The following is a 57671-nucleotide window of genomic DNA, read 5'->3' as shown; positions in this document are numbered from 1 at the left end:
TTGATTTTCATCAGATCTTTTTTTGGATGATAACTCTAGTTAATCTATTAAATTGTCTTTTAAGATTTCAAAAGTAATAAAAAACCCTTAGCAAAAGCCAAGGGTTATCTTCAAAACATTCTTAAAGCATATTTTTAGTAATATGTAAAGCGTCTAACATCAGCAATGTACTTTGCCAATCTTAAAACTTGGTGACTGTAACCATACTCATTATCGTACCAAATATAGACAATGGCATTATTGCTTTTGCCTTCTACAATTGTAGCATGGCTGTCATAAATAGCAGGAGCAGATGAGCCAACAATATCGCTAGAGACAAGTTCATTGTCAATTGAGTATTTAATTTGTTCTACAAGATTTCCTTCTAATGCATACTTTCTGATTTTTGCATTAAGTTCATCTTTTGTCGTTTCTTTTTCTAAAGTTAAATTTAAGATGGCAAGTGATCCATTTGGGACAGGGACACGAATTGCACTAGAAGTCAATTTCCCTTCTAGGTTAGGTAAAGCTTTAGAAACTGCTTTTCCAGCACCTGTCTCTGTAATAACCATATTCAAAGCAGCTGCACGACCACGACGATATTTTTTGTGCATGTTATCGACTAAATTCTGGTCGTTTGTATAAGCATGTATTGTTTCTAAGTGACCGTGATTAACACCATAAGATTCGTCGATTGCATCTAAAATTGGTGTAATTGCATTTGTTGTACATGAAGCTGCTGAATAAATGTCTACTTTACTTGTGTCATAATCATTTTGATTAACGCCATGCACAATATTAGGAACACCTTTTCCTGGAGCAGTTAATAAAACTTTTGAAGCGCCTTTAGCTTTTAGATGTCTGCTTAAAGCTTCCTTGTCTCTAAAAGCGCCAGTGTTATCAATGATGAGTGCATCATCAATACCATAAAATGTATAATCGATATCTTCTGGTTGATTAGCGCTGATCATATGAATAGTCATATTATTAATGATCAAAGCTTTCTTTTCTAAGTCAATGCTTACTGTGCCATTAAAATCAGCATGAACAGAATCATTTTTAAGTAAAGAAGCTCTTTTTTCAAGAACTGTTTGCGTGATTTCACCACGCGTAACAATAGCGCGTAAACGTAACTGATCGCCTTTACCAGTTTTTGCTGCAAGTTCTCTCGCAAGCAATCTTCCTATTCTTCCAAAGCCGTATAAAACAACATCTTTTGGTTGAATACCAGACGTTTTTTTAGCGCCTTTTAATTTGTCTGTGACAAACTTGATTGGATTGCTAGATTTCTCGACGTGATACTCATAAGTTAATTTACCAATATCTAATTTAGAAGGTGGTAAATCTAAACTCTGTATCGCTTCAGCTATTTCTAAAACATCAAAAACAGAAATAGGTTTCTGAACAAATTCGCCAGCATACTCATGTAAACTGAGTATTTCACTTACGTTTTTGTTAATCAATGAATTTCTAAACAAAACCAATTCGATGGATTTGTCATAGAATAAATCGTTGACGATGTTGATAAATTTAACTGAAGATTTTCTGCGGTTGGCTTGAAAAGTGAGTTCCTTTTCAAATGTGTTGGTTGTATTCATTTTTTTATATAAAAAAGAGAGTCAATTTCGCGCCAAAAATAACTATAATTTCAACTATCGAAAACGATTTCGGTATATTTTTAAATTTTATAATTACTTACTTTTCAATATGTTGATTTTTTCACTATTATCATTTGAACTACTTTCTTTTTTATATCCACACAAAGCAATCTAAAAAAGACTTTGCATCAACACAGATTTATTGTGTTTTGGCATACCAATTGCCTTATTAAGTCGATGAAATAGAAAACCTATTTTTTAAAGTAAAAAGATATAAATATGACAGAATGATCGGTTAGACAACTGACATTATGTCTAAATAAGAGCTATGGCTAAATCAGGAATATTTAATATTGACAGTTTGTCATCACAACATATTGATGAAGATGCAGAACTTATCCCCCTAATGACAACAGAGGATGAAGAGCTCATCAATAAAGAAGAATTACCAGGTAACTTACCCATTTTACCACTTAAAAACACAGTTTTATTTCCAGGCGTTGTGATTCCGATTACTGCGGGACGTGATAAATCAATTAAACTGATAAATGACGCTAATCAAGGCGATAAAGTCATTGGCGTTGTTGCTCAAAAAAATGATGAAGAGGAAGATCCAGGCATAAAAGACATTCATAAAGTAGGTGTCGTTGCTCGCATTTTAAGAGTTCTTAAAATGCCTGATGGTAACACAACAGTAATCATTCAAGGTAAAAAGCGCTTTGAAGTTGACGAGATGATCAGTGAAGATCCTTATTTGAGATGTTCTATCAATGAAGTTGAAGAGACAAGACCACCTCATATTGATGAGGAGTTTGAAGCGATTATCGATTCGATCAAAGATTTGTCATTGCGCATTATCAAAGAAAGTCCGAATATTCCTTCGGAAGCTTCTTTTGCAATTAAGAATATTGAAAGTTCATCTTTCCTTGTCAACTTCGTGTCTTCTAACATGAATTTGGAAGTCAAAGATAAACAGCAGTTGCTGGAAACAGGCGATTTAAAAGATCGAGCGCTTGCGACTTTAAAATTTATGAACTTAGAGTTTCAAAAACTTGAACTGAAAAACGATATTCAGTTAAAGGTTCAGAACGATATGAGCCAGCAGCAACGTGAATATTTCCTTCATCAACAAATGAAAACGATTCAAGAAGAGCTTGGTGGTGTTTCAAATGAAAGTGAGATAGAAGAAATGCGTGAGCGTGCAAAATCTAAAAAATGGAATGAAGAGATTGATAAGCATTTCAAAAAAGAACTTGCTAAACTTCAACGCATGAATCCGCAAGTTGCTGAGTTTTCAATTCAGCGTAATTATTTAGATTTATTTTTAGATTTACCTTGGGATGAATTTAGTCAAGATAAATTTGATTTAAAACGCGCACAGAAAGTTCTTGATAAAGATCATTACGGGCTTGAGGATGTGAAAAGAAGAATTATTGAATACCTCGCTGTTCTCAAATTAAGAAATGACATGAAGTCACCGATTTTATGTTTATACGGACCTCCAGGTGTCGGAAAAACTTCTCTAGGTCGTTCTGTAGCTGAATCATTAGGCAGAGAATACGTGAGAGTTTCTCTTGGTGGCTTACGCGATGAGGCAGAAATTAGAGGTCACCGTAAAACTTATATCGGCGCGATGCCAGGCCGAATTATTCAAAGTTTGAAAAAGGCTGGTACATCAAATCCTGTCTTTGTTTTAGATGAAATTGATAAGTTGGCAAGTAGTCATCAAGGCGATCCGTCTTCAGCATTGCTTGAGGTTTTAGATCCTGAACAAAACAGTGAGTTTCATGATAACTTTTTAGAGCTTGGTTACGATTTATCTAAAGTCATGTTTATTGCGACAGCAAACAGTTTGCAAACAATTCAACCAGCCTTACGTGATCGTATGGAGATTATCAATGTTAGCGGTTATACGATTGAGGAAAAGGTTGAGATTGCAAAAAGACATTTACTTCCAAAACAGATTAAAGAACACGGTTTGACGAAGAAAGATATCAAACTTGGTAAAACGCAATTAGAAGACATTATTGAAGGATACACACGTGAATCTGGTGTTCGAAGTCTAGAAAAACAATTGGCAAAAGTTGTTCGCTTCATCGCAAAATCAATAGCTCTTGAGGAGGAGTATGACGTCAAGGTTTCTTCTGATAAAATTGTAGAAATTCTCGGACCACCTAAAGTAGAACGCAGTATTTCAGAAAATAACGATGTAGCAGGTGTTGTCACAGGTCTTGCATGGACAAGAGTAGGAGGTGATATTCTCTTCATTGAGTCAATTCTGTCTAAAGGAAAAGGGAATTTATCAATTACAGGAAATCTTGGTAAAGTGATGAAGGAGTCCGCAACAATTGCAATGGAATACATCAAATCAAATGCAGAAAAATTTGAAGTGAATCCTGATATATTTTCTAATTATAACGTTCATATTCACGTTCCGGAAGGTGCGACTCCTAAAGATGGACCAAGCGCAGGGATTACAATGTTAACTTCCTTGGTTTCTTTATTTACGCAACGTAAAGTCAAGAAAAATATAGCGATGACGGGCGAAATTACTTTAAGAGGTAAAGTCTTGCCAGTTGGTGGAATTAAAGAAAAAATTCTAGCGGCTAAACGTTCTAAAATCAAAGAAATTATTCTGTGTGAAGATAATAAAAAGGATATTGAGGAAATCAAAGAAGACTACTTGAGGGGCTTGAAGTTTCATTATGTGAGAGAAATGTCAGAAGTTTTAGACATTGCCATAACGAAGCAAAAAGTTAAGGATGCAAAAGTTTTATAAACTAAACTATTGAAGTTCTCATATTTTAAAAACCGAGTCAAGTTTACAGACTCGGTTTTTTTTATACTTTTGTGCGGGTTTGTTTAAAAATAAAAAAGCAAATCAATCGTTTAAACAATAGCCTTTTCAAAATTGTCTCAATGAAATTCATTTTAGTTTTTTTTAGTTTTTTATACCTAAGTGCTGCTTTTGCACAAATAGGAGGAAAGACGACTTATGAGTTTCTCAATTTACCAGTATCGCCAAAAATTTCGGCCTTAGGAAGCAAAAATATAACACTTCTTAATGATGATCCTTCAAACGCGATTGTCAATCCATCTTTAATTAATTACAGAATGGATAATCATTTGAGTGTAAATTACATGAATTATCTCGCAGACATCAACTACGGGACGGCTTCTTTTGCGCATTTAATTGACAGACGTACACAAGTGGTTCATGCAAGTATGACTTACATTAACTATGGAAGTTTTGATGGTTATGATGAAAATGGAAATTCAACATCAAGTTTTTCAGGTAATGAAGCTTCATTACAGTTTGGTTATGCAACTCAAATTGGTCGAAGTGATTTCTACGCGGGCGCAAATTTCCGTTTAATCACTTCAAAGTTAGAACAATACACATCCTTTGCCGCTTCTGTAGATTTGGGAGTATCTTATATTTATGAAGATTGGGACTTAGTTGTTTCTGGTGTTTTAAGAAATATAGGCTATCAATTTAAAGCTTATGATGACATCCGAGAGGATTTACCTTTTGAAGTTATTTTAGGAATTTCTCAAAATCTTAAAAATGTTCCTATCCGTTGGCATGTGACTTACGATCAGGCTCAGGTTTGGAATATTGCTTTTGGAAATACAAATAGAGATGAAGTTGATTTAGAAGGAAACATCACTAGGGATGATCCTAGTTTTTTTAATAACATTCTAAGACACACTATTTTAGGTGTTGAAGTTTTCCCTGAAGGAGGTTTTAATATTCAACTCGGTTATAGTTTTAGAAGAGGTGAGGAATTGAGAATTGATGATCAACGTGCTTTTGCAGGTTTATCCGGAGGTGTTTCAATACGTTTCAATAAATGGAGATTTAGTTATGCTTACTCCCAGTTTAACCGTGCTGGCGCATCGAGCTTCTTTGGTTTAAATTTAAAGTTGTAAATATTGGTTCATTAATAAGCTCTGATAAAATCACTTACAAAATAGCTAATCGCTTTCCCAACTTGTATTGTTTCATGAGGTGCAGCTTCACAAATATGTAAATATTGACATTTACTTTTTCTAGCAATTTTAATAAAAGTTCTTACTTCTGGCATACTAAAACCTGAAGGTGATTGTGCACTCGAAGGGAAATCCTGTATCGCGTCACAATCTAGCTCAAGACCAAAGTTCTGTTGAACAAAATTTAAGGCTGATTTAAAACGAACTGTTTTGTCAAGCGTTGTTAAGTGTTCTAGATCTTCATAGAGTTCATATTTTAAAGATTTTGACTCATCGAACTCTTTGAATACTGCATCAGATGTATAGTTTTTATGTAATCCAAAAACAAAATATTTATCGAGATAGGCTTTTGATTTTGCATAAGAAAAACCATTTCCGCTATGTCTATTTTCGAGACGTCGAAAATCTGTATGCGCATCAATATTAATGACATTGATAGGTTTTTCAAGAGCCAGATGAGTTCCTTTAATCATCCCAAATGCGTTATTATGACCGCCACCAATAAGGATAGGGATTTTGTCAGCATCAATGATTAATTTGATAATTTTAGAAAGATCATCATCAATTTGCTCCACTAGTTTCCCCATTTGATCAGCATCTTCAGGCATCTTCATATTTTCGGCCTGCTGCATATAATCTTGCGTGATAATTTCACCGAGTAACAAAACATCATGTGCATTGTTATGCGCATTAACTTGGATATTTAAGAAAGAAGCTAAGAAAGACTCCCAAGCTTTATGAGCTGATGAATTTCCATGGTTAGCTCTAATTCCTATATTTTCAGGAACACCTAAAACGACAAACTTAGCGTGGTGTGAGGCTAAATCTTCAATTTGCTGAATAGGAGACAGTTCTTCACCAAATTTGGTTTCACCAACCCTTATTTTCGTGTATTTATCGTAATCTGCAGTTGTGTATAGTTTTAAGCTCATGATTCAAAATTTTTGCCGTTAATCCAGACTTCATCTATGCTATTTGTACCAAATGCATAAGGTAAAAATCCGAATGAAGGAATTCTATCAGTGATTATAAAGTTAGCTTTTTTTCCAGCAGTAATGCTACCAACTTCATCCTGGAGTTCCATAGCAAATGCAGCATTTAAAGTTGCAGCATTTATTGCTTCTTCAGGTGTTATTTTCATTTTTATACAAGCAAGTGAAATAACAAAATTCATATTACCACTTGGTGTGCTTCCCGGATTAAAATCACTTGCTAAAGCAAAAGGAATATCATTTTTGATGATTTCACGAGCTGGAGAATAAGGTATTCCTAAATAAAACGAACAAGAAGGAAGTGCAACAGCAATTGTTTCTGACTTTTTTAATGACTTGTAATCTTCAAACTCCATTTCTTCTAAATGATCAACGCTTAAAACATTCTTTTCGGCAGCCAATTGAATTCCACCAAAACTATTAAATTGATTGACGTGGATTTTTGATTTTAAACCATATTTCTTACCAGCTTCAATCATATTTTCAGTGTCTTCTAAATCGAAATAGCCTTTTTCACAAAAAACATCAATATAGTCTGCTAATTTTTCTTCGGCAACTGCAGGAAGTATGTCTTCAATAACCATTTTGACATAGGCTTTTTCTTTCCCTTTATAATCTGTAGGAATGGCGTGAGCACCCAAAAATGTTGATTTAATCGGGATGTCATAGTTTTCTTTTAATTTTTGAATTACACGTAACATCTTGAGTTCGGCTTCTTTTGTGAGACCGTAACCCGACTTGATTTCAACAGCGCCTGTCCCAAGTTTGATAACTTCCTTTAAACGTTCTTCTGATTGTGCATATAAATCTTCGAAACTTGTATCACCAAGTGTTTTAGCAGAGTTAACGATTCCGCCGCCACGATTTGCAATTTCTTCATAGGTCAACCCTTTAATGCGATCAACAAATTCTTGTTCGCGATTACCTGCATAAACAATATGTGTATGACTATCAACCCAAGTCGGAAGAATATAGCGTCCTTCAAGGTTCATGATTTTATCTGCTGAAGGAAGATTGTCATCATCCATGGCGCCATAATCTTTAATTCTATCATCTTCAATTAATAACCACGCATTATCAATTTGAGGTAAATCACGAAGTTCTTCACCAATAATAGGCTTCTCAGTTTCTTCACGTGTTTGTAATAAAGATTTAATATGTGTAAAAAGAGTTGTCATTTAAAACAAATAATTTGATGAACTACAATCTTAATAAAAATAGCGACGTCATCTCATTTAAATAGCTGATTTTTTAGAAGTTAAATTTTAAAATTAGTAAGACTAATCATTTAATAATCCATTATAAGCAAACCTTATAGTTGTATAATTAAAAGATAAGTTAAAGTGATTGTTGAGGTAGTATTTAAGCTTAAATTTGTATCAGAATATTAACACAAAAAAATAAATAATTATGTCAATTGTAGGTCAAAAATTTCCAGATTTAAAAGTAAACGCTATGAATGAAATGGGCGATACTTTTGAAATTAACATTTTAGAAAAAGCAAAAAAAGAAAATAAAAAAATCATCTTATTCTGGTACCCAAAAGACTTTACTTATGTATGTCCAACAGAATTACACGCTTTTCAAGAAGCGATGTCAGAATTTGATAAAAGAAACACGATTGTTATCGGTGCATCATGTGATACGCCAGAAGTTCACTTTGCGTGGTTAAACACTTCAAAAGATGACGGTGGTATTGAAGGTGTAACTTACCCAATTTTAGCTGACTCTAACAGAAACTTAAGTAGCAGATTAGGTATTTTGGACACAACTAATGAAAGATATGATGAAGAAACTGGACACATCACTGTTGATGGTGACAATGTAACTTATAGAGCAACTTACCTTATCGATGAGGAAGGAACTGTATTTCATGAAGGTGTAAACCACATGCCACTTGGTCGTAACGTTAGCGAATTTATCAGAATGATTGATGCTTATGCTCACGTACAAAAGCATGGTGAAGTTTGTCCTGCAAACTGGGAAGAAGGTAAAGAAGCAATGAAAGCAGACAGAGATGGCGTTGCATCTTATTTATCATCTAAATAAATCAAATAAATCTAGCCGAAAGGAAACTTTCGGCTAGATTCAAAAAAAAAAGAAGTTATGTTTAAAGAAATTAAAGAAGATAATTTAGCAGAAGAAGTTAAAAATAACGATACAGTTGTTGTTCAATATGCTGCTTCATGGTGTGGAAACTGCCGATTGATGAAGCCGAAATTTAAAAAGTTAGCTTCAGAAAATGAAGAAGTTCCTTTTATTATTGTTGACGCAGAAAAATTTCCAGAATCTAGAAAATTAGCAAATGTGAATAACTTACCAACATTTGCCACTTTCAAGAATGGTGAGTTTGTCAATCAAGTCCAAACAAATAAATTTGAATCATTAAAAGAATTAGTCGATGAAGTTACCAATCATTAAGCATTTGCAAAAAAATAACGAAGCTGAAAAACTAGAGAATACACTAGAAGTTTTAGAATCCTTTTGTGAACACCGCTCAGTTAAAGACAACGAAATGGATGTTGTTGGCGAATTGATTACAAACATTGCTGGCGCTGTTGAGATGGATAAAATGGTAAAAGATGGCATGTCTGAAAAGGATGCTGCAAATACTTTTGCTAAACGTGTTTTAGGGTCGATTGACCAATAGATTATTGAAAAAGAAAGATGAGTTAGGAGTAAAGGGCAAGCTTAAAGTTTGCCCTTTTTTTTTGTAAAAAATTGAAAATAATTTCTATCTAATCTTAAAGTGATACTTTTGTAAATAGAAATAAAATATATCGATGAAGAATTTTTTATTTGGGCGTTGGCGAGCGATCACTCCTGCATGGAAAGGTTTTTTACGTCTATTAAAAGAAGATAGTGTTAAGGTTCAGATATTTATCGGATTTATTGTGAGCATTATTGGTTTTATTGTAGGAATTACTAAAACTGAATTCTTAATTCAAACCTTGGCAATCGCTATGGTTTTGGGAGCAGAATCATTTAATACTGCAATTGAGGAAGTCGCTGATTTTATTCATCCTGAACTCCATCCCAAAATTGGTTTAATCAAAGATATAGCCGCTGGCGCTGTCTTTATGGTTTGTGTTTTTGCAATTTTAATCGGTTTGTACATCTACTTTCCTTATCTTTTTTTAATGTTATTTTAGTGAGTCACATTCTCTTTTAATAAAGGAATGATGTTATATTTGTATCTTTGCAAACTCAAAAAAATACATGGCAAAAAAGAAAAATAAAAAAACAAAAAAAAGTTTTAAAGCACCGCGTTTTTCGATTAATAGAAAACAAAAAATACTCTTAGGAGTTTTTTTATTTCTGTTTGCTGTTGGGCTTTTACTGGCTTTTGTTTCTTTTTTGTTTACGTGGGAGAGTGACCAAAGTTTAATTGGTTCAGCTGTCAGTTCTCAAGAAAAACCAGCTAATTGGTTAAGTAAATTCGGTGCAACTGTTTCTTATTTTTTGATTTATGACGGTTTTGGTGTTGCTGTTTTTAGTCTGCCATTCATGATCGCTTTAACTGGTTTAAAACTCTTTCTAGAAATCAAAAAAATAAGTTTAAAAAATATTTGGTTTTGGGGAATTTATGTGATGATAACCTTATCTCTATTTTTTGCTTTCTTCGGTAAAACTTATCCGATTTTGGGAGGTGTTGTTGGTTTTGAAATTAAAGAATACTTAAGTGTTTACATCGGCGATATTGGTCTCGGTTTGTTGATTGCTTTTATGATGATTGTTTATTTAGTTGCAAGATTACAGATCACTCCAGAAAAAATTTCAAACTTTTTCAAATCAAAAAAACAAGCTGTTGAAAATGATTTCAAAAAAGCAAAAGAAGCCAATCAAAAAAATAAAGATCAAGAAGTTCAACCTTCTTCAGACAAAATTGAAAAGAAAGAAAAGCTTAACGAAAAGCCAGATGTTGCTGCGGAAGTTAAGTTTGAAAATGACTTAACATCAAGTGAAGATCAAAAAAAGTCAGAAGAAGATTCTTCTAAAAAAGAACAAGCAAAACAACCACAAAAAATCGTTATTGATAGTCAAAATGAAGATGATGATTTAAGCTTAGAAGTTGAAACAGGACAAGAGGAAGATGATGATGAAATAGATTCAAAAAGTAAAAAGATCGTTGAAAATTTTGGAGAGTTTGATCCTAAGCTTGACTTATCTAAATACCAATTTCCTACGATAGATTTACTTAAAGATTATAGCAAAGGCGCTGGAATAACAATCGATCAAAAGGAATTAGAGGAAAATAAAAATAAAATTGTTGAGACGCTCAAAAATTATAAAATCGGAATTGCTCAAATTAAAGCGACAGTTGGACCAACAGTCACACTTTATGAAATAATCCCTGAAGCAGGAATCCGTATTTCTAAAATTAGAAATCTTGAAGATGATATTGCTTTATCCTTATCAGCTTTAGGAATTCGTATTATCGCACCAATTCCAGGTCGAGGCACAATTGGTATTGAAGTTCCAAACCAGAATCCTTCTATTGTTTCGATGCGATCTGTTGCTGCTTCTCAGAAGTTTCAAAAAGCTGAAATGCAATTGCCAATTGCTTTTGGTAAAAACATTTCAAATGAAACCTTTGTTGCTGATTTAGCTAAAATGCCTCACTTATTGATGGCTGGCGCAACAGGACAAGGTAAATCCGTTGGACTTAATGTGATCTTGACCTCTCTTTTATATCATAAACACCCAGCGGAAGTCAAATTTGTATTGGTCGATCCGAAAAAAGTTGAACTCACTCTTTTTAATAAAATCGAAAGACACTACTTGGCTAAATTGCCTGACACTGATGATGCGATTATCACAGATAATTCAAAAGTCATCGATACGTTAAATTCACTTTGTATTGAAATGGATGCAAGGTATGATTTGTTGAAAGATGCGATGGTGAGAAATATTGTCGAGTACAATGCGAAATTTAAAGCACGTAAACTCAACCCAGAGAACGGTCATCGTTTTTTACCTTATATTGTTCTTGTAGTTGATGAATTTGCTGATTTAATTATGACAGCAGGCAAGGATGTTGAAACACCTATTGCAAGACTAGCACAATTGGCAAGAGCTATTGGAATACACTTGATTATTGCAACTCAGCGCCCATCTGTCAACGTGATTACAGGGATGATAAAAGCTAACTTCCCAGCGAGAATTGCATTTAGGGTAACTTCTAAAATTGATTCGAGAACGATTTTAGATGCAGGTGGAGCAGATCAACTCATCGGTCGTGGTGATATGCTTTATACGCAAGGAAATGACTTGATTCGTTTGCAATGTGCATTTGTTGACACACCTGAAATTGATAAAATTACTGAGTTTATAGGTTCTCAAAAAGCTTATCCAGACGCTTATTTATTACCTGAATACTCAAGTGAAGACTCTGGTCCAGGCACTTTAGAAAACGAAATTGATGAGCGAGACAAGCTTTTTGATAAAGCAGCAGAAGTTATCGTGACTGCTCAGCAAGGTTCGGCATCTTTATTGCAAAGAAAATTAAAGCTTGGTTATAACCGAGCAGGTCGATTGATAGACCAACTCGAAGCAGCAGGTATTGTTGGACAATTTGAAGGTAGTAAAGCCAGACAAGTTCATATTCCTGATTTAATTGCTTTAAAAGAATTATTAGAAAACGAAAAAAAATAGCAACATGAAAAATACTAGATTATTTAGCCTTATCTTTTTTTTAATGACATTTTTAACTGTATCAGCACAGACTGAGCCTCAAGCAGAAAAAATGATTCAAGATGTTTTAAAGAAAGTGAAATCTTATGATAATATCCAAATTAAATTTCTCTATATATTAGAAAATGAAGCTGAAGATATCAAGCAAGAAACACGAGGCGGTTTAAAATTAAAAGGCGAAAAGTATTTATTAAACCTGATGGGAACAACCCAATTATTTGATGGTCAGAAAATTTATACTATTATTCCCGAAGATGAAGAAATCACAATTTCAAAATATGTTCCTGAAGATGATAATCAACTTACACCTTCGAAAATGTTAAGCTTCTTTGAAGAAGGTTATATGTATAAAATGGATAAAGTTGAAAATCTTGATGGTCGAAAAATCCAATACATCAAGTTGATCGCAAATGATGAAAATGCACAAATGCAAGAAGCTCTAATAGGAATTGACCAGATGACTAAGCATTTATTTAATCTTATTCAAGAGCAAGATAACGATACACGAATTGAAATCAGAATCGCTGAGTTTAAACCTAATCAACCATTGTCTGACAACATGTTTAGCTTTGACGCTTCAAGATATCCTGATTATTATATTAATGAATTAGACTAATTTTCGACCTTGAAAATTTTAGATCGTTATATACTCAAAACTTTTCTAAAAACCTTTTTAGCGGTTTTTACAATTCTGATGCTCATCTTTATTTTGCAAGCGATCTGGATGTTTATTTCAGAACTCGCAGGTAAGGATCTTGGGATTGTTGTTGTGCTCAAATTTCTACTATACTATTCACCAAACTTAGTTCCATTAGTTTTACCATTGACTATTTTAGTCAGTTCAATCATGACTTTTGGGGGATTCTCTGAGTATTATGAGTTTGCAGCGATGAAATCTTCTGGTATTTCTTTACAACGTGCAATGCGAAGCTTAATTGTTTTCATTGTTTTGTTGGGTATTTTGACTTTCTTTTTTAGCAATAATGTTATTCCTGCAGCGGAATATAAAGCAGGAAGCATGAAGCGAAACATCGCCAAAGTTCAACCAGCAATGGCGATAGTAGAAGGTGCTTTTAACGATGTTGGAAATATCAATATTAAAGTTGACAAAAAATCTGGTAAAAACGGTCAAGATTTAGACAATGTAACCATTCATAAAAAAGATCCTAAGCGTTCAGGGAATTACACTGTTATCAAATCTGATTATGGAAAATTGGCCTCTGAGAAAGATTCAAATATTCTTTCATTAGAGTTGTATGATGGTAATTATTACGATGAAATTCATCCGAAAAGTTTTAAAGAGAGAAGAAGACTTCCTTATGTGAAAAGCGAATTTCAGAAATATGTGATTAATATAGATTTATCAGAAATCAATAAAGTTGATATTGATAATGACGAAGATCACCCTTTTAAAATGTTTAATATCGCTGAATTGAAAACTCAGCTGGATTCGTTTTCAAGAGATTATGCAAAAAACATAAACCGTTATCAGAAAAGTATCAGTTTGAGATCAGGTTATACGAGATTGGTTGGTAACGAAAAGGAATTAAACGATAGTTTAGAAAAAAACAATCAATTACCTTCAGATAAATTCAATTTAGACCCTGCAAAATCTCAAAAAGATAAACGAGATGAGTACACTAAAATATTGGATGAAAGCTCTAAATCAAATTTAGACTCTATTATTGGTTTATATAAACCTAAAAGCCAGAAACACCTTTTGAGTATTGCGATAAATACTGTCAATAGTATTACGCCTCAGATTAATGCAAAAAAGAATTTACATAAAAAAAGACGTACTTATCTTAATAAAATTGAGATGAAATTACATGATAAATATGCCTTAGGTTTTGCTTGTATTGTACTCTTCTTTGTTGGAGCGCCACTTGGAGCTATTATTAGAAAAGGAGGTTTAGGCTTGCCGATGATTGCAGCAATTATTCTGTTTTTAATTTATCACTTTATCGGTTTATTTGCTGGAAATAGTGCTGAGTCAGGTAAATTATCTCCGTTTTTAGGATCATGGATTTCAACAATTATCATGTTGCCTTTAGGTATTTACTTAACTTATCGAGCAACGACTGATCAAGGATTTATAAACCTTGACGTGATTACGGTACCATTTCAGAAATTGTTAATTAAACTCAAATTGAAAAAGCCAAAGGATGACAATTCATAACTTTGGTCTTAAAATATTCCTATGAAAAAGAAATCAACTCACAATATTAAATTAGATAGCATTCAGGATGCGATTGAAGACGTTAAAAAAGGAAAAATTATCATTGTGGTTGATGATGAAGATCGTGAAAACGAAGGTGATTTTTTAGCAGCTGCAGAATTAGTGACTCCTGAAATGATCAACTTTATGGCGAAATATGGTCGAGGTTTAATTTGTACACCTTTATCTGAAAGTCGTTGTAAAGATCTGCATTTACATACAATGGTTGGGAATAATACTGATCCTATGGAAACCGCTTTTACCGTTTCTGTAGATCTAAGAGGTTATGGTGTTACAACTGGTATTTCAGCTGGAGATCGCTCTAGAACGATTGAAGCTTTATGTGATCAAGAGACTAAACCACACGACCTTAATCGACCAGGACATATTTTTCCATTAATTGCAAAAGACGGTGGTGTTTTAAGACGTACAGGTCATACAGAAGCTGCAATTGATTTTGCGCGTTTAGCTGGTTTACAGCCTGCAGGCGTTATTTGTGAAATTATGAATGAAGACGGAACAATGTCGCGTCTACCAGAACTTGTTGAAGTTGCAAAAAAGCATGACATCAAACTGGTCAGTATTGAAGATTTAGTGGCTTACCGCATGTTGCATGATTCTTTAATCGAGAAAAAAGAAGACTTTGAAATACGAACTAAATTTGGAGAATTTAGATTACGCGCTTATCAACAAACGACCAACGACAGTGTGCATATTGCATTGACAAAAGGCACTTGGGACGCTGATGATAATGTATTAGTTCGTGTTAATTCTACTTTAGTTAACAATGATATATTAGGAACCTTAACAAACGATGCTGATAAAAAACTGGATGATATGTTTAAGAAATTAAACTCAAATGATTCTGGTGCGATTGTTTTTATCAATCAAAATCCAAAAGGATTAAATTTATTGAATAGATTAGAAGTTCTAAAAGAAAGCCAAAATCAAGATATTACTAAGGCACCGAGTGTTGTCATGGATAATAAAGATTTTGGTATTGGTGCACAAATTCTTCATGATTTAGGTATTCATAAAATTAAATTGATGTCTAATTCAAAACAAAAAAAGCGTGTTGGTATGATTGGTTACGGACTTGAAATAACTGAATACGTAAACTACTAAAAAGTAAATTTTATAAAATTATATAAAGCTAAATATCTTATGATGTTTAGCTTTTTTTATCTCTCAATTAAAAAGGGTAACCAATTGCAAAGTTAAAGACTGGTGAATCGTACTCGAAATTCCAGTCTGTATTTGGTGTTTTCAAAGGAGAAGCCAAATCAAACCTAATCACAAAACCTTGAATATCAATACGGAGTCCGATTCCAGCACCGATTCCTAATTCATTGATGAAATCTGTAGAAAACTTTCCGCCAGGTAATGCTTCATTTTCTTTCGTTAACCAAACATTTCCTGCATCGGCAAAAACAGCACCTTTAATGTATTGCATAATCGGAAACCTGTATTCTAAATTTGCTTCTAAACGGATGTCACCAGCTTGATCGAAATAACCACTTTCACCATCAGCAGGCGTGTAAGTTCCTGGACCTAAACCTCTAATTCTAAAAGCACGAACACTGTATGGTCCACCTGAAAAATACTGTTTTACAAATGGTAAAGAATTTGAGTTTCCGTAAGGTAAACCGATTCCTCCAAACACTCTAGCGACTAAAACTTGTCCTTTTGAATCTAATTTATAGTGATAGCGTGTATCAATATCAAGTTTTGCGTATTGTGCGTATTTTAAACCTAAAAAAGTTTTACTTCCTTCATCATTTTCTTTTCCAAATAAATCTAAAGTATTTCCTGCAATATCGAAGTTGACATTAGTGTAAAAACCACCTTTTTTAGATTGATCTGATAACTCATTATAAGTAAAAGAGTAGGTTAGGCCAGCGATGAATTTTTGTTCAAAACTTTGACGTAAAAAAGGATTTTCTTCCAGAATATTTTCAAACTCATCACTGGTTTTTCCTAAACTGACATAATTAATATTTAAGGGATTCAGCCTGTGCGTCACAAATCTATTCGCTGTCCAGATGTAACCAAATGTTGCTGTCAATGAGTTAAGTCTATAGAGCCTTGTTCGATTTAAGTAATCATAACCTAATTCTATTTTTGTCTTAGGTATAGAATATTCAAATCGATGATCAATATTTATTGGAAATAATAATCTTGGAAAAGTCAATGAAGTTTTCGCACCTAACTGAAGACTACTCGACCCTTCAGAACCACCGCTTGAGAATTGTTTTTCATAACCAAAATTTGTGCTTAAGCGGAATAATTCTCCGCCTTTAAAAATATTCCTGTTTGAATAAGTAATTCCGATACCTGGACCAGTAAAATTATTCGATTTAGTAACACCTTGTAATTCTAATCTTAAAGCACGTTTGTTTAATGGTGACAAAAAGAGCTCTGCATCCAAATGTCGCTTTCCATTTTTAGTGACAGTGTCATTTTCTTTATAATTGATATTCACAAACTTATAAGTCCCGATGTTTGAAAGTCTTCTGCTTGTATATTTTGAAAATTTAGGACTATAATTGTTTCCAGGTTTTATCAATATATATGGTGATAGTCGTTTTGGTTTAAAGAAAACATCATTTTGAACGAATTTAAATTCTTTAAATTCAGTTGTGTCTTTATATTCTTCTTTGCTTTCAACTGAATAATTAGGATATATGGTAACATCTCTGATTTCATAAGGAACTAAAGATTTTTCAGGTACTTTATTTTTTAATTTTAAAAATAAATTAAAGCGCTTATCGTCATAAGCATTTGTATCAGCTTCAAAAATTAAGAAGTCGCCGTTAAAATTATAATATCCTCTTTCTTTAAGGAAGTTATCAATTCTAGTTCGTTCAGCCTTCATCGCATCTAAATTAAATCTGGCATCTTTTTTAAAGAATGTTTGATCCATAGATTTTTTAATTTCTGAGTATAGAGCCAGTGAGTCTAAGGTGTCGCGCTCAATTTCATATTTCTCCATGCGATATGGAGAAGCTAAATTGATTGTATAATTGACTTTAGTTGTTTTGGAAGTACTATCACTTTCAACTTTTGAAGCAACTTGACTATTAAAAAAACCATTATTATCAAGTCTGTTGAGGATTATTTCTTTAGTAGAGCTGACATTAACATCTGAAAAATAAACAGGTTCTTCACCTATTTTCTTACCTAAAAATTTATTAATAAAGCCAGGCTTTTCTCTTTGACTTTTATAGTAAAAATAAAGGTTTGGCCGCATTCCTAATATTTTGGAATTTGGTTTTGGCTTTAACAAACCATCAAGCATTGTTTTTAAACCATCTCTGTTTTTAATTTCCAAAGTGTCTTCAAGCTTTATCGTTGATCCACTGTAAAGTGTTTTCCCTTCAGGAATAAACTTTTTAGCACTACAAGCTGATAGCAAGTAAATGATACTGATAAAAAATAGATATTTAAGGTTATTACTTTTCATTGATCATAAATTATTCTGACGAATCTTCATTTTGAGTTGCTTTATCATTTGTCTTTTTTTCTTCTGAATCTTCCTTTTCCTGATTCTCCTTATCTTCTTTACTCTTGTCTTTTTTCAGGAAAGAACTTTCATCCCATAATTCTTTAAACTTATTAAACTCTCTGGTGAAAATTAAAGCAATACCGCTAACAAATACTTGTCCGTCAATCACATTTTCATATTCGCTTTTCCTGAAACCTTTAAGTCTCCAGCGTCCATTTTTAGTTAGTAAATATTGAATACTAAAATTCCCAATAACCGGATTTTCCTCACCAGGTCTATTATCACCTTGTACATTTACTTCGCTTCCAGCTTCAACAATAACTCTGTCATTAAAGAGTTTCTTTTTAGCGCTAATAGCCAAATCTGTTCTGTCTTGCGCATTTTCACCTTGATAGTCTGTATAGGAGTTGACACCAAAATTTAAGTCAATACCTGTGTTTTTTGTTATTTTATCAGAAAACATATTTAATTGATCTGAGAGCGCATCATTAAGGTTATCACGTGCAACAGTTGCAATACCGCCTTCGCTACCATCACTTCCTGAATCTGGATAGAATTTATTGAGAACTAAAAGAGAGAAAACCTGTTTATTCAATTGATCTTCTTGTTGGTTAAGTTGTCTAATTCTGCTGTAAACAGATCCACCAATCGCACCTTGTTCATCTTCTGGCATACCTAAATTAAAATTTAATTTTGGTCGAGATAATTCGCCATCAACATCTAAGTAAACCAAGAAAGGTAATCTTTGTCTGTAACGGTTTTTAGCTTCTGTACTTGCGCCAGTTGTTTGAGAAGCCATCAATGATGAAGCTGATGTTTTGACTTCATAAATCGCGCGAACATCTAAATCTGCATCCATCGGATCACCTTGCCAACTTACGCTACTTGAAGGATCTAGCTTAAATTCTCGCTTCACCAGATTGTAAAGATTCATTTGATAATGTCCGCCACTCACATCATATTTTCCCGTTAAAGTGGTTCTTCCATTTCTAGCAATTCTAAATATCAAATCGCCTTCACCAAGAATTTTTAAATTGTCATCGGTGCGTTTATCAACGATGACATTAAATGTTGCTTTAGGTTCAATTTTTAATTTTGTGGCTAAATCAATACCGGTAATTGTCGCAGTGGTTTCTTCATTATCCTTTCGAGTTAAAATGTCATCAGGATTCTCTTTGTTTACAAAAACAACAACACCATCATGCTTTTCAATGCTTAATTCAGTTTCAGGAATAACATAAGTGACATCAGTTTCTTCCCTGATTTTTAAATTGACCTCTGCTTTAGGGAATTGTAAATTCCCAGTAATATCAGCACCAATATCAAAGACAACTTTTCCGTAATAAAGGTCATTATCTTCTTCATCGGAATCTAATGCGGTGAAATGATCTGCCTTAAGATTCAAATCAAACTCCGGGTTAGTTGCATCATCTAAAAGAATGTCACCATTGATAGTAAAACTGTTATTATCAGCATCATTAATCGAAAATTTGTTGAAATAAATGCCGTTATTATCTAAATTAATTCGCTCATTAGCAAGCGTAAATTTAGCATCTAATCGGCTTGCATTGAAACTCGCTTGATTAAAAGCAAGATATCCATTAAATTGAGGGTCTTGGCTCGTACCCTTAAGTTTTATTTCTCCTTCTAAATATCCTTCAGCATTTTTAATTTCATCAGGTGCAAATTTTTCAATTTTTTGCATTGCAATTTTATTGATTTTTAAGTCTAAATCAAAAGAAGACGCTTCTGCTGCTGCTTTGTAATTCCCATCAAAATCAATGTCAACATCATTTCCTTTAATACCAGCATCAACGAGATAAGTATTGTCACCTTGTGACTCTGCATGAAGAGATAGCTGACCGAGCTCACTTTGCAAGGCTGTAAAATCATTAATTTTAAGATCTGCTGTAAATCCGAATTTATTAAAAGGATCTATAAAAACAATCTCTCCCTCAACTTTTCCGTCCATAAGAAGCTCATCTGGATTAAGGTAGGCGAGAAGCGATGATAAATTGAAGTTGCTAAATTCTAATCCCCAATTATTTGTTTGCTGATTAGTTTGATTCGTGATTCGGATTTCTTCACCTTGATGAGACATTGTGAAGTTGCTAAATTCCAATTTTTTCTCACCAAAATTGACTGCGTTGTTCGGATCAATAGTCCATTTTTCTTTATTTAAAATTAATTCATCCGGAAGGATTTTAAACGTGCGTTTGCGATCTTCACCACCTAAAACTGAGTGAAGTGCATAAAGTTTTTCATCAACCTTAAAGCTTTCAAAATTTAGATAGAATTTTTTCTCTTTAAAATTAGCATTTATTTTAGTTCTAGGTATTTGAGCAGGACCTGCTTTTATTTCTGTAAAACCAGCTGTGAAGTCGGCTTTCTTTCCGTCTGATTTGATATCAAGATATAAGCTATCAACGAGATTTTCTCCATATTTTAAATGTGGCAAAGAAACTTTAGCTGTTAAATCGTGCTTTGCTTGATCAAAATTGATTCGAGCAATTAAAGTATCCATTCGTTCAAGACCTTCAAGAAAAACCTTAGAAATAATAGGTGTTTCATGAAATTTCAAATCTAATTTTAACTGAACAGGATTTTTCAAACTATCCTTTTGAATATAAGTCGAATCCTTGCTAAAATAATGACTGACATGCTGACTTATAGCTTTTGAAATTTGATCAGGTTTTGCATTTGAATTAAGCGAACTATTTATAAAAGGACTACTGATTTTTGCAATAGTACTTTTTTCTTTTACATCGGCGTCAATCTGAACACGACCTAGATTATAGGCTTTATCATTATAAACAATTGTGCCATTTGTGATATCTGTATCTAATCTAAATTTGTTTGCGCTTCCTTTAAAATTAGCTTTGACATCTACTTTAGAACGAATTTTTTTCTCAGTTAAACCAAGAGCATGCAAGTCGGCTCCTTTGAGGTTTAAATCAGCTTTAATTTCTGGATTGAGGGAATCTAAAATAATTTCTGAATGAAATTTTAAATTTAGATTTTTATCTTTAAAATCTAATTTCACATCACCAACACCATTCTCAATATCGCCTTTAAGTTCAAGATTAGAAAAATCATAATCAGCGTAGGTGAGTTTTGTAAAGTCAGAATCTAATTTCGCATTTAGAGAATTTAAGTTGTCACCTTTTCCTTCTGTTTTTAAAGTAAAAGTGACTTTATCTAAATCTGGATTTTGTAAAAGTTCACCAAGATTTAGTTCAATAATTTCTATCTGTGAATCAAATGCAATTTGATTTTTTCGATCTAATACCCCTTGAACATTAATCTGACCGCTTGTAGAATTAATGTTGATGTTGGTTTTGAACTTTTCTAATCCGCCAGTGAAATTTCCTTTTAAACTAAGGTTTTGCGGTATTTGAACTCCAAGAGAATCTGGATTTAAAAATGTGATGATATCACTGCGATTTGTAGATGCCGAAATTTGATTAAGATCTAAATAAAGTTTATCGATATCTGTTGGTTGACTCACAATTCCTTTGAGATTGATGTTCGTTTCAGATCCCCAATTGAGGTTTAAATTCTTAACATTAGCTTTATCAAGTGACCCATTAATGCGAAGGTTCCCACTAATATTTTGTTGAGCTAATTTCTGAAATTGTACATTTTTTTTAAGCTCGGGAGAAAACAAGTAAGCTTCTGTTGCATTTAATTGAAATAAATTGAGATCAGCAACAAAATGAACTTTCTCTGGTTGATTGATGAGCTTAATAAATTCAGTGTAAGTCAACTCTATGTTTCCATCTAAAGAACTTTTTTGGGTTTTAACTTTCAACCCTGAAACATTAATTTTTTCATTGTTCAGTGCAAGTGCAAAATTGAATTCATTTAGCTTAAAACCACTGGCTTCATCAAATTTAAGTTGATTTAAGTTCAATTTAGCTTCAGTATCTTTAGATAATTGAATGTTTTCTGCTATCAGTGAAAAGTCTGAAAGTTTGATTGCATCAGGATTAAACTTTCCTTTTTGTGGCTTAAAACCTTTTTGATGATAATAAATACGATTCTCTTTAAAATCAATTGAGGCCACATCAACTTTCCATTCTGGCCACTCAAAATTTTCTTGCTTTTTATTGGCTGGTGTTTCTTCAGGAGAAGATTCTATTTTCGATGAATCAATTTCTGCGTTAATTACTGAATTTTGTAAAGCAATTTTATTCACAGCAACTTCTTGTAAATTGAGATTTGCTGAAGCTTTATCTATCTCAAAGAGATCAATATCAACTAATGCATTTAAGCCTTGTGAAGGCGCATTATACTTGGCAGTAACTTGATTTAATGAGAATTGGTCAACTCTTATGAATGGTAAAGCGCCTGTCGAACTTGTATCAGCATCTGAGATTGCTTTAAGTTGTTCATAATTTATGGTTGTTTGGCTGAGTTTAACTTTAGCCAAATGAAATTTCATTTTTTCTAAATCGATTTCTTTTCCTTCTAATTTTAAATCACCTAAATCTAACTCAGCATTCATGCCATTCACATCATCAACATAATTGATTTTAAATTTTTGAAGTTCAATTTCGCCAACTGCAATTTGAGGTGGAGCAGTTTCTTCTTCTGTTTGCGTTGCTGTCGTGTCAGAAGCAAAAGCATCGATTAAAAATTGATAATTAAACCCTGAGATGGAATCTTTACGATAAATATTTGCTTTTAAACCTTTCCAACTCACATCATCAATACTGATAGGGTTTCCAGAAATAATTGGTATTAAAGGAATTTCGGCTTCTAAACTTTCGGAGTAAATTAAAGTGTCACCTTTGGTATCTTCTAAATACAAACCATCAAGCTGAATATTTCCTGAGAAAGTGATAAACAAACGCTCAATTTCAACAGCAGTTTTAGTTTTATCACTGATAAAATTAGTTGCTTTGTTGACGATAATATTTTGTCCCCAAGGACTTCTGATGAATAAAATTAATAAAATGAGAAATATGATAAAGCCCAGAAATATTCTCCCTAAAATTCTTAATATTTTTTTGCCTTTACTTTTCTTCACTATATGTTTATCAGGTTTGCTCAAAAATAAGGTAGTATTCTGTTAATGCTGGATTTATATTATTTAAATTAAGTTAAAATTAATGAGATAGAAGTTCAAGAATGAAAAATAAACCAATTGCAAAATATCAAATTTTACCATTTTGTTGAACGCATCACATTTCTTACATATCTCAACCTTTGTTATTTATTACAGCTATGTTTTTGTTTAAGAAGTGTATATAGTGAATTTAGCGAGATTGTTTTTTTTAAAACCTTGAAGTAAAATTAAATTTCTCATAATTTTATAAAATTAATTGCGAGAAGTAAATACAATATTTATGTTTGCACCACTATGAGAAACATACATTTACATCATCATTTATTGACATCGCTTAAGCGCGATCAATACCTGTTTTGATGTAAATTAAAGATAATCAGCTATTGAAGCCCGTTTAAGCAAAATTGTTTAAACGGGCTTTTTTATTTAAAAAACATAAAAATGAATACACTTAAAATTGCAATTCAAAAATCGGGTCGACTGCACGATGAATCACTTAAAATTCTTCAAGATTGCGGAATTTCGATCAATAATGGTAAAGGTCAACTCAAAGCTAAAGCCTCTAGCTTTCCCCTTGAAATATTCTATCTTAGAAATGGAGATATCCCTAAATACTTAAGAGATGGCGTTGTTGATTTAGCTATTATCGGCGAAAACCTTTGCATTGAAAAAGGAGAGGATTTACCAATTGTCCAAAAACTTGGTTTTTCGAAATGTCGGGTTTCCATCGCCGTTCCTAAGACTATGGATTATCAAAATATCAAAGATTTGGATGGAAAAGAAATTGCCACATCTTACCCAAACACCTTAAAAAGATTTTTAAATCAAAAAAACATTAAGGCCGATATTCATTTAATTAACGGTTCTGTTGAAATAGCACCAAATATTGGCCTATCGCAAGCCATTTGTGATATTGTTTCTAGTGGAAGTACACTTTTTAAAAACAATTTAAAGGAAGTTGAAACCATTCTTGAAAGCGAAGCAGTTTTAGTGAGCTCGCCACAATTAAATAAAGAAAAACAATCTTTATTAGATCAATTAAGCTTCAGAATTTCTTCTGTTTTAAGAGCTGAAAATTCAAAATATGTCTTATTAAATGCACCTAACGATAAGTTGGACGACATTATTAAAATCCTTCCAGGAATGAAAAGTCCCACAATTATGCCTTTAGCTGATAAAAATTGGAGCTCAGTACATACTGTCATTCATCAAGATCAGTTCTGGGAAATTATTGACGAGCTCAAAACTGCAGGCGCAGAAAGTATTTTAATTAACTCTATAGATAAAATGATATTATGATTGAAATTATCAAAAATCCAAATAAATCTGAATGGGCTTCTATTTTGAAAAGACCGACTCAATCTTTTCAGGATTTAGAAAATCAGGCTAAACAAATTTTTAAAGATGTTTTGAATAATGGTGACAAAGCAATTTTAAAATATGCAAAACTTTTTGATAAGTTTGATAATCAAGCTTTTACTGTTTTACAAGAAGAAATTAAAGCATCAGAAGAAAATGTTTCTGAAGACTTAAAATCTGCAATACAAAATGCTTATGAAGCCATTTATAAATTTCATAAAGCGCAATTACAACCAGATTTACCAATTGTAGAAACAAAAAAAGGTGTTTTTTGCTGGCAGAAAAAGAAAGCAATTCAAAAAGTTGGACTTTACATTCCTGGTGGAAGTGCGCCATTGTTTTCAACTGTTCTCATGTTAGCGATTCCAGCCCAAATTGCGGGTTGTGAAGATATTGTTTTGTGTACACCACCTTCAAAAGATAATAAAATTGATCCTGCTATTTTATATACAGCACAACTCTGTGGCGTGACTCAAATTTTCAAAGTTGGTGGTATTCAAGCCATTGCAGGAATGACATTTGGAACAGAAAGTATTCCTAAAGTTTATAAAATCTTTGGTCCTGGCAACCAGTATGTGACAATAGCCAAGCAAATCGCAACAACTTATGATATTGCAATCGATATGCCAGCGGGACCCTCAGAACTATTAGTTTATGCTAATCAGACTTCTGTGCCTGAGTTTGTTGCTGCCGATTTATTAAGTCAGGCGGAACATGGTGAAGATTCGCAAGTGATTCTTGTTGCTGATAATTTAGAGACTATCAATCAGGTGAAAACTGAATTAAATCTTCAAATAAATTCGCTTCCTAGAAAAGAAATTGCAAAAAAGGCAATTGCGAATTCTAAATTTATTTTGATGAAAAATCTAGATTCTGCTTTTGAACTTATTAATTTTTATGCACCAGAGCATTTGATTATTGCAACAGATCAAGCTGATGAGTTCTCTGAGAAAGTGATAAATGCTGGCTCTGTTTTTCTTGGTAATTTGACACCTGAAAGCGCTGGTGATTATGCTTCTGGAACTAATCACACACTGCCTACGAATGCTTTTGCAAAACAATATAGCGGCGTTAATTTAGACGCTTTTATGAAAACATTGACTTACCAAAAACTTGACGAAAATGGCGTTAAATCAATTGGTAAAACTGTTGAAATGATGGCTGAAGCGGAAGGTTTAACTGCTCACAAAAATGCGATGCGCTTACGTTTAAATGCCCTAAAGTTAATCTAATGAATATCAATAAATTAATACGTCCATCTGTTTTAAATCTAAAAAAATACAGTTCGGCGCGAGATGAATTTTCAGATAAAAAAGATGATTTTCAGTTTATGGATGCAAATGAAAATCCTTTTGATACCGAATACAATCGGTATCCTGATCCTTATCAAAAAAGTTTAAAAAAGAAATTAGCTGATCTCAAAATGATCAGTGATGAAAATATTGTTTTAGGAAATGGAAGCGACGAAATTCTAGACTTGATTATTCGAGTTTTTTGCGAACCTCAAAAAGATGAAATTTTAAGTCTTTCTCCAAGTTATGGAATGTATGAAGTTCTGGCTCAAATTAATAATGTGACTTACAAAACATGTCGTTTAAACTCAGAATTTCAACTTGATGTCAAAGCACTTTTAAATGAAGTGTCAATAAACACAAAGATGATCATATTGTGTTCACCTAATAATCCAAGTGGTGCATTGCTTCAAGTGGCTTCAATCAAGAAAGTTCTAGATGATTTTAAAGGAATTGTTGTGATTGATGAAGCTTATATAGATTTTTCTGCAAACAGTTCTTTCATCAACGAGTTAGCACATTATGAAAATTTAATCGTCACACAAACATTTTCAAAAGCGGCTGGTCTCGCAGGAATCAGACTTGGCGTTTGCTATGCTTCTCAAGCTATTTGTAAAGCGATCAATAAAATTAAATTACCATATAATGTTAATACTTTAACGCAACAAAAAGCACTTCAATTTCTTGAAAATATTGACAAAATGAAATCCCAGATAGAAATTATAAAGTCTGAAAGGTCAGTTTTATTTAAGGTTTTAGAATCTTTAAATTATGTTGAAAAAGTTTACCCTAGCGATGCTAATTTTATCTTAGTTAAAGTTGACGACGCCAATAAACGCTATCAAGAATTATTGAATTTCGGTATTGTCGTTCGCAACAGAACCAATGAAGAAATGTGTGAAAATTGTTTGCGAATCAGTGTTGGAAATCCACAAGAAAATCAAAAATTAATTTACGTTTTAAAAGAAATTGACCGATGAAAAAATTACTGATTATAGACAGAGATGGCACTTTAATAAAAGAGCCAAAAGATCAACAAATTGACGATTACGCTAAGCTTGAATTTTTACCTCAAGTCATTTCAACACTTCGTAAAATAGAAGCTGAACTTGATTATGAGTTGATTATGGTTACAAATCAAGATGGATTAGGCACAAAAGCTTTTCCTGAAAATACTTTTTGGCCTGTTCATAATTTGATGTTGAAAACCTTCGAAAATGAGGATGTTAAATTCAAAGAGATCCTGATTGATAAAAGTTTTGCCAAAGAAAAATCACCCAACAGAAAACCTGAAACCGGTTTGCTAAAAACATACATTGAAGGTGATTATAATCTCGAAAATTCTTATGTAATAGGTGATAGGATTACTGATATCAAATTGGCACAGAACTTAAACTCAAAAGCAATTTATATAGATGATGGTCAAAATTTAGGTGAAAAAGAAGTCAAAAACGAACTTCAAGATCTTCAAGAAACTATCGACCTCAAAACAAATTCTTGGGATGAAATTTACGAATTTCTTAAATATGGCCAACGTCAAGCAAAAATCACTAGAAAAACGAAAGAAACCAATATTGAGTTGATGATTAATTTGGATGGAACAGGTGAATCTGAAATTTCAACAGGGATTTCTTTCTTTGATCACATGTTAGATCAAATCGCAAAACACGGCCAAATTGATATTCAACTATCGGTTGAAGGTGACTTGGAGGTTGATGAACATCACACGATTGAAGATACAGCAATTGCTTTAGGTGAAGCTTTTAAAGAAGCTTTAGCTGATAAGTTAGGGATTGAGAGATATGGATTTTGCTTACCTATGGACGATGCTTTAGCTCAAGTTGCTATTGATTTTGGTGGAAGAAATTGGTTAGAATGGCAAGCCGATTTTAAAAGAGAAATGATTGGTAAAATGCCGACAGAAATGTTTATGCATTTCTTCAAATCTTTTTCTGATGGAGCACAAGCTAACTTGAATATTAAGGCTGAAGGCATCAATGAGCATCACAAAATAGAGGCGATTTTTAAAGCTTTTGCAAAAGCGATCAAAATGGCTGTAAAAAGAGATACTTCAAAAATGATTTTACCAACAACAAAAGGAAAACTTTAATGCTCAAAACAGTAATAATAGATTACGGTGTTGGTAATGTTAAAAGTTTAGAATTTGCACTATTGAGATTAGGATATTCATCAATCTTAACAGATGATATTTCTGAAATTCAATCTGCTGATCGTGTTATTTTTCCTGGTGTTGGTGCTGCAGATTCAGCTATGAAAGCTTTAGAGGCAAAAGGCTTGGATAAAGTGATCAAAAATTTAAAACAACCAGTTTTAGGAATCTGTTTAGGCATGCAACTCATGTGTCGTTTTTCAGAGGAAGGAAACACGAACGGACTAGGGATTTTTGATCTTGATGTTATTAAGTTTTCATCCAAAAATCTTAAAATTCCGCAAGTTGGCTGGAATCAAATTGCTGATTTAAGAACAGACTTGTTTCAAAATATTTCAGAAAAATCATTTATGTATTTAGTTCATTCATACTATGTAGAGCAAAATGAAAACTCTAAAGCCTCATCTGATTATGGTGTGAATTATTGTGTTGCTTTTCAGAAAAACAACTTTTATGGAGTACAATTTCATCCAGAGAAAAGTTCAGTACAAGGTGAACAATTATTACTCAATTTTATGAATTTAAAAAACTAATTATGCGACTTATCCCAGCAATAGATATCATCGAAGGAAAATGCGTCAGATTGACGAAAGGTGATTATTCAACCCAAAAAATATATAGTGAAGATCCACTTGAAATCGCCATGGCTTTTGAAGATCATGGCATAGAAAATTTACATCTTGTCGATTTAGATGGCGCGAAAGCTCAGAAGATTATCAATTATAAAGTTCTAGAACGTATTGCCACCAAAACAAACCTCAATATTGATTTTGGTGGCGGTTTAAAAACAAATGAAGATCTTGAAATAGCTTTTAATTCTGGTGCAAAGCAAATTACAGGTGGGAGTATTGCTGTCAATAATCCAGATTTATTTTTGGAATGGCTTGATAAATATGGCTCAAATAAAATCATTTTAGGTGCTGATGTCAAAAACGGAAAAATAGCAACTTCAGGCTGGACAGAAACTTCTGATATTGAAATTGAGAATTTTATTAAAAACTTTTCCGAAGAAGGGATTAAATATGTTATTTCAACAGATATTTCGAAAGATGGAATGTTACAAGGCCCTTCATTACAACTTTACAAGCAAATACTTGACATTAATCCAGAGCTAAAAGTTATTGCTTCTGGCGGTGTTTCTCAACTTTCTGACTTAGAAAATGTTATGCAAATAGGCTGTGAAGCTGTGATTATCGGAAAAGCGATTTATGAAAATAAAATCAATTTAAAAGACTTAGAAAATTTCATTTTAAATAATTAAAATATGTTGACAAAAAGAATCATTCCATGTTTGGATATTAAAAATGGCAGAACAGTGAAAGGCGTTAATTTTGTTGACATCAAAGATGCTGGTGATCCTTTAGAATTGGCTGAATTTTATGCAAAAAATGGCGCAGATGAACTTGTTTTTCTAGACATATCCGCAACTGAAGAAAAGCGTAAAACTCTCGCAAGTTTAGTTGAACAAATTGCTTCACGCATTAATATTCCTTTTACAGTTGGCGGCGGAATTAATTCAATAGAAGATGTTGATGTTTTGCTCAAGTCAGGCGCTGATAAAGTTTCAATCAACACATCAGCTTACTTAAATCCAGAGTTAATTACAGCTATTTCAAAACGTTATGGTTCACAATGTTGCGTTGTTGCGATTGATGCACGAGTAATTAAAGGTGAATGGAAAGTGCATTTGGTTGGCGGTCAAAAAAGTACAGATGCAGATTTATTTGAATGGGCTAAAAAAGTTGAAAGTTTGGGTGCAGGAGAAATACTTTTTACATCTATGGATCACGATGGGACAAAAAACGGTTTTGCAAACGAGGCTTTAGCAAAGTTATCTGATGAATTATCGATACCCATCATCGCATCAGGTGGTGCAGGAAAAATGTCACATTTTAAAGAGACTTTTAATATTGGAAAAGCTGATGCCGCACTTGCAGCAAGTGTTTTTCATTACAAAGAAATTGATATCATCGATCTCAAAAAATACCTTCTTAATAATAATATCTTAATGCGATTACAATGATTAAAAAACCCAATTTTTCTAAAAACAAAGATGGCTTGTTACCGGCGATAATTCAAGATTCTAAAACTAAAAATGTTTTGATGTTAGGTTACATGAATAATGAAGCATTTCAGGAAACATTAACCTCTAAAAAAGTTACTTTTTATAGCCGTTCAAAACAAAGATTATGGACAAAAGGTGAAGAAAGTGGTAACTTTTTAGCATATATAAATCATCAAATTGATTGCGATCAGGATGCTATTTTAATGAATGTAAATCCTTCTGGACCAGTTTGTCACAAAGGAACTGACACTTGTTGGGGAAATGCAAACAAGCAAGAATTTGGATTTTTAACCAATCTTGAAAAGACAATCTCCGATAGAAAAAACTCAGAAGACAAATCTTCTTATGTTAAATCTCTTTTTGATAGCGGCATCAATAAAATTGCACAAAAAGTAGGAGAGGAGGCCGTAGAAGTTGTGATTGAAGCTAAGGATGATAATGATGATTTATTTTTAAATGAATCTGCTGATTTACTTTTTCATTATCTAATATTATTAAATGCGAAAGGCTATGAACTTAATGATGTTGTGAACTTGCTTAAATCCCGTAAAAAGGCTTAATTGCAAACATGAAAAGGAAACGATTTTATTATATTATTAAGTTACAATATTTGGGTTTTCGTTATCATGGATGGCAAAAACAACCTGATGTGATTACCGTTGAAAAAATGTTAGACAAAACATTAAATTATGTTTTGGAAGGTCAGAAATTTAAAGTCATGGCAGCAGGCCGAACTGATGCAAAAGTTTCTGTTAATCAAACATTTATTGAGCTTTTTATGTATGATGAAGCTTTAGATTTAGAAGCTTTTTTACCGTATTTTAATGAAAATTTACCACAGGATATTCGTGCCTTAAGTATTGAAGAAACTGATGCAAAATTTAATATAATTCAACATTCAAAGCAAAAGGAATATCATTATTATTTCTGTTACGGACAAAAAATGCATCCTTTCGCAGCACCGTTTTTGTTGAACGTCAGAGAGAATTTAGATCTCGATATTATGCAAATAGCTGCTAAATACTTTGAAGGAGAACATGATTTTTATTCATTTACATTTAGACCAACACCAACAACGAATTTTGATGGGCATATTTTAAGCTGTGAAATTCTAGAAAATGACGTGATTCAGGCAAATTTCTTTCCTGAAAAATCTTATTATTTAAAAGTGATTGGCAAAGGTTTTAAACGTCAACAAATCCGTTTAATGATGGGCGCCTTACTTGATTTAGGCCAACATAAAATTAGCTTAGAAGAGTTTATTAAATATATAGATGGCAAAAATCGAATCAAATTAACACATGTTGCACCAGCATCAGGTTTGATTTTGCACAAAGTTGATTTAGATTAAAACCAATTTTTTTTCTTAAAGTAAATAATTAATAAAACAGAAATAATAAACATAACGCCTAACACATAATAATATGCGTTGTGATAGCCAAGTTCAGGCATGTTTTGGAAGTTCATACCATAAACCCCAACGATAAAAGTTAAAGGAATAAATATGGTTGACATGATGGTGAGAACTTTCATCACCTCATTCATTTTATTGCTAATGCTACTCATATACATATCCATCAAGCCCCAGACAATCTCTCTATAAATACCAATATTTTCATTGACTTGAAGAATATGATCGTATAAATCGGCTAAAAACCTTTTTGTTTTTGAACTAAATAATTGATGTTTTGAAAGATGTAATCTATTGATGATCTCTTTAGTAGGTGCAACAGATTTTCTGACACTCAATATTTGTCTTTTTAAAACCTGAATTTCCTCAGGAGAAGCATGATCTGGAGCACTCAAAATTTTACCTTCAAGTTGCTCTGTCTTTTGTTCAATTGCTTCAGAAATATTGTAATAATTATCAATAATGGCATCTGTGATGGCATAAAAAAGATAATCAGAACCAGAGTTTCGAATACGGCCTTTTTTGGTTTCTATGCGCTTATGTAAAAAACCAAGAATATCATCTTCTTTGTTTTCTTGAAAGGAAATAACGAAATTTTCACCTAAAATTAATGCATAATGTTCTTTAATGAATTTATCTGAAGCATAAATCATTTTTAAAGTGAGAAAAATATATTCTGAAAACTCATCATATCTAGGCCTTTGTTTTGTATTTGCAATATCTTCCAAAACTAATGGATGTACAGAGAAAAGTTGACCGATTTTTTGAAGTTGATCAACATCAGTTAAACCAGTATAAGTAATCCAATGTACTTGATCTGGATGATCTTTCACCATTTTAAAAGTTTCGTCAATGCTGATGTTTTTAGACCTATTGTAATTTTCTGTATCATAACTTACGACGTCGATTTCAGTATTTTCTTGTGATCGATCGCCCACATAAGTAATTTGACCAGGCATTTCGTTTTTGAACTGTTTTTTTGATTTTAGTTTTAACGACGATAAAGGATGGAGACGTGATTTAGTTTTTCTTTTCAAATGACTTAGTTTTTGATAAACATTATTTCTTAAAGTTTGTGCAAATTAAAAAGCTTTCTCTTTTCAAACCTTTAAATTTAAAATAAAAAATGATAAAAAGTAATAATCCTTACACACAAGAAGAACTTTATAACATTGAAGAACTCAACGAAAAGGAAATTAATCAATCTATTGAAGATGCAGATCAAGCCTTTAAAAGTTGGAAAAAAACTAAATTTTCTGAACGTCAGAAATTGATGCTAAACTTAGCTGAAACATTAGAGTCCGATAAAAAGAAGCTTGCTAAAACCATCACTCAAGAAATGGGGAAACCTTTATCTCAGGCGATTTCAGAAATTGAAAAATGTGCTTGGGTTTGTGAATATTATACAGAAAATGCTGAATCTCAATTAGCTGATAAAATAATAGAAACAGACGCTCAAAAATCTTACGTCAGTTACGAACCAATAGGCGTTGTGCTCGCAGTAATGCCATGGAATTATCCTTATTGGCAAGTCTTCAGGTTTTTGGCTCCACAATTAATGGCTGGAAATGTCGGACTTCTCAAACATGCGAGTAATGTGATGCTTTCTGCAAAAAAAATACAAGAACTTGTTGAAAAAGCAGGTTTTCCGAAAGATGTTTTTATCAATCTACCCATTAAAAGTGATCAAGTCAATAAAGTGATACAGCATCCTAAGGTAAAGGCTGTTACTTTAACAGGTAGTGAAAAAGCAGGAAAAGCAGTGGCAAGTGAAGCAGCAAAGCACATTAAAAAATCTGTTTTAGAACTCGGCGGAAGTAATGCTTTAGTCGTTTTTAAAGATGCAAATATTGATCAAACTTTAGAAACTTGCGTTCAGGCAAGATTTCAGAATACAGGACAAAGCTGTATTACAGGGAAAAGATTATTAATTCATGAAAGTTTACATGAAGAATTTGTTGATAAACTCATTACCAAAGTAAAAGATTTAAAATCAGGTGATCCTAATGATGAAAATACTTTTATCAGCGTCATGGCAAGAGAAGATTTAGCAGAAGAACTCGAAAAGCAAATGCAAAAATCTGTTGATCAAGGTGCAAAAATCAGAATAGGTGGGAAGCGAGATCAAGCTTATTTCGAACCAACAATTTTGGATGATGTTAAACCAGGAATGCCAGTTTTTGAAGAAGAAACTTTTGGACCACTTCTCGCTGTAACAACTTTTAAAGACGAAAAAGAAGCTATTGATTTAGTCAATCAATCAAATTTTGGTCTTGGTGTTTCATTATTTTCATCTGATATAAAAGCAGCTGAAGATGTGATTGTAAACCTGGAAGATGGTGCAGTTTTTATCAACGAACTTGTAAAAAGTGATCCGAGAATTCCGTTTGGCGGAACTAAAACTTCAGGTTATGGCCGTGAACTTTCAGACGATGGTATCATGGAATTTATCAATAAAAAAACGGTTTATATCAAGTAATTATTGAAATTTATCCACTTTAAGCTACTTAGACTTAAGCTTGAGGTGGATTTTTTTAAATAATTTAAAATCAATTATTTAAATCTTTTGATTCTATTGTTTATAAACTCTTGTTTATTCTCTTTATCTAATAGTCCATCCTTTAATAAATTTGCAAACCATTCAGAATAAACTTTTGCACCTTTATGGTTGATATGATGAAAATCACCGCGTTCTGAAGTTGATAAGGGAAATTTTAAAAAGTCTAAAAACTCAATGTCGGCATAACGTGTGTTTAAAATTTCAAGAAACTTTTCATCATTTTTTAATTCAGGATATTTTTCATGAATCGGACTTCTAACAAAAATAACTCTTTTGTTTTTAGCTTGACAGAATTCAATCATATCATCTAAATAAGATAAGTTCTTTTCTGAAACTTCAATTTCTTCAGTGCTTAAATACTTTACATCAGGAGTCACTTTAATGAGAGAGTCTAATTCATAACGTTTCAAATACCTGAAGCCTCCTAAAGCCTTTTCATAATTATGATTGTGACTTAAAATTCTAGTTATTTTATTGTTTTCAGATAGAGACAATGCATTTATAAAATTAACTGGATTTTTCTTAATCAACATTAATTTTTCATCAAAACTCATAAAGCTGGCGTATTTTTCAAAGCCTCTGAGCATATAATCTTTACCCCAAATCCATTGATCTTTTTCTTTATTGATTTGATTATTTGTGAACTCTATGAACACAACTTCTATTGAGTTATTATCCTCTAAAACCTTTTTGATTTTAATAAAATTATAAAAGTAGGATTCAGCTGTAAATGAAATATTTTTGAAATCTGAAATTATAGTATCATTATAAGCAGATTCTGGTTGAGAGTGACCAGTAATAATGTATTTCGGGTGACTTTTAAAACTAAAATCAGCATTTTTATAATCGATAAAAGTTGTTATACAAATTAAGGCGACAACAGCAATTCCGAGTATAGGTATGAAGTATAATATGGATTTAATAAATCTTTTCATAACTGATTAAAACTGAAAATAGATGAATTCTTGTAAATGACCTTTAAAAACAAAGATTAATATACAGATAAAGATATATAAACTCCACCTCATGTAGCGCTTTTTTAATTGTAAAGCATTTGATAATGCATGCTTATTTTTACGGCCAAACCACTCAATAATCAACATAAAAGAGATCAAAATAATGATTTTTATTGGTAAAACTTCAAGTGAGCTAAATATTGAGTTTGAAAATATTTCTGAAATAATAGAAAATGCATGACTAATGTTTTCTGCTCTAAAAAATATCCATGCGATGACAGTCAAACTAAACGTGAGTAATATTGATAAAAACTCACTTAATTTCGGTAAGCTTCTATTGTAAGCTACAATTTCGAGATTATTTCTATTGCTTTTGGTCAATAAAAGTGGCAGAAAATAAACTGCATTTAAAGCTCCCCAAACAATAAATGTCCAATTGGCGCCGTGCCAGAAACCACTCACAACAAAGATGATAAATATGTTACGAATCTTCATTGAAGTGCCGCCGCGACTACCGCCTAAAGGAATATAAAGATAATCTCTAAACCAAGTTGAAAGCGAAATATGCCAACGTCTCCAAAACTCAGCGATATCTCTTGAAAAATATGGAAAGGCGAAGTTTTGTTTTAAATTAAATCCAAATAGGCGAGAAGTTCCTATGGCGATATCTGAGTAACCTGAAAAATCTCCGTAAATCTGAAATGTAAAAAAAATAGCACCAAGAACGAGTGTACTCCCGGAATAATCATCAGAGTGATTAAAAATATCATTCGCATAACGTGCACAATTATCCGCAATTACAACCTTTTTAAACATTCCCCAAAGTATTTGGCGCATACCATCAATAGCGTTTGCGTAAATAAATTGTCGTTTTTTGTAAAACTGAGGAAGCAGGTTTGTCGCTCTTTCAATAGGCCCCGCAACTAACTGTGGAAAAAAGCTGACAAAGGCCGAGAAAGCAACAATATCTTTTGTGGGCTCAAGTTTTTTCCTGTAAATATCAATGGTGTAGCTTAAAGTTTGAAAGGTGTAAAAGCTAATACCAACAGGCAGAATAATGTTGAGTGAGTTCGCATTGATTTCTGTTCCAAAAAATGAAAAAGCAGAAATGAAGTTTTCAAGAAAAAAATTATAATATTTAAAAAATCCAAGAAAACCTAAATTGACGAGAATACTGATCCATAAAAGTAATTTTCTTTTTGAATGGTTTTTTTGTTTTGAAAGAGTAACACCAATAGTATAATCAACAATTGTGCTAAAGGCGATTAAGGACAGAAAACGCCAATCCCACCAACCGTAAAACACATAACTTGAGGCAACAATTAATAAGTTTTGAACCTTAAGATGCTTTTGAGCCACAAACCAATAAAGAGCAAAGACTATTGGTAAAAATATGGCAAAATCAATGGAGTTAAATAGCATATTTTACGATATGTAACATTTAGAAATAGTGTTTTTTAAAACTATTCACAAAGGTTTTTAAAACCTAAACGGCATAACATTTTCTTTTCAAAAGTCCAGAAAAATTTGAATTGACCGAAAATAGCGCCAGTAATGACCAACAGAATTTGATAAATAGGGAAAATAATCAATATCCTTAACGTGTAATAGAATATGGCACCATAAAAAGCTTCAGGAAAAGCCTCTCTATTGATACTAAAAAAATTAAGGACAGGTCCAGTAACAAACAAAGATGTTGATCCTGTCACAGAAAAGACAATAAAGATGATAATGAGCTGAAAGTTAGACTCAACATTCCAGCGTTCTTTTAATTTTTTCATGCTGCAAAACTACAATGTTCAACGCAATTTTTGATTGTATTTCTGTTCAAAAAATAAGAAATAATGATAAAGCATATAGTTCACCTCATATCCATAATCAATATGTGATTGGTAATCAATTTCTTGAGGATATAAGCGCGGTCTAGAATAAACTCGACTATTGTAAATAGTAACATAATATTGATTGCGTTGCTCTAAATAATTTTTCGAATAAAAACCACGAGGTTTTTGTGTTTGCAACCAACTTCCGAAGCCTGGCTCAAAAACAATAACCTCATATTCAAGGCTGTCATTAGCAATTCTGATTGTGTCGCCATTAATCTCAGTATCTGATTGGCTAGATTGATTGTTATTTATTTTAGATGTACTACAACTTGCGACACCTAAAATCATGAATAAAAATATGATTACAAAAATTCTCATAACAGAATGTTTACCTCAATTTAATCATTTTCCGTCATATCAACGATAAATGCATCAGGATATTTTTTATCAATTTTATCTCTAAATCTTTCGGCGGCCAATCTGTTTTTAAATTCTCCAAGGATTAATGTATAAACTTTAACTTCGTTAAATGCTTTGACTTGTACTGTGACTTCTTTGTTATAGCTCAATTTTAAGTTATCTGCTAAACGAATTAAGTTTGCTAATTCTTGAAAACTTCCAATCTGAACTCCAAAAAAATCAGGGCTTAATTTTTCAACGGTCAGTTTATAAAATTCTTTACCTTCAAACTTATCAGCTTTAGCTTCATCGCTAGATGAGGAGCTTATTGGCGAGTTTTTGTCTTGAGGAGGAGTTTGAGGAGCTTCTACATCAGCGTCGTCAATGTGGTCATCAGAAACAATTGCAGAGCTATCTAAAACTTGCATGGTAACATCAGCGACACCTAAACCAATAAAATCAAGCTTTTTTGCAGCAGATCTCGATAAATCTATAATTCGACCACGAATAAATGGCCCGCGATCATTGACTTCAACGATAACGGATTTGTTATTTGTCAGGTTTGTGACTTTTACTTTTGTGCCAAAAGGGAGTTTTCTGTGCGCTGCTGTCATTTTATGATGACTGTAAATTTCACCACTAGCAGTTTGTCTCCCTTCAAATTTATTGGCATAAAAAGAAGCTTTTCCTGTTTGCGTCTGTGCAAATATGCTCATTGAAAAAAGCATGATTAACGCGAAACTAAAATTTTTCATCAAAATTAATTTTTATCAAAGTTAATAATTTGTTGTGCAATATGAAGTCCGATGCGTTCTTGAGCTTCTAATGTTGAGGCTGCAATGCGAGGACTTAATGAAATTTTATCTTGCATTAAAATTTGAATTTCAGGGTGTGGCTCATTTTCAAAAACATCTAAAGCCGCAAAAGCTATCGTGTTGTTATGAAGCGCATTAACGAGCTCAACTTCATCTAAAACTCCGCCAAAAGAGGTGTTGATAACGCCAGCTGTTGGTTTCATTTTTTGAAATTCTTTAGCTGATAAAATCGGTTTTTTCAACCTTGGCGTATGCAATGAAATGATATCCGATTCGGTTAATAAAGTTTCTAAATCTGTTGTTTCAATTTTAAAACTCAATTTTTGTTGATCAAAAAACTCAAGATTGACTTGAGCTTCATTCACTTTAGGATCGTATGCCAAAATCTTCATACCAAGTGCAATTGCTTTTTGAGCTAGAGTTTGCCCTAATTTTTCAAAACCAATGATTCCTATTGTTTTGCCTTTAAGTTCTTGACCATTAGCTGCTGCTTTCTGGATTTCAGCAAATCTTTGATCACCTTCTAGAGGCATATCTCTATTTGTATTTTTCAGATGTCTCATGCAACTTAAAGCGTGAGCAATCACAAGTTCTGCAACACTCTCTGATGTTTGATCAGGAGAGTTGAAAACCTTCAAACCTCTAGTTTTTGCATAAACAAAATCAATATTATTGAGTTCACTTCCCGTTTTTGCAATGATTTTTAAATCAGTACAAGCATCAATAATCTGGCTGTTTATTTTAGTGTCATTTCCAATTATAATTGCTTCAATATGATGCTTATTGATATAGTTAACAAGTTGTGATTGAGCAACTTTAATAGGATAAAGTTTATGGTCTTGGTCTTCTAAAAGCTTAACAGCCGAAGCTGAAAGCCCGTCGTTGATTAATATATTCATTAAATAGTATTTGTGTTTTTTTCAAATTCTTTCATGCAGTTCACAAGCTTTTCTACGCTTTCAATTCCTAATGCATTATAAGTTGATGCACGAAATCCACCAAGACTTCGGTGACCTTTTATTCCACTTATTTGATGCTGATTTGCAAAATTCAGAAATTTTTCATCAAATTTCGAATCTACTGAAGTGAAAACGGCATTCATCATTGATCGATCTTGCTTATTAGCATAAGCTTTAAAAAGAGAGTTTCTGTCTATTTCGTGATAAAGCATTTTAGCTTTTTCTTGATTCCTTTTTTCAATAACTTCTAAACCTCCTTGTCTCACTAACCATTCTAGATTTAACATTGAGACATATATTGAAAAAACAGGAGACGTATTGTAAACACTTTTCGCTTTAATTTGCTTTTGATAATCTAAAATTGAAGGTATTTTCCGAGTGACTTTTCCTAAAATATCTTCTTTCACTAAAACAAGAGTTGCACCAGCAGGACCAATATTTTTTTGAGCACCAGCATAGATTAAATCAAACTGTGAAAAATCTATCTGTCTTGAAAAAATATCACTACTCATGTCGCAAACTAAAGGAACTTCAGTTTGAGGAAAGCTTTTGAACTGTGTTCCATAGATGGTATTGTTGCTCGTGAAATGCAAGTAATCAACATCGCTTGGACACTGGATTTTTTTTGGAATATAGGTGTAATTTTTATCTTTTGAAGAAGCTATAATTTCTGTTTTACCGAAATATTGAGCTTCAGTAATTGCTTTATCAGACCATCTTCCTGTCTCTATAAATGCAGCTTTATTTTCAAGTAAATTATAGGCTGTCATCATAAACTGAAAGCTCGCGCCACCATGAAGAAATAAAGCGTAATAGTTTTTGTTTTTCAATCCTGACAGCTCTAAAGCTAAACTTTGTGCCTTCTGAATAACTTCAGTAAATGCTTCGCTTCTATGAGAAGTTTCAAGAATTGAGAGTCCTGAGCCATTAAAATTTATCACAGCTTGTGAGGCTTTTTCAAAAACTTCATCCGGCAATGTGCAAGGTCCAGCGCTAAAATTGTGTAGCCTTTGCATATTTATAAATCTTTAAGGAAAAGAATTGTATCAACATCATCAGCATAATCCCAAAGTTGTGGAGATTGTGTTTTGCCAAAACCGACATCAGTAAAATCAAGATGTCCGACTTTGCATTGTAACAATTCTTTATCAATATTGAGTTTCTTTTCTATTTGATTTAAATCTTCATAATATTCATAAAACAAGCAAGCGATAGGAGAACTGTATGATTGATCTTCTTTAAGAACTAAAAAGTTATTATCAAACAATTTGATTTCACTCATCAGATAAACTGCTTTGTTATAATCATAATTATTAGCATATTTATGATGATGAATCAAGTCGCCAAAACCATAAATGGCTTCAAAGAATTTTGAAAAATCATAACCTTTAGGGACAAATACTTTTGAAACATTTCTACAACCTAAACCAAAATATTGAAAAATATCATTTCCTAGATTTTTTAATTCGTCATCGGTTTCATTTCCAGATAAAACGGCGACAGAGTTTCTGTTTTTACGAATAATATTGGGTTTGTTTTTGAAGTAATATTCAAAATAACGAGAAGTATTATTACTTCCAGTTGCAATAACTGCATCAAAATCAGAAATTTGTTTGTCAGTCATTTCTAATTTAGAATCAAAGGCACCAGTATTTTGAAGGAATTTCAAAAAATAAGGTGTCAAAAATTGATCTTTTGAAGAGTATTTTAAAATAAGATCGTGGCCTGTCATAAATACAGAAAGGCAATCATGAAAACCAACAAGAGGAACATTTCCAGCTGAAATAATCGCTACTTTCTTTTTGTTGACATTATTTAAATCATAAGGCTTGAGCCAAGTATTAATGTTTTCTTCAGATAAAGCATCTGCCCATGAACGAATTGCTTCATGCATATTTTTAATCGTAAACCATGCATTATGCTGTTTTGATTTTAAGATGATATCATCATAAAAAACTTGAAATTCGCCGTGAAGTTCATCCTTATTGAAAGCGGTTAAATACTTATTTAGAAAGTCTCGAAGTTGTTTTAATCCTTTTTTTTTAGCTTCTAATGACATAGAATTTGTTTTTCAGGTCGATAGTGAGTAATTTTGAGCAAACTTACGTAAATAATAGAAAAAATGGCTATAATAATAACAGATGAGTGTATAAATTGTGGTGCTTGTGAGCCTGAATGTCCAAACACAGCGATCTATGAAGGTGCTGATGATTGGCGTTATGCTGACGGAACTGATCTGGAAGGCGATGTCGTTTTGCCAGATGGAAAAGAAGTGAATGCTGAAGAATCAAATGAGCCGGTGAGTGACGAATTTTATTTCATTGTGACTGATAAGTGTACTGAATGTATGGGCTTCCACGAAGAACCGCAATGTGCGGCTGTTTGTCCTGTTGACTGCTGTATTCCTGATGAAGATCATGTGGAAACTGAAGAAGAACTACTGAAAAAACAAGCTTTTATGCACAAAAAATAGATTTACAAACAAATTTAAAAATCAAAATCGAATCTTAGCGGGTTCGATTTTTTTGATTAAAGTTTAAACATAAAACTTTTGATCTCAGAAATATAGTAAAGCTTACAATATGTATATTTGCAGAAATTCATTTTCAAATGTCATTATTTAAGTTTTTATCTAGCAAAGCTTTTTTGAAGCAAATCATCATTGCTATTCTTTTAATTGTTGTTCTCATCTTTGGTGCGACACAATGGCTCTCAGCTACAACAAACCACGGTGAGACAATTAAAGTTCCTGATTTATCAAAACTCTCATTAGATATTGTTGATAAAAAATTGGATGAAGTGAATATGCGTTTTGAAGTATTAGATTCAGCAAATTACAATCCTGATTATCCAGCTTTCTCTGTTATTGAACAAAACCCGAAAGCAGGAGCAATGGTAAAAGATAATAGAAAAATTTACTTAACAGTTAATCCTTCTGATTATATCGATGTTGAAATTCCTGAAAACTTAATTTCAAGAACCTTAAGGCAGGTTCAGCCAACTCTTGAAGCGATGGGTTTTAAAATTGTTGAAGTTGTTGAAAAGCCAGGATGGGCAAAAGGTTCAGTACTTGAACTGAAACACGACGGTGCAACTTTAGAAGCTGGAGAAATGCTCAAAAAAAATAGTGAAATCATTATTGTTATTAGTGATGGAAGCCTTAGATATAATGAAGAGTTTAGTGAAGAAATAGAATCAGATTCTCTAAAAATAGAAACCAATGAGTGATCAAAAAAGATCAGAACAAGATAATGACGAGTTATACGAGCACCATAGTTTTAAGGCGTCTTCAGGACAAGTTCCTTTACGTGTTGACAAGTTTTTAATGAATTTCATTGAGAATGCTACACGAAATAAAATTCAAGCAGCAGCAAAAGATGGAAACATATTTGTCAATGGAGTTGCAGTTAAGCAAAATTATAAGGTCAAAGCACATGATGAAGTCAAGGTTTTATTAGAATATCCACCTTATGAAAATCTTTTAACGGCTGAAGATATTCCTCTTGATATTGTTTATGAAGATGAGGCCCTACTTGTGGTTAATAAAGAAGCAGGAATGGTTGTACATCCTGGTCATGGTAATTATTCAGGGACATTAATCAATGCATTGGTTTTTCATTTTGATAATTTGCCTAATAATTCTAGCGACAGGCCTGGACTAGTTCACAGAATTGATAAAGATACAAGCGGACTTTTAGTTGTTGCCAAAACCGAAGAAGCGATGACACATCTTTCACGTCAATTTTTTCATAAAACAAGTCAACGTGAATACGTGGCGATGGTTTGGGGAAATGTAAAAGAAGATGAAGGTGTTATCGAAGGAAATATTGGTAGAAATCCTAAAAACCGACTGCAATATATGGTTTACGAAGATGATAATGAGTTTGGGAAAGAAGCCATCACACATTATAAAGTCTTGGAACGTTTAGGATATGTCACTTTGGTGACTTGTCGCTTAGAAACTGGTCGGACGCATCAAATACGCGTTCACATGAAACATTTAGGACATACCTTGTTTAATGATGAGCGTTACGGTGGTGATAAAATTCTGAAAGGAACAACTTTTACAAAGTATAAACAATTTGTTGATAATTGTTTTAAAATATTACCTCGTCAAGCTTTACATGCTAAAACCTTAGGCTTTGAGCACCCGACAACAGGTGAATGGATGAGTTTTAATTCTGAAATACCAAGTGATATTCAGAATTGTATTGATAAATGGCGAAATTATGCTGTCAATAGTATTAAGGAACAATAAGCTTTTTTATAATGGGATTGATCGATAAAATATTTGGCAAAAAGGAAACTGAAGAATCGCAGAACCCAAGTTTGTGGAAGAAATTGACATCTACTGATCAAATTAATGTCATTAAGGATTTATCGAAAGATAAAAAAATTATCATTTTCAAACATTCAACACGCTGCGGTATTAGCGGAATGGTGTGGCGACAATTTCAATCTAAAGTTAAAGATAGAGAAGATGTTCTTTATTTTTACGTTGATATTTTAGCTCACCGAGATGTTTCAGATGCTTTGATGCATGAATTTCAAGTCATTCATCAATCGCCACAATTGATTATTCTTGATAATGAATTGGTTGTTTCACATGCTTCACATAGTGCGATTAACGCTATAGATTTTTAAAAAATCCGATGAGTTGAGGGTATTTGTTAAATGATTCGAAATTTAATAATTAGATTTAATCTTCATGATTAGGTAGAATAGCTTTTCAACGATGAATGTTCTTCAGCAAAAACAAGCTTTTTTATTGTCATGATTGATTGTATTTTCAATAAAAAAGCCTTATTATTCGGTTGATTTTAATAAATTTGAAAGCGATAAATTACGCACACCAAAGTTAGGAGCCAAAACATGACATCATATACAGAAGACAATATTAAATCATTAGACTGGAAAGCACATATCCGTATGCGACCAGGCATGTACATTGGTAAACTAGGTGATGGCTCGAGCGCCGATGATGGAATTTATATTCTACTAAAAGAAGTTTTAGATAATTCCATTGATGAGTTTGTGATGGGTTCTGGCCGAACAATTGAAGTTTCTGTTCACAATTCACGCGTCATCGTCCGCGATTACGGTCGTGGTATTCCGCTTGGGAAAGTTGTAGATGTTGTTTCTAAAATGAACACTGGTGGAAAATATGACACCAAGGCTTTTAAAAAATCTGTTGGTTTAAATGGTGTTGGTACAAAAGCCGTCAATGCTTTGTCAAGTTTTTTTAGAGTTGAATCGACTAGAGATAATAAATCCGTTTCTGCTGAATTTGAACAAGGTGAGCTAAAAGACACAGAATCTTTAGATGATACTTCAAGGCGTCGAGGAACAAAAGTCACATTTACTCCTGATCCAGAAATTTTTAAAAAATTCATTTACCGTAAAGAGTATATTGAAAAAATGCTTAAAAATTATGTTTATCTCAACCCGGGATTAACGATAATTTTTAACGGAGAAAAATTTTATTCTGAAGATGGCTTAAAAGATTTATTAGGCGATCGTATTGCAGAAAAAGATCAACTTTTTCCGATTATTCATTTAAGAGGAGAAGATATTGAAGTTGCGCTAACATTCAGTAAAGCTCAGTATAGCGAGGAATACCATTCATTTGTAAATGGTCAACATACCACGCAAGGCGGAACGCATCAATCAGCTTTTAGAGAAGCGATTGTTAAAACGATAAGAGAGTTTTACGGTAAAAATTTTGAGCCAAGTGATGTCAGAAAATCTATTGTTTCAGCGATTAGTATCAAAGTGATGGAACCGATTTTTGAAAGTCAGACAAAAACAAAATTGGGTTCAACTGAAATGGGAGGTAAATTCCCAACCGTACGAACTTATGTTGTTGACTTTGTGAAAACAAAACTTGATAATTACCTTCACAGAAATACTGATGTTGCTGATAACATACACAGAAAAATTCTTCAGGCTGAAAAAGAGCGAAAAGATTTATCGGGTATTAGAAAGTTAGCTAAAGAACGCGCTAAAAAAGCGAGTTTACACAATAAAAAACTTCGTGATTGTCGTGTTCATTTAACCGATACTAAAAAAGAAAATTATTTAGATTCTACATTATTTATTACCGAGGGAGACTCGGCGAGTGGTAGTATTACAAAATCTAGAAATGTCAATACACAAGCTGTTTTTAGTTTAAGAGGTAAACCTTTAAACTCATATGGTTTAAGTAAAAAAATTGTTTATGAAAATGAAGAATTTAATTTACTTCAATCAGCTTTAGATATTGAAGATACTTTAGAAGATTTAAGGTATAACAACATTGTGATTGCGACGGATGCCGATGTTGATGGTATGCACATTCGTTTATTGATCATCACTTTCTTCTTGCAGTTTTTTCCTGAACTCATTAAACGTGGACACTTGTATATTTTGCAAACACCACTTTTTAGAGTAAGAGATAAAAAACAAACTTTTTATTGTTATTCTGAACAAGAAAGAAGAGATGCTTTAAAAAAGATAAAAGGTAAACCAGAAATTACAAGATTTAAAGGTTTAGGTGAAATTTCACCAGATGAGTTTGTTAATTTTATTGGTGAAGATATTCGTTTAGATCCAGTGATGCTTGATCGCGATCAAAGTATTGAAGAGCTTTTGAAGTTTTATATGGGAAAGAATACGCCACAAAGACAAGATTTTATTATTGATAACCTAAAAGTTGAAGTTGATTTAGCTGAAGAATTACAAGATGAGATTAACTAACTATCGTGCGACAAAAATGATTCCTGGCATCTACTATTTTCTAGTGGTGCTTTTCTTTTTGTTTATTTTTCTAAACCAAGTTTTAGGTGCTCAATTCATCAGATCAAATAAACTTTTCTACGCAATAGAAGCTTTGATTGTTCTTTCAATTTTTTACACATATTATGCAGGACGATATTTTGAATATGACAGTGAAGGAACGCTTTTAAGTATTTATACAAGAGGAATTATTCTTTCGCAAATCACAAATTATCGCGACAAAAGGTATGAAGTCAAAAAAGATAGTATAACTGATTGTAAAGTGATTAATTTTTTGTTTTTTAAAAAATTGGTTATTCATTATAAGAAAAATGATAAAACTAAAAAAATCAGCATCAATGTAACGCTTTTAAGTCCTCGAAAAGTAAGATATCTTAAAAAATCTTTAAGCAAATTATTACAACAAAATCAACATCTTCAAACGGCTTCTTAATCTATGAGTGAATTTCCGGATATACCTGAAAACGATGATAAAGACGTTTCAGTAAAAATTAATAGCATGTATCAAGATTGGTTTCTTGATTATGCTTCTTATGTTATTTTAGAACGCGCCGTACCATCTATTGTTGATGGTTTTAAGCCAGTACACCGCCGTATCATGCATTCGATGAAGGATTTAGATGATGGCAGATACAACAAAGTGGCTAATATTGTCGGTCATACCATGCAATATCATCCACATGGTGATGCGAGTATAGCAGATGCTATGGTGCAAATCGGACAAAAAGATTTGCTGATTGATACACAAGGAAACTGGGGAAATATACTAACAGGCGATAGTGCTGCTGCGCCTAGATATATTGAAGCAAGGTTAACAAAATTTGCTTTGGAGGTTGTTTTTAATCCAAAAACGACTGATTGGCAATTATCTTACGATGGACGAAAAGAAGAACCGATTAATTTACCTGTTAAGTTTCCGATGGTTCTCGCACAAGGGGCCGAAGGTATCGCTGTTGGCTTAAGTACTAAAATTTTACCACACAATTTTAATGAATTGATCGATACTTCAATTAAGCATTTAAAAGGAAAAAGATTTAAAATATTTCCTGATTTTCCGACTGCTGGAATCATTGATGTGACAAACTATAATGATGGTTTAAGAGGCGGGAAAGTCCGTGTTCGTGCAAAAATTTCAGCACGAGATAAAAATACGCTTGTCATTTCTGAGATTCCTTACGGAACAAATACATCAAGTTTAATTGATTCCATTCTAAAGGCAAACGATAAAGGAAAAATTAAAATAAAGAAGATAGAAGACAATACTTCTTCTCAAGTTGAAATTTTAGTTCATATCCCAACGTCGATTTCTCCTGATAAAACAATTGATGCACTTTATGCTTTTACAAATTGCGAAATGTCAATTTCTCCTTTGAGTTGCGTTATTGTTGATGATAAACCACAATTTTTAGGTGTCAGTGAACTTCTTAGAATTAGTACAGATAGAACTGTAAGTTTGCTTAAGCTTGAATTAGAAATCAAATTAGGTGAGTTAGAAGCGCAATGGCATTATTCTTCTCTAGAAAAAATATTTATCGAGAACAGAATTTATCGTGATATTGAAGAAGAAGAAACCTGGGAAGGTGTTATACAAGCGATTGACAGAGGTTTAAAGCCTTACACAGGTCACCTCAAAAGAGAGGTTACTGAAGAAGACATTGTCAGATTAACAGAGATTAAGATCAAGAGAATCTCGAAATTTGATCTTGATAAAGCCCAACAAAAAATTGAAGCTTTAGAAGATGAAGTTGAAGAAGTCAAAAACAATCTTGACAATCTTATTGACTTTTCAATTGATTATTTTAAATCTCTAAAAAAGAAATACGGAAAAGGAAAGGAACGTCAATCTGAAATTAGCATTTTTGAAGATATTGAAGCTTCAAAAGTTGTTATTCGAAATACAAAATTATACGTCAATAGAAAAGAAGGTTTTATAGGAACTGCCTTGAAAAAAGACGAATACGTCACAGATTGCAGCGATATTGATGACATTATCTGTTTTACGGAAAGTGGAACAATGATGGTGACAAAGGTTGACACGAAAACTTTTATTGGTAAAAACATTATTCACGTTGGTATCTTTAAAAGAAAGGACAAAAGAACGATTTATAACTTGATTTACAATGATGGCAAAAACGGTCATAGTTTTATGAAGCGATTTGCGGTTACTTCCGTTACGCGCGATAAAGCCTACGATATGACACGTGGTAAATCAGGTTCGAGAATTTCATATTTTTCATGTAATCCAAATGGTGAAGCCGAAATTGTAAGTGTTCACTTGCGACATAAAAAAGGTCTTAAACGCTTAAAGTTTGATATTGATTTTTCTGAATTAGCGATTAAAGGACGTGGCGTTAAAGGTAATTTAGTCACAAAACTTCCTGTTAAAAAAGTTGAACTCAAAGAAGAAGGCGTTTCGACGCTTAAACCACGTAAAATTTGGTTTGATGATACAGTGAGAAGATTGAATACTGATGAAAGAGGAGAATTACTGGGTGCTTTTAAAGGTGAAGATCGACTATTAGTGATTCGTCAAAATGGTTTTGCAAAAGTTATTATTCCTGAATTGACAACACGCTTTGAAAACGATATTGTTGTTTTAGAAAAATGGAATCCTAAAAAGCCAATTTCAATCGTTTATTGGGAAGGTGAAAAAGAACGTTTTTATGTTAAACGCTTTTTAATTGAACAGCCTGATAAAGATGAATTGATCATTACAGAACATCAAGATTCACAATTAGAGATAGTCAGTACGGATTATAAACCTCAGATAGAAATTGAGTTTGTTAAAGCTAAAGGAAAGGAGAGAAAGCCAAATCAAATTGAGAGTTTAGAGGAGTTCATATCAGTGAAAGGTATCAAAGCTCAGGGCAATCAATTAACCACAGACAAAGTCAAACAAATCGATTTAATAGAATCTTTGCCAGCTCCCGAATATGAGGAAGCTGAGGAGGAGATTATTGAAGAAAAGCCAGACTCAGACGAGACGCAAGCAAGTTTGTTTTAGTCACTAATCTTGGTTGCCGTACCTTGTTGAGTATTGGTATCTCCCACGATATTGTACTGAAATGTATAAGTATTTCCGTCAGAATAGAGAATACGCATCTCTATTGGTTTCTTCTCTGCCATACTTTCAGGATTTAAAGACTTTAAAATATATTGGCAATCATTGATCCATCTGATTGATGCTGTGTCAGTTTTGCCATTGTAAGTTTCTATTTCAATAGAATCGTTTCTGACAAAAGTTGTTGTCACGACTTCACCGTTGATTAAGGCATCAAATTCAAAAGTTCCTGTTCTAAACTTTTCACAATCTCTTTCTGAAGAATAGCAAGCGCTAAAAAGAAGTGGCAATAAAAGAAATTTAAGAATTCTCATCAATTTTTATTTTCTGCAAAAATATCAAATTTGTTCATCAAATACTTCAAAACGACCATCTTTATAAAAAACAATAACTTTAGAAACTTCAGATGATAACTGCTTTTCAGATTGAAGATTTTGATTATTAGAAATCTTATAATTTTGATTTGATTTTTTTTCTGGTTGAGCTTCTTTTGATGGAGGCGTAGTTTCGTTATTTTTAGGAAATTGACCTTTTCCATTGATCAACCAATACAATTCTACTTCAGAAAATTCCTTTACAATCTTCATAACAAAATCTAGGCTAGGTTTATTTCGACCTGATAGGATATGAGAAATAGAAGCACGACCAACATCAATTTTTTCAGCGAAAGAAGAAGCTGACAAATCGTAATATTTCAAAATTTCTTCTAGACGTTTAGCAAAGGCTTCACTGTTTATCATTGTGAATTATATTTGTATAATATTGTAACCATACAAAAGTAAACAATTTAAACCTATCATCAAAACAGTTCTTAAGAGCTTATTTTATTTAAACTTAAAGTTTATATAGCATAAGATAAATCATTGATAATTAAATAAGTAATATAATTCATATAAGTTATGATTCCTGAAGGTTGCAAATGTAACTTTACTTGAGGTTTGCTAATGAAAAGTGGTTACAATTGTAAAAACATGAGCGTCTCTTTTTGTTTAAAGTTGTAAACAAATACTTTTTTACATTTGTAAACATGGAAGAAGAGCTTAATTTATATCAAGAACTTTACAAAGATTATTCAGATATTAAATCTCCAATTGGAGCTGTGAGATATTTATCTGAACCATTAATCAATAAATTAAATCATCAGATTTCACATCAGCATCAAATTGTTAATGAAGGTAATTCTGTTTTAGATCGTGTTATTTCTTCTTTTGAATTTGGTCAAGGTTCATTCAAAATTTTGATATGGTCACAAATGCATGGTAACGAATCAACAACAACAAAAGCTGTTTATGATTTGATCTATTATTTTTTGAATTCAAAATTTAAAAATTCTGATGAAGCTGATCTTTTAAATCATTTAAGGATTAAAATTATTCCAGTTCTTAATCCTGATGGTAGTTTTGCATGGACACGAACAAATGCAAATCAAGTTGATTTAAACAGAGATGCAAAAGATCAAAGTCAGCCAGAAACAAAATTATTAATGCGCATTATCGACGATTTTAAGCCAGACTTTTGCTTCAATATGCATGATCAGCGTAGTGTTTTTGAAGCTGAAGAATCTCAAGCTGCACAACTTTCTTTTCTATCAGCTTCTTATCGTAAAGATAGATCACTTAATGAAACGCGTTTAAAATCAATGCATGTGATTAATTCTATGCATCAAGTACTGCAAAAATTTATTCCAGAACAAATTGGAAGGTATGATGACGCTTTTAATATCAATTGCTTTGGTGACTACTTACATGCCAGAGCTTTACCAACTGTTTTAGTTGAAGCAGGTCATTCAGGGAATGATTATGCAAGAGAAAGAACGCGACAGTTGTGTTTTATTGGCTTAATTCGCGCATTGATTGAGTTGAAGGATTTTCAAACATCAGAAAATTCAGACATATATTATCATTCAATTCCTGAAAACTCAAAAAACTACACAGATTTATTGATTAAAAATTATTCGGTGTCAGAAACAGAAACTTTAGACGTATCTATTAGATATCGCGAGATTCTATCAGAAAAATCAACTCTTATATTTGAACCTTATATCGATCAGATAGGAAACCTAGATCATATTTATGGACATCAAACTATGGATGCTGAATTAGAAGATATTCAGATAAATTCAGAAAAAATTGAGTTACAAACAATTGTGAAATCCTTAACAATTAGCGAAAACGATTTCGTAATGAGATTTGAAATTTAATGATTATTTTAACGTATAATTTACTTTTAATAATTAATTTTGCATCTAATTCATTTTAAAAATAAATAAAATATAATTTATAAATGGCAAAATTTAAATTAGACGATATTGATCACCAGATTCTCAATATGTTAATCGAAAACACGAGAACACCCTTTACTGACATCGCTAAGAAATTAAACATTTCGGCTGGAACTGTTCACGTCAGAGTTAGAAAAATGGAAGAAGCTAAGATCATTCAAGGTTCTTCATTGACATTAAATTATAACTCATTGGGTTACAATTTTATCGCTTACGTTGGTATTTTTTTAGAAAAAACATCACAAACGCAATTCGTGTTAAATAGGTTAGAGGATATTCCAAATATTACTGTTGCTCACGTGACAACTGGGAAGTTTAATCTTTTTGTGAAAATTAGAGCAAAAAATACTGAACATGCTAAAAATGTCATTTTTAAAATTGATGACATCGATGGTGTAAGCCGAACTGAGACGATGATCTCTTTAGAAGAAAGCTTAAATGATAAAACTAGATTAATGAAATCTATTTTTGAAGAAATGTAAGTTTAAAGTTTTATATATTAAGCTTAGTTTTAGTCTAATTAATCAGAGCTGTCTAAGGTGTGATATACATTTTGAACATCATCATCATCGTCAAGCAAATCCAGAAGTTTTTGAACTTCAGCTTCTTGTTCTTCTGTTAATTTTTTAGTGACCTGAGGCACTCTCTCAAAACCAGAAGATGAAATTTCGTAGTTTCTGCTTTCGAGTTCTTTTTGTAAACTTCCAAAACTTTCAAAAGGAGCATCGATATGAATGCCATCTTCATCTTCAAATAATTCTTCAGCACCAAAATCGATAAGTTCCAATTCCAGCTCATCTTTATCTATGTTTTCGTTTTTGATAATGAAATTACAGATATGGTCAAACATAAATTCAACAGAACCAGATGTACCTAAATTACCATCACATTTATTAAAATAAGAGCGTACATTTGCTACAGTTCGGTTATTATTATCAGTCGCTGTTTCAACCAAAACAGCGATACCATTTGGTGCATAGCCTTCAAAAAGAACATTTTTATAGTCACCCAAACTTTTATCAGAAGCGCGTTTAATCGCTCTTTCGATATTGTCTTTGGGCATATTGGCAGTCTTACAGTTTTGGATGACAGCACGCAGTTTAGAGTTTGTTTCAGGATCAGGACCGCCATCTTTAACAGCCATGACAATATCTTTTCCTAAGCGTGTAAAAGTTTTGGCCATAGCAGACCAGCGCTTCATCTTTCTCTCTTTTCTAAACTCAAATGCTCTCCCCATAATCTTTTATTCGGCGAAAGCCTCAAATTTTTCGTTATATTCTCTCAATTCGTCTTCGTTGACTTTTTTATGTTGATTTTTAATCAAATTCATAAAGTAAACAAAGCTTTCAACACCTGTGATTGCATCACCTTCTTCAGTTTCATCAGCATCTTCTTCTGTTTCCAAAGGTTCATCTTGTGGAATAGGAATAATGAAAACCTCATATTCTTCTATATGTTCATATGCTAAGCGGATAGACTTTGCAACGACAGGAAGCTTTTCATCAACAGCAAAAGGTCTCAACTCTTTAAGCTGGTCGATTGTCGTATCAGTAATGATATTAGCTTCTTGAGTTTCCTTTATGATCTGATCAATGAGTTTTAATGCTTTTTTATTTTCCAATTTTATGTATTTAGTCTGATTTTTTTACAAAAATAAATTTTAGACTGACAAGTTGAAGCTTTCGAACAAAGATTTTTGATTTTTTTTACATGAATTAAATATTTCAAGATACAAGTCTCGAATAAAGTTGTGTAGAATACTCAAAAATTTAAATCATTTTATGAATTATTAAAAATGAATTATTGAAAGGATGTTAATTATGGGCTTTTTCAGGGATTAACACCTAAAACATTTTAGGTTAGCTTTATTTCTGCTTATTTTTGCAAATCTTAAAACTTAAAAATTAATACATTTCGCAAATAATATGGCTGATAAAATTGCTGAAAAAGAACTCTATGATTATCAAGAAGCAGATTTAAAGAAAATCTTTGATAAGTTTGAAAATGCTCCTGAGAACTATAATTTACTTTACCAACTTCCAACTGGTGGTGGTAAAACTGTTGTTTTTTCTGAAATCGTAAGACGATACATAGAAAAAACTGGCAAAAAGGTGGTTGTTCTTACGCACAGAATTGAGTTGTGTAAACAAACTTCAAATATGCTGAATGGTTTTGGTGTACGAAACAAAATCATCAATAGTAAGGTTAAAGAAATCTCTGATGATAACGAATACATGTGTTTTGTTGCCATGGTTGAAACCTTGAATAATCGTATCAACGAGGACAAGGTGAATATGAAAAATATTGGTTTAGCCATTATTGATGAAGCGCATTACAACTCATTTACAAAGCTGTTTAAATATCTTGAAAAGGCGTTTATTCTTGGTGTGACTGCGACTCCTTTGAGTTCGAATATCAAACTGCCAATGCATCGTAATTATCGTGAATTAATCGTTGGTAATTCGATTACATCATTGATTGATAAAGGTTTTTTAGCAAAGGCAAATATGTTTGCCTATGATGTAGGTTTAGGGACTTTACAAGTTGGAATGACGGGTGATTATACCGTAAAATCCTCTGAAGATCTCTACACCAACCTAGACATGCAGGAAAAATTACTGCAAGCTTACGAGGAAAGATGTAAAGGGAAAAAAACTTTGATTTTTAATAATGGAATCAACACATCTTGGTACGTTTACCAAACTTTTAAAGATGCAGGTTATGAGGTGAAACACCTTGATAACACACACAATAAGAGAGAAAGAAGAGAAATATTAAAATGGTTTAAAGAAAAACCAGATGCGATATTAACTTCGGTAAGTATCTTAACCACTGGTTTTGATGAGCCAACTGTTGAAAATATTATTCTAAATCGTGCAACAAAATCATTGACTCTTTACTATCAGATGATTGGGAGAGGATCAAGAAAATTGCCTAATAAAGATTACTTTAACGTTATTGATTTAGGTAATAATATTGCGCGTTTTGGCCCTTGGGATTCACCTGTAGATTGGCAATTGATTTTTGAAAACCCTGATTACTTCTTAGAAAATATGATTTCTGATGAAGAAATCGAAAGTAGTTTTACATATCAGATGCCAGATGATGTCAGAGAAATGTTTAAAAACTCTGAGGATATTTCCTTTGATGTTCATACAAAATATCACGAGGCAGTTAATAATGGTCAAAAATCAAAATTGGTTTTAGAAGAATCGATTGCTCAACATGCTCAAATGTGTATTGAAAACTCTGAAGATGTTTTTGATGCAAGAATTTTGGCAAGAGAATTAAAGGGCGATATCAAAGATCGAATCAAGAAATATTCACGTTGCATTATCAACAATACTAAGAACTACAGAGATTGGTTATATGAAGATTACACGCGTAAATTGCGTGTGAAAATCAACGAAATGTTTATGACATAGAATCCAAATTCAATAAAAAACAAAAAAGCTATCTGCGAAAAGATAGCTTTTTTTGTATATTGATAAATTGGTATTGTACTATAAAGCTTCAAAAATCATAAAGCCATAAATTCCAAATCTGACTAATCTTAATAAACCAAAAAGAAGATAACTTCCAAATGGGAATTTGATGATTCCTGCTGCAATACTGGAAATCGCAAAAGGCAAGGGTAGAAGTGCACCAACAATAATGAGCAAACCTCCCCATTTTCTCATGTTTTTAATATGCTTAGCCATTTTAACTTCCAAATAAACAAATACAGAAGGAATACTAGCGACACCACGACCAAAAAAATATGATAAAACGCCACCTGCATAGGATAAAATGGCTAAAAAACTCAGATAGAGCCAAGGTGACATAGACTGACCTGACCACGCGATAAATATTTCTGGAGGTATAAGTCCTAAAATAGATTCTGATGCGAAAAACACAGCAAAAACAGCATAATCAGGGAAGTTCTCAGTGACGTAATCCAACATTGTATAAATGTCCATCACAAAAAAGTGTACTGCCAATAAGGCTGCAATAAAAATGAGTATTGGAGGCGTGGCTTTGAGCAAACTACGTCCTAAAAAACTATAAAAACCAGTGTAGCTGTAGTACTGATGTAATAAACGCCATCTGGGTTTCTTTCTATTTTTCTGAGAATTTTTCATAAAAGTAACAAAAGTAAACTTTTCAAATTGATGTCAAAATAGTTCTGCTTTTTTTAATTTTTTATTAATAATATTAAACATTTTCGGTAGGTTCATCTGTTTGATTTAACAAACGACTAAGATCTGATCCACTTGGTTTTTCAAAAATTTCTAAATCAAAATATGAAGTCGCCGCTAAAAGATGATCAAAAATATCTGCGATGATGCGTTCATAATTAGCCCAAACTTTATCTTGACTAAAAGCGTAAATTTCCAGAGGAATTCCTTCAGAAGTTGGCGCAAGCTGTCGCGTCATTGTTGTCATCTCTTTATTGATATCAGGGTTTTGACTTAAATAGTTATCGACATAAATTCTAAATACACCAAAGTTCGTAAGATTTCTACCATTTAATAAAATTGACTTATCAATTTGATTTTCTTTATTGTATAATTTTATTTCACTTTGTCTTTCAGTGATATAGTCTGAAATCAAATCAATCTTTTTTAATTCCTCAATGTCATTATCAGTTAAAAGTTTGACACTATTTGATTTAATAATAAGAGAGCGTTTGATTCTTCGACCTCCAGACGAACTCATACCTCGCCAGTTTTTAAAAGAGTCAGAAATGAGATAATAAGTAGGTATTGTCGTGATTGTTTTATCAAAATTCCTGACTTTAACAGAGGAAAGGTTGATTTCAAAAACATCACCATCTGCACCGTATTTGTCCATAGTAATCCAATCACCAATACGAACAGTATCATTGACAGAAACTTGAATGCTAGCAACAAATCCAAGTATTGTATCTTTAAAAACCAATAAAAGAACAGCAGAAAATGCACCTAAAGCTGTTAAAAATTCTAATAAAGGTTTCCCTGTAATAATTGAGAAAATAATGGTTCCGCTAATGAGCCAAATAACAATCATAAGCACCTGAATGTAGCTTTGTATCGGTTTATCTTTAAAAGCATTCAATGTCATTAAAAAGTCTTTGATAGTCAACAAAACACTTCTAATCACCATCACTACTAAAATAATGATAAGGATATCAAACAATCCTTGGGAAAAACCTAAATATTGAGGGAAATCCACAAATATCATCGGCAATAAAGCCGAAATTACATTTAGGGTAATCAGGTTTGAAAGGTTAAGGAATGTTTTGTTTTTAATAAGGTAATCATCAAATTGTGTTTTGGAGCGCACAGCAATTTGATGTAATGTTTTCTTGGCGATATATCTTAAAGTTTTAAATAAGATAAAGCCAAAAAGCAATAAAAAAATGAAACTAATGGCGACATTTAAATACTTAGCCATTAAATCGTTGAGATGAAAGTTATCAACTAAGAAATTATAGACTATACGGTCTGAATTTGCTTTGTTCATTAAATTAATTTTACGCAATTTTACAAACTGCAAAGTTAACAGAAAAGTATTATGAATTATAAGAATGGTCTTTTTTTGACTATAGGTCTTATCACTTTAACGATAGGTGTTATCATACTATTGTTAAGGAATAAGTTTATTTTTGAATATAAATCACCTTTTAAGATCAATATAGTTCAAACTTGGTTTTTACCTGATGAACTTAAAGAGATTTCAGGTATTTATCATTTGGGAGATCAAGAAATTGCCTGTATTCAGGATGAAGATGGTATTATTTACATTTATAATTTAGCTTCTGAAAAAGTTACTGATAAGATCAAATTTGGTGAAAAAGGTGACTATGAAGGTATTGCAATCAATAAAGAAATAGCCTACATCTTGAAAAGTAATGGTGAAATTACTGTGATTGAGAATTTTAGAAATGAGAATTTTAAAATTAAATCTCATCAAATTTTTAATAATAAAAAGTTAGACTTTGAAGGGTTGTTTCTGGTGAACGATCGTCAGTTGTTAATGGGAATAAAAGAGCATAAAAAAGAAGAGAATCCTGAATCTATTTTGGTCTATTCTCTGAGAGTGTAAACTGAACTCTGTCTGATTAAAAATTTTAGTTTAATTTTAATCAGATATTATGACAACAAAAGAACAACAAGAATTAGAGAAAAAGGCACTGGAACAATTCATGTCCGGCAAGAGCCTTTTCGGCAAGGATGGCGCTTTTGCTCCCATGCTGAAGAACTTTATAGAGAAAGCCCTTGAATCAGAGATGGAGGGCCATCTGGACGAGCAGGAACGGTCCAAGGGGAACAAGCGCAATGGCAAGGGCAGGAAAACCATCAAGAGCGGTTTTGGCACCTTTGATATAGAGACTCCCCAGGACCGCCAGAGCAGCTTTGAACCAGAGCTCGTAAAGAAGCGCCAGAGCATCCTTGCCGACAACCTATCGGACAAGATCATAGGTCTTTACGGACTTGGCATGAGCTATCGTGACATCTCATCGCACATAAAGGAAATGTACGATACCGATATATCCCACACCGTCCTGAGCCAGATCACAGACCGGATCATACCTGATGTAAAAGCCTGGCAGAACCGTCCTCTAGAACCGCTCTACTGTATTGTATGGCTGGATGCGATGCATTATAAGGTCAAGGTGGAGGGTAAGATCGTGCACAAGGCACTTTATAATATATTGGGGATAAACAAAAA

53 protein-coding genes (1 of these 53 running past the window's edge) are annotated in these 57671 nt (G+C 32.6%); 32 read left to right on the top strand and 21 right to left on the bottom strand.

Going from position 1 to position 57671, the window contains the following annotated elements; genetic code table 11:
* On the bottom strand, window positions 1-11 hold the 5' portion of the coding sequence (locus tag CAP47_RS00290; protein ID WP_100774886.1) for a hypothetical protein. The gene continues 604 nt to the left of window position 1, outside the view; 11 of the gene's 615 nt are visible here — the first part of the coding sequence; it begins with the start codon at window positions 9-11; its stop codon lies off the left edge, out of view.
* 123 nt (window positions 12-134) lie between these two features.
* Complete coding sequence (locus CAP47_RS00285; protein ID WP_100774885.1) at window positions 135-1577, bottom strand: glyceraldehyde-3-phosphate dehydrogenase; 1443 nt, start codon at window positions 1575-1577, stop codon at window positions 135-137.
* Window positions 1578-1905: 328 nt separating this feature from the next.
* On the opposite strand from CAP47_RS00285, the gene lon reads away from it, so the two are divergent.
* Window positions 1906-4356, top strand: a complete 2451-nt coding sequence (gene lon, locus CAP47_RS00280; RefSeq protein ID WP_100774884.1) for an endopeptidase La — start codon at window positions 1906-1908, stop codon at window positions 4354-4356.
* 140 nt (window positions 4357-4496) lie between these two features.
* Entirely contained in the window at window positions 4497-5510 is a 1014-nt protein-coding gene (gene porQ / locus CAP47_RS00275) for a type IX secretion system protein PorQ (protein WP_100774883.1), read from the top strand.
* A gap of 11 nt (window positions 5511-5521) precedes the next feature.
* Here the strand turns inward: porQ and CAP47_RS00270 are convergent, their stop codons facing one another.
* Both CAP47_RS00270 and hutI read right to left on the bottom strand, forming a co-directional pair.
* Window positions 5522-6502: a formimidoylglutamase gene (locus tag CAP47_RS00270; RefSeq protein ID WP_100774882.1), complete on the bottom strand. Its 981-nt coding sequence runs from the start codon at window positions 6500-6502 to the stop codon at window positions 5522-5524.
* The gene (gene hutI / locus CAP47_RS00265) at window positions 6499-7740 is read right to left on the bottom strand and encodes an imidazolonepropionase (RefSeq protein ID WP_100774881.1); all 1242 of its coding nucleotides are present in this window, start codon (window positions 7738-7740) and stop codon (window positions 6499-6501) included. The genes CAP47_RS00270 and hutI overlap by 4 nt, the downstream gene beginning before the upstream one ends.
* Window positions 7741-7972: 232 nt before the next feature.
* Between hutI and CAP47_RS00260 the strand changes: the two genes are divergently transcribed.
* From CAP47_RS00260 to ribB, 8 genes are all read left to right on the top strand, one after another.
* Window positions 7973-8611: a peroxiredoxin gene (locus CAP47_RS00260; protein ID WP_093242141.1), complete on the top strand. Its 639-nt coding sequence runs from the start codon at window positions 7973-7975 to the stop codon at window positions 8609-8611.
* A 57-nt stretch (window positions 8612-8668) separates the two neighbouring features.
* On the top strand, window positions 8669-8983 hold the full coding sequence (locus CAP47_RS00255; protein WP_093242137.1) for a thioredoxin family protein: 315 nt from the start codon (window positions 8669-8671) through the stop codon (window positions 8981-8983).
* Complete coding sequence (locus CAP47_RS00250; RefSeq protein ID WP_093242132.1) at window positions 8964-9212, top strand: DUF6952 family protein; 249 nt, start codon at window positions 8964-8966, stop codon at window positions 9210-9212. The genes CAP47_RS00255 and CAP47_RS00250 overlap by 20 nt, the downstream gene beginning before the upstream one ends.
* A gap of 133 nt (window positions 9213-9345) precedes the next feature.
* Window positions 9346-9714, top strand: a complete 369-nt coding sequence (locus CAP47_RS00245; protein ID WP_100774880.1) for a diacylglycerol kinase — start codon at window positions 9346-9348, stop codon at window positions 9712-9714.
* A 67-nt stretch (window positions 9715-9781) separates the two neighbouring features.
* The gene (locus tag CAP47_RS00240) at window positions 9782-12217 is read left to right on the top strand and encodes a DNA translocase FtsK (protein WP_100774879.1); all 2436 of its coding nucleotides are present in this window, start codon (window positions 9782-9784) and stop codon (window positions 12215-12217) included.
* A 4-nt stretch (window positions 12218-12221) separates the two neighbouring features.
* On the top strand, window positions 12222-12872 hold the full coding sequence (locus CAP47_RS00235; protein ID WP_100774878.1) for a LolA family protein: 651 nt from the start codon (window positions 12222-12224) through the stop codon (window positions 12870-12872).
* A gap of 9 nt (window positions 12873-12881) precedes the next feature.
* The gene (locus tag CAP47_RS00230) at window positions 12882-14435 is read left to right on the top strand and encodes an LptF/LptG family permease (protein WP_100774877.1); all 1554 of its coding nucleotides are present in this window, start codon (window positions 12882-12884) and stop codon (window positions 14433-14435) included.
* Between the two features lie 21 nt (window positions 14436-14456).
* Complete coding sequence (gene ribB / locus CAP47_RS00225; protein WP_100774876.1) at window positions 14457-15599, top strand: 3,4-dihydroxy-2-butanone-4-phosphate synthase; 1143 nt, start codon at window positions 14457-14459, stop codon at window positions 15597-15599.
* Between the two features lie 67 nt (window positions 15600-15666).
* Here the strand turns inward: ribB and CAP47_RS00220 are convergent, their stop codons facing one another.
* Both CAP47_RS00220 and CAP47_RS00215 read right to left on the bottom strand, forming a co-directional pair.
* A complete protein-coding gene (locus CAP47_RS00220) occupies window positions 15667-17937 on the bottom strand; it encodes a BamA/TamA family outer membrane protein (protein WP_100774875.1) in 2271 nt (756 codons plus the stop codon).
* A gap of 10 nt (window positions 17938-17947) precedes the next feature.
* Window positions 17948-23011 carry a translocation/assembly module TamB gene (locus CAP47_RS00215; protein WP_100774874.1) on the bottom strand — a complete coding sequence of 1688 codons (5064 nt, stop codon included), beginning with the start codon at window positions 23009-23011 and terminating at the stop codon, window positions 17948-17950.
* A 480-nt stretch (window positions 23012-23491) separates the two neighbouring features.
* Between CAP47_RS00215 and hisG the strand changes: the two genes are divergently transcribed.
* The 9 genes from hisG to truA are packed head-to-tail and all read left to right on the top strand — an operon-like array spanning window position 23492 to window position 31287.
* Complete coding sequence (hisG, locus tag CAP47_RS00210; protein ID WP_100774873.1) at window positions 23492-24349, top strand: ATP phosphoribosyltransferase; 858 nt, start codon at window positions 23492-23494, stop codon at window positions 24347-24349.
* The gene (hisD, locus tag CAP47_RS00205; protein WP_100774902.1) at window positions 24349-25641 is read left to right on the top strand and encodes a histidinol dehydrogenase; all 1293 of its coding nucleotides are present in this window, start codon (window positions 24349-24351) and stop codon (window positions 25639-25641) included. Before hisG ends, hisD begins: the two co-directional genes overlap by 1 nt.
* Entirely contained in the window at window positions 25641-26681 is a 1041-nt protein-coding gene (hisC, locus tag CAP47_RS00200) for a histidinol-phosphate transaminase (protein ID WP_100774872.1), read from the top strand. Before hisD ends, hisC begins: the two co-directional genes overlap by 1 nt.
* Window positions 26678-27811, top strand: coding sequence for a bifunctional histidinol-phosphatase/imidazoleglycerol-phosphate dehydratase HisB (gene hisB / locus CAP47_RS00195; RefSeq protein ID WP_100774871.1), 1134 nt, complete (start codon window positions 26678-26680; stop codon window positions 27809-27811). The genes hisC and hisB overlap by 4 nt, the downstream gene beginning before the upstream one ends.
* Entirely contained in the window at window positions 27811-28404 is a 594-nt protein-coding gene (hisH, locus tag CAP47_RS00190) for an imidazole glycerol phosphate synthase subunit HisH (protein ID WP_100774870.1), read from the top strand. The genes hisB and hisH overlap by 1 nt, the downstream gene beginning before the upstream one ends.
* Before the next feature lie 2 nt (window positions 28405-28406).
* The gene (gene hisA / locus CAP47_RS00185) at window positions 28407-29132 is read left to right on the top strand and encodes a 1-(5-phosphoribosyl)-5-[(5-phosphoribosylamino)methylideneamino]imidazole-4-carboxamide isomerase (protein WP_100774869.1); all 726 of its coding nucleotides are present in this window, start codon (window positions 28407-28409) and stop codon (window positions 29130-29132) included.
* A 3-nt stretch (window positions 29133-29135) separates the two neighbouring features.
* Window positions 29136-29894: an imidazole glycerol phosphate synthase subunit HisF gene (hisF, locus tag CAP47_RS00180; RefSeq protein ID WP_100774868.1), complete on the top strand. Its 759-nt coding sequence runs from the start codon at window positions 29136-29138 to the stop codon at window positions 29892-29894.
* Entirely contained in the window at window positions 29891-30496 is a 606-nt protein-coding gene (hisIE, locus tag CAP47_RS00175) for a bifunctional phosphoribosyl-AMP cyclohydrolase/phosphoribosyl-ATP diphosphatase HisIE (protein WP_100774867.1), read from the top strand. Before hisF ends, hisIE begins: the two co-directional genes overlap by 4 nt.
* 8 nt (window positions 30497-30504) lie before the next feature.
* Complete coding sequence (truA, locus tag CAP47_RS00170; RefSeq protein WP_100774866.1) at window positions 30505-31287, top strand: tRNA pseudouridine(38-40) synthase TruA; 783 nt, start codon at window positions 30505-30507, stop codon at window positions 31285-31287.
* Here the strand turns inward: truA and corA are convergent.
* The gene (corA, locus tag CAP47_RS00165; protein WP_238140923.1) at window positions 31284-32384 is read right to left on the bottom strand and encodes a magnesium/cobalt transporter CorA; all 1101 of its coding nucleotides are present in this window, start codon (window positions 32382-32384) and stop codon (window positions 31284-31286) included. The genes truA and corA overlap by 4 nt on opposite strands.
* An 89-nt stretch (window positions 32385-32473) precedes the next feature.
* On the opposite strand from corA, the gene CAP47_RS00160 reads away from it, so the two are divergent.
* On the top strand, window positions 32474-33826 hold the full coding sequence (locus tag CAP47_RS00160) for an NAD-dependent succinate-semialdehyde dehydrogenase (RefSeq protein ID WP_100774865.1): 1353 nt from the start codon (window positions 32474-32476) through the stop codon (window positions 33824-33826).
* A 74-nt stretch (window positions 33827-33900) separates the two neighbouring features.
* Here CAP47_RS00160 and CAP47_RS00155 read toward each other — a convergent pair whose 3' ends face one another.
* From CAP47_RS00155 to CAP47_RS00120, 8 genes are read right to left on the bottom strand one after another with little or no spacing between them, the layout of a single operon-like run.
* Entirely contained in the window at window positions 33901-34842 is a 942-nt protein-coding gene (locus tag CAP47_RS00155) for a hypothetical protein (protein ID WP_093241454.1), read from the bottom strand.
* Between the two features lie 6 nt (window positions 34843-34848).
* Entirely contained in the window at window positions 34849-36285 is a 1437-nt protein-coding gene (locus tag CAP47_RS00150; RefSeq protein WP_100774864.1) for an MBOAT family O-acyltransferase, read from the bottom strand.
* Between the two features lie 41 nt (window positions 36286-36326).
* Window positions 36327-36644 (bottom strand): DUF6787 family protein, encoded by a 318-nt coding sequence (locus tag CAP47_RS00145; RefSeq protein ID WP_100774863.1) that lies wholly within the window; start codon window positions 36642-36644, stop codon window positions 36327-36329.
* Window positions 36645-36662: 18 nt separating this feature from the next.
* The gene (locus tag CAP47_RS00140) at window positions 36663-37067 is read right to left on the bottom strand and encodes a DUF6146 family protein (RefSeq protein WP_100774862.1); all 405 of its coding nucleotides are present in this window, start codon (window positions 37065-37067) and stop codon (window positions 36663-36665) included.
* Between the two features lie 20 nt (window positions 37068-37087).
* Window positions 37088-37843: a septal ring lytic transglycosylase RlpA family protein gene (locus CAP47_RS00135; RefSeq protein ID WP_100774861.1), complete on the bottom strand. Its 756-nt coding sequence runs from the start codon at window positions 37841-37843 to the stop codon at window positions 37088-37090.
* Window positions 37844-37848: 5 nt separating this feature from the next.
* The gene (locus CAP47_RS00130; RefSeq protein ID WP_100774860.1) at window positions 37849-38802 is read right to left on the bottom strand and encodes an NAD(P)-dependent oxidoreductase; all 954 of its coding nucleotides are present in this window, start codon (window positions 38800-38802) and stop codon (window positions 37849-37851) included.
* Window positions 38802-39878 (bottom strand): 3-phosphoserine/phosphohydroxythreonine transaminase, encoded by a 1077-nt coding sequence (gene serC / locus CAP47_RS00125; protein WP_100774859.1) that lies wholly within the window; start codon window positions 39876-39878, stop codon window positions 38802-38804. The genes CAP47_RS00130 and serC overlap by 1 nt, the downstream gene beginning before the upstream one ends.
* Before the next feature lie 2 nt (window positions 39879-39880).
* Window positions 39881-40921: an acyl-CoA reductase gene (locus CAP47_RS00120; RefSeq protein WP_100774858.1), complete on the bottom strand. Its 1041-nt coding sequence runs from the start codon at window positions 40919-40921 to the stop codon at window positions 39881-39883.
* A 63-nt stretch (window positions 40922-40984) separates the two neighbouring features.
* Between CAP47_RS00120 and CAP47_RS00115 the strand changes: the two genes are divergently transcribed.
* The 7 genes from CAP47_RS00115 to CAP47_RS00085 all read left to right on the top strand — a co-directional run bounded on the left by CAP47_RS00115 (window position 40985) and on the right by CAP47_RS00085 (window position 48640).
* Window positions 40985-41335, top strand: coding sequence for a 4Fe-4S binding protein (locus tag CAP47_RS00115; RefSeq protein ID WP_100774857.1), 351 nt, complete (start codon window positions 40985-40987; stop codon window positions 41333-41335).
* A gap of 137 nt (window positions 41336-41472) precedes the next feature.
* Window positions 41473-42090, top strand: a complete 618-nt coding sequence (locus CAP47_RS00110; protein WP_100774856.1) for a PASTA domain-containing protein — start codon at window positions 41473-41475, stop codon at window positions 42088-42090.
* On the top strand, window positions 42083-43120 hold the full coding sequence (locus tag CAP47_RS00105) for an RluA family pseudouridine synthase (RefSeq protein ID WP_100774855.1): 1038 nt from the start codon (window positions 42083-42085) through the stop codon (window positions 43118-43120). Before CAP47_RS00110 ends, CAP47_RS00105 begins: the two co-directional genes overlap by 8 nt.
* An 11-nt stretch (window positions 43121-43131) precedes the next feature.
* Window positions 43132-43506: a bacillithiol system redox-active protein YtxJ gene (ytxJ, locus tag CAP47_RS00100; protein ID WP_100774854.1), complete on the top strand. Its 375-nt coding sequence runs from the start codon at window positions 43132-43134 to the stop codon at window positions 43504-43506.
* Between the two features lie 228 nt (window positions 43507-43734).
* Window positions 43735-45597: a DNA topoisomerase IV subunit B gene (locus CAP47_RS00095; protein ID WP_100774853.1), complete on the top strand. Its 1863-nt coding sequence runs from the start codon at window positions 43735-43737 to the stop codon at window positions 45595-45597.
* Window positions 45584-46069, top strand: coding sequence for a hypothetical protein (locus CAP47_RS00090; RefSeq protein WP_093241409.1), 486 nt, complete (start codon window positions 45584-45586; stop codon window positions 46067-46069). The genes CAP47_RS00095 and CAP47_RS00090 overlap by 14 nt, the downstream gene beginning before the upstream one ends.
* A 3-nt stretch (window positions 46070-46072) precedes the next feature.
* Window positions 46073-48640 (top strand): DNA gyrase/topoisomerase IV subunit A, encoded by a 2568-nt coding sequence (locus tag CAP47_RS00085; protein WP_100774852.1) that lies wholly within the window; start codon window positions 46073-46075, stop codon window positions 48638-48640.
* On the opposite strand, the gene CAP47_RS00080 is transcribed toward CAP47_RS00085, so the two are convergent.
* Entirely contained in the window at window positions 48637-49011 is a 375-nt protein-coding gene (locus CAP47_RS00080) for a DNA topoisomerase IV (protein WP_093241403.1), read from the bottom strand. The genes CAP47_RS00085 and CAP47_RS00080 overlap by 4 nt on opposite strands.
* A 24-nt stretch (window positions 49012-49035) precedes the next feature.
* Window positions 49036-49437, bottom strand: a complete 402-nt coding sequence (locus tag CAP47_RS00075) for a helix-turn-helix transcriptional regulator (protein WP_100774851.1) — start codon at window positions 49435-49437, stop codon at window positions 49036-49038.
* A 287-nt stretch (window positions 49438-49724) separates the two neighbouring features.
* On the opposite strand from CAP47_RS00075, the gene CAP47_RS00070 reads away from it, so the two are divergent.
* Together CAP47_RS00070 and CAP47_RS00065 are read left to right on the top strand one after the other, a co-directional pair.
* The gene (locus CAP47_RS00070) at window positions 49725-50897 is read left to right on the top strand and encodes a M14 family zinc carboxypeptidase (RefSeq protein ID WP_100774850.1); all 1173 of its coding nucleotides are present in this window, start codon (window positions 49725-49727) and stop codon (window positions 50895-50897) included.
* Window positions 50898-50980: 83 nt separating this feature from the next.
* Window positions 50981-51460, top strand: a complete 480-nt coding sequence (locus CAP47_RS00065; protein WP_093241386.1) for an Lrp/AsnC family transcriptional regulator — start codon at window positions 50981-50983, stop codon at window positions 51458-51460.
* 38 nt (window positions 51461-51498) lie between these two features.
* Here the strand turns inward: CAP47_RS00065 and CAP47_RS00060 are convergent, their stop codons facing one another.
* On the bottom strand, window positions 51499-52215 hold the full coding sequence (locus tag CAP47_RS00060; RefSeq protein ID WP_100774849.1) for a YebC/PmpR family DNA-binding transcriptional regulator: 717 nt from the start codon (window positions 52213-52215) through the stop codon (window positions 51499-51501).
* A gap of 6 nt (window positions 52216-52221) precedes the next feature.
* Window positions 52222-52599 (bottom strand): hypothetical protein, encoded by a 378-nt coding sequence (locus CAP47_RS00055; RefSeq protein WP_100774848.1) that lies wholly within the window; start codon window positions 52597-52599, stop codon window positions 52222-52224.
* A gap of 304 nt (window positions 52600-52903) precedes the next feature.
* On the opposite strand from CAP47_RS00055, the gene CAP47_RS00050 reads away from it, so the two are divergent.
* The gene (locus CAP47_RS00050; protein ID WP_100774847.1) at window positions 52904-54403 is read left to right on the top strand and encodes a DEAD/DEAH box helicase; all 1500 of its coding nucleotides are present in this window, start codon (window positions 52904-52906) and stop codon (window positions 54401-54403) included.
* A 78-nt stretch (window positions 54404-54481) separates the two neighbouring features.
* Here the strand turns inward: CAP47_RS00050 and CAP47_RS00045 are convergent, their stop codons facing one another.
* Window positions 54482-55099: a YqaA family protein gene (locus CAP47_RS00045; RefSeq protein WP_093241374.1), complete on the bottom strand. Its 618-nt coding sequence runs from the start codon at window positions 55097-55099 to the stop codon at window positions 54482-54484.
* Between the two features lie 73 nt (window positions 55100-55172).
* A complete protein-coding gene (locus CAP47_RS00040; protein WP_100774846.1) occupies window positions 55173-56462 on the bottom strand; it encodes a mechanosensitive ion channel family protein in 1290 nt (429 codons plus the stop codon).
* Between the two features lie 51 nt (window positions 56463-56513).
* Between CAP47_RS00040 and CAP47_RS00035 the strand changes: the two genes are divergently transcribed.
* Window positions 56514-57044: a hypothetical protein gene (locus tag CAP47_RS00035; RefSeq protein WP_100774845.1), complete on the top strand. Its 531-nt coding sequence runs from the start codon at window positions 56514-56516 to the stop codon at window positions 57042-57044.
* Between the two features lie 49 nt (window positions 57045-57093).
* A partial coding sequence (locus CAP47_RS00030; RefSeq protein WP_192869866.1) for a transposase occupies window positions 57094-57671 on the top strand: 578 nt, incomplete at its 3' end.

It is taken from the genome of Psychroflexus sp. S27 (assembly GCF_002810405.1).
Lineage (GTDB): Bacteria > Bacteroidota > Bacteroidia > Flavobacteriales > Flavobacteriaceae > Psychroflexus > Psychroflexus halocasei_A.
Note: the sequence above shows the minus strand (reverse complement) of the source record. Positions and strands in the feature narration are given on the sequence as shown.

What these genes read in the sequence shown, in the direction of transcription:
- CAP47_RS00285 (WP_100774885.1), bottom strand. Translation starts at nt 1,577, where the DNA reads ATGAATACAACCAACACATTTGAAAAGGAACTCACTTTTCAAGCCAAC.
- lon (WP_100774884.1), top strand. Translation starts at nt 1,906, where the DNA reads ATGGCTAAATCAGGAATATTTAATATTGACAGTTTGTCATCACAACAT.
- porQ (WP_100774883.1), top strand. Translation starts at nt 4,497, where the DNA reads ATGAAATTCATTTTAGTTTTTTTTAGTTTTTTATACCTAAGTGCTGCT.
- CAP47_RS00270 (WP_100774882.1), bottom strand. Translation starts at nt 6,502, where the DNA reads ATGAGCTTAAAACTATACACAACTGCAGATTACGATAAATACACGAAA.
- hutI (WP_100774881.1), bottom strand. Translation starts at nt 7,740, where the DNA reads ATGACAACTCTTTTTACACATATTAAATCTTTATTACAAACACGTGAA.
- CAP47_RS00260 (WP_093242141.1), top strand. Translation starts at nt 7,973, where the DNA reads ATGTCAATTGTAGGTCAAAAATTTCCAGATTTAAAAGTAAACGCTATG.
- CAP47_RS00255 (WP_093242137.1), top strand. Translation starts at nt 8,669, where the DNA reads ATGTTTAAAGAAATTAAAGAAGATAATTTAGCAGAAGAAGTTAAAAAT.
- CAP47_RS00250 (WP_093242132.1), top strand. Translation starts at nt 8,964, where the DNA reads ATGAAGTTACCAATCATTAAGCATTTGCAAAAAAATAACGAAGCTGAA.
- CAP47_RS00245 (WP_100774880.1), top strand. Translation starts at nt 9,346, where the DNA reads ATGAAGAATTTTTTATTTGGGCGTTGGCGAGCGATCACTCCTGCATGG.
- CAP47_RS00240 (WP_100774879.1), top strand. Translation starts at nt 9,782, where the DNA reads ATGGCAAAAAAGAAAAATAAAAAAACAAAAAAAAGTTTTAAAGCACCG.
- CAP47_RS00235 (WP_100774878.1), top strand. Translation starts at nt 12,222, where the DNA reads ATGAAAAATACTAGATTATTTAGCCTTATCTTTTTTTTAATGACATTT.
- ribB (WP_100774876.1), top strand. Translation starts at nt 14,457, where the DNA reads ATGAAAAAGAAATCAACTCACAATATTAAATTAGATAGCATTCAGGAT.
- CAP47_RS00220 (WP_100774875.1), bottom strand. Translation starts at nt 17,937, where the DNA reads ATGAAAAGTAATAACCTTAAATATCTATTTTTTATCAGTATCATTTAC.
- hisG (WP_100774873.1), top strand. Translation starts at nt 23,492, where the DNA reads ATGAATACACTTAAAATTGCAATTCAAAAATCGGGTCGACTGCACGAT.
- hisC (WP_100774872.1), top strand. Translation starts at nt 25,641, where the DNA reads ATGAATATCAATAAATTAATACGTCCATCTGTTTTAAATCTAAAAAAA.
- hisB (WP_100774871.1), top strand. Translation starts at nt 26,678, where the DNA reads ATGAAAAAATTACTGATTATAGACAGAGATGGCACTTTAATAAAAGAG.
- hisH (WP_100774870.1), top strand. Translation starts at nt 27,811, where the DNA reads ATGCTCAAAACAGTAATAATAGATTACGGTGTTGGTAATGTTAAAAGT.
- hisA (WP_100774869.1), top strand. Translation starts at nt 28,407, where the DNA reads ATGCGACTTATCCCAGCAATAGATATCATCGAAGGAAAATGCGTCAGA.
- hisF (WP_100774868.1), top strand. Translation starts at nt 29,136, where the DNA reads ATGTTGACAAAAAGAATCATTCCATGTTTGGATATTAAAAATGGCAGA.
- hisIE (WP_100774867.1), top strand. Translation starts at nt 29,891, where the DNA reads ATGATTAAAAAACCCAATTTTTCTAAAAACAAAGATGGCTTGTTACCG.
- truA (WP_100774866.1), top strand. Translation starts at nt 30,505, where the DNA reads ATGAAAAGGAAACGATTTTATTATATTATTAAGTTACAATATTTGGGT.
- CAP47_RS00160 (WP_100774865.1), top strand. Translation starts at nt 32,474, where the DNA reads ATGATAAAAAGTAATAATCCTTACACACAAGAAGAACTTTATAACATT.
- CAP47_RS00155 (WP_093241454.1), bottom strand. Translation starts at nt 34,842, where the DNA reads ATGAAAAGATTTATTAAATCCATATTATACTTCATACCTATACTCGGA.
- CAP47_RS00150 (WP_100774864.1), bottom strand. Translation starts at nt 36,285, where the DNA reads ATGCTATTTAACTCCATTGATTTTGCCATATTTTTACCAATAGTCTTT.
- CAP47_RS00145 (WP_100774863.1), bottom strand. Translation starts at nt 36,644, where the DNA reads ATGAAAAAATTAAAAGAACGCTGGAATGTTGAGTCTAACTTTCAGCTC.
- CAP47_RS00140 (WP_100774862.1), bottom strand. Translation starts at nt 37,067, where the DNA reads ATGAGAATTTTTGTAATCATATTTTTATTCATGATTTTAGGTGTCGCA.
- CAP47_RS00135 (WP_100774861.1), bottom strand. Translation starts at nt 37,843, where the DNA reads ATGAAAAATTTTAGTTTCGCGTTAATCATGCTTTTTTCAATGAGCATA.
- CAP47_RS00130 (WP_100774860.1), bottom strand. Translation starts at nt 38,802, where the DNA reads ATGAATATATTAATCAACGACGGGCTTTCAGCTTCGGCTGTTAAGCTT.
- serC (WP_100774859.1), bottom strand. Translation starts at nt 39,878, where the DNA reads ATGCAAAGGCTACACAATTTTAGCGCTGGACCTTGCACATTGCCGGAT.
- CAP47_RS00120 (WP_100774858.1), bottom strand. Translation starts at nt 40,921, where the DNA reads ATGTCATTAGAAGCTAAAAAAAAAGGATTAAAACAACTTCGAGACTTT.
- CAP47_RS00115 (WP_100774857.1), top strand. Translation starts at nt 40,985, where the DNA reads ATGGCTATAATAATAACAGATGAGTGTATAAATTGTGGTGCTTGTGAG.
- CAP47_RS00110 (WP_100774856.1), top strand. Translation starts at nt 41,473, where the DNA reads ATGTCATTATTTAAGTTTTTATCTAGCAAAGCTTTTTTGAAGCAAATC.
- CAP47_RS00105 (WP_100774855.1), top strand. Translation starts at nt 42,083, where the DNA reads ATGAGTGATCAAAAAAGATCAGAACAAGATAATGACGAGTTATACGAG.
- ytxJ (WP_100774854.1), top strand. Translation starts at nt 43,132, where the DNA reads ATGGGATTGATCGATAAAATATTTGGCAAAAAGGAAACTGAAGAATCG.
- CAP47_RS00095 (WP_100774853.1), top strand. Translation starts at nt 43,735, where the DNA reads ATGACATCATATACAGAAGACAATATTAAATCATTAGACTGGAAAGCA.
- CAP47_RS00090 (WP_093241409.1), top strand. Translation starts at nt 45,584, where the DNA reads ATGAGATTAACTAACTATCGTGCGACAAAAATGATTCCTGGCATCTAC.
- CAP47_RS00085 (WP_100774852.1), top strand. Translation starts at nt 46,073, where the DNA reads ATGAGTGAATTTCCGGATATACCTGAAAACGATGATAAAGACGTTTCA.
- CAP47_RS00080 (WP_093241403.1), bottom strand. Translation starts at nt 49,011, where the DNA reads ATGAGAATTCTTAAATTTCTTTTATTGCCACTTCTTTTTAGCGCTTGC.
- CAP47_RS00075 (WP_100774851.1), bottom strand. Translation starts at nt 49,437, where the DNA reads ATGATAAACAGTGAAGCCTTTGCTAAACGTCTAGAAGAAATTTTGAAA.
- CAP47_RS00070 (WP_100774850.1), top strand. Translation starts at nt 49,725, where the DNA reads ATGGAAGAAGAGCTTAATTTATATCAAGAACTTTACAAAGATTATTCA.
- CAP47_RS00065 (WP_093241386.1), top strand. Translation starts at nt 50,981, where the DNA reads ATGGCAAAATTTAAATTAGACGATATTGATCACCAGATTCTCAATATG.
- CAP47_RS00060 (WP_100774849.1), bottom strand. Translation starts at nt 52,215, where the DNA reads ATGGGGAGAGCATTTGAGTTTAGAAAAGAGAGAAAGATGAAGCGCTGG.
- CAP47_RS00050 (WP_100774847.1), top strand. Translation starts at nt 52,904, where the DNA reads ATGGCTGATAAAATTGCTGAAAAAGAACTCTATGATTATCAAGAAGCA.
- CAP47_RS00045 (WP_093241374.1), bottom strand. Translation starts at nt 55,099, where the DNA reads ATGAAAAATTCTCAGAAAAATAGAAAGAAACCCAGATGGCGTTTATTA.
- CAP47_RS00040 (WP_100774846.1), bottom strand. Translation starts at nt 56,462, where the DNA reads ATGAACAAAGCAAATTCAGACCGTATAGTCTATAATTTCTTAGTTGAT.
- CAP47_RS00035 (WP_100774845.1), top strand. Translation starts at nt 56,514, where the DNA reads ATGAATTATAAGAATGGTCTTTTTTTGACTATAGGTCTTATCACTTTA.